This is a genomic window from Haloarcula marismortui ATCC 43049, from assembly GCF_000011085.1.
GTDB lineage: Archaea > Halobacteriota > Halobacteria > Halobacteriales > Haloarculaceae > Haloarcula > Haloarcula marismortui.
The window spans coordinates 2358548-2416218 of record NC_006396.1 but is presented as its reverse complement, the minus strand read 5'-3'; the positions used below and the strand labels follow the sequence as shown (position 1 = coordinate 2416218).

General features: G+C 63.9%; 52 protein-coding genes, 1 tRNA gene and 1 pseudogene (2 of these 54 running past the window's edge). 32 read left to right on the top strand and 22 right to left on the bottom strand.

Features of this window, described 5'->3' with window-relative positions; genetic code table 11:
• On the top strand, positions 1-544 hold the 3' portion of the coding sequence (locus tag RR_RS16085; protein ID WP_004959962.1) for a S26 family signal peptidase. The gene continues 110 nt to the left of window position 1, outside the view; the window shows 544 of its 654 coding nt (coding positions 111-654); its start codon lies beyond the left edge, outside the window; it ends in the stop codon at positions 542-544.
• A gap of 69 nt (positions 545-613) precedes the next feature.
• On the opposite strand, the gene RR_RS16080 is transcribed toward RR_RS16085, so the two are convergent.
• Positions 614-2188: a Cdc6/Cdc18 family protein gene (locus RR_RS16080; protein WP_011224383.1), complete on the bottom strand. Its 1575-nt coding sequence runs from the start codon at positions 2186-2188 to the stop codon at positions 614-616.
• Between the two features lie 944 nt (positions 2189-3132).
• Between RR_RS16080 and RR_RS16075 the strand changes: the two genes are divergently transcribed.
• The 4 genes from RR_RS16075 to RR_RS23020 all read left to right on the top strand — a co-directional run bounded on the left by RR_RS16075 (position 3133) and on the right by RR_RS23020 (position 5107).
• Positions 3133-3774: an Era-like GTP-binding protein gene (locus RR_RS16075; RefSeq protein WP_004590329.1), complete on the top strand. Its 642-nt coding sequence runs from the start codon at positions 3133-3135 to the stop codon at positions 3772-3774.
• Between the two features lie 4 nt (positions 3775-3778).
• On the top strand, positions 3779-4162 hold the full coding sequence (locus tag RR_RS16070; protein ID WP_004517591.1) for a DUF2073 domain-containing protein: 384 nt from the start codon (positions 3779-3781) through the stop codon (positions 4160-4162).
• A complete protein-coding gene (locus tag RR_RS16065) occupies positions 4162-4848 on the top strand; it encodes an OapC/ArvC family zinc-ribbon domain-containing protein (RefSeq protein ID WP_007189570.1) in 687 nt (228 codons plus the stop codon). The genes RR_RS16070 and RR_RS16065 overlap by 1 nt, the downstream gene beginning before the upstream one ends.
• 133 nt (positions 4849-4981) lie before the next feature.
• Positions 4982-5107: a hypothetical protein gene (locus RR_RS23020; protein WP_004959952.1), complete on the top strand. Its 126-nt coding sequence runs from the start codon at positions 4982-4984 to the stop codon at positions 5105-5107.
• A 123-nt stretch (positions 5108-5230) separates the two neighbouring features.
• On the opposite strand, the gene mdh is transcribed toward RR_RS23020, so the two are convergent.
• On the bottom strand, positions 5231-6145 hold the full coding sequence (mdh, locus tag RR_RS16060; protein ID WP_004959949.1) for a malate dehydrogenase: 915 nt from the start codon (positions 6143-6145) through the stop codon (positions 5231-5233).
• 127 nt (positions 6146-6272) lie between these two features.
• On the opposite strand from mdh, the gene RR_RS16055 reads away from it, so the two are divergent.
• Positions 6273-7001 carry an Sjogren's syndrome/scleroderma autoantigen 1 family protein gene (locus RR_RS16055; RefSeq protein WP_007189568.1) on the top strand — a complete coding sequence of 243 codons (729 nt, stop codon included), beginning with the start codon at positions 6273-6275 and terminating at the stop codon, positions 6999-7001.
• Here RR_RS16055 and RR_RS16050 read toward each other — a convergent pair.
• The 4 genes from RR_RS16050 to RR_RS16035 form a co-directional block, all read right to left on the bottom strand.
• On the bottom strand, positions 6998-9556 hold the full coding sequence (locus RR_RS16050; RefSeq protein WP_011224382.1) for a DEAD/DEAH box helicase: 2559 nt from the start codon (positions 9554-9556) through the stop codon (positions 6998-7000). The two genes, RR_RS16055 and RR_RS16050, sit on opposite strands and share 4 nt — an antisense overlap.
• Before the next feature lie 66 nt (positions 9557-9622).
• Positions 9623-10222, bottom strand: coding sequence for a dolichol kinase (locus RR_RS16045; RefSeq protein WP_004959933.1), 600 nt, complete (start codon positions 10220-10222; stop codon positions 9623-9625).
• Entirely contained in the window at positions 10223-12067 is a 1845-nt protein-coding gene (glyS, locus tag RR_RS16040) for a glycine--tRNA ligase (protein ID WP_011224381.1), read from the bottom strand.
• On the bottom strand, positions 12064-12909 hold the full coding sequence (locus tag RR_RS16035; RefSeq protein WP_004959928.1) for a CBS domain-containing protein: 846 nt from the start codon (positions 12907-12909) through the stop codon (positions 12064-12066). Before RR_RS16035 ends, glyS begins: the two co-directional genes overlap by 4 nt.
• Positions 12910-13282: 373 nt before the next feature.
• Between RR_RS16035 and RR_RS22515 the strand changes: the two genes are divergently transcribed.
• Positions 13283-13450 carry a DUF7556 family protein gene (locus tag RR_RS22515; protein WP_004959925.1) on the top strand — a complete coding sequence of 56 codons (168 nt, stop codon included), beginning with the start codon at positions 13283-13285 and terminating at the stop codon, positions 13448-13450.
• 145 nt (positions 13451-13595) lie between these two features.
• Positions 13596-15182 carry a phosphoglycerate dehydrogenase gene (gene serA / locus RR_RS16030; protein ID WP_011224378.1) on the top strand — a complete coding sequence of 529 codons (1587 nt, stop codon included), beginning with the start codon at positions 13596-13598 and terminating at the stop codon, positions 15180-15182.
• Between the two features lie 32 nt (positions 15183-15214).
• On the opposite strand, the gene RR_RS16025 is transcribed toward serA, so the two are convergent.
• From RR_RS16025 to RR_RS15995, 7 genes are all read right to left on the bottom strand, one after another.
• A complete protein-coding gene (locus RR_RS16025) occupies positions 15215-15430 on the bottom strand; it encodes a hypothetical protein (RefSeq protein ID WP_004959918.1) in 216 nt (71 codons plus the stop codon).
• 57 nt (positions 15431-15487) lie between these two features.
• A complete protein-coding gene (locus RR_RS16020; RefSeq protein WP_011224377.1) occupies positions 15488-16534 on the bottom strand; it encodes a PAS domain-containing sensor histidine kinase in 1047 nt (348 codons plus the stop codon).
• Positions 16527-18593: a hybrid sensor histidine kinase/response regulator gene (locus RR_RS16015; RefSeq protein WP_011224376.1), complete on the bottom strand. Its 2067-nt coding sequence runs from the start codon at positions 18591-18593 to the stop codon at positions 16527-16529. The genes RR_RS16020 and RR_RS16015 overlap by 8 nt, the downstream gene beginning before the upstream one ends.
• Before the next feature lie 168 nt (positions 18594-18761).
• Entirely contained in the window at positions 18762-22949 is a 4188-nt protein-coding gene (locus RR_RS16010) for a DNA-directed DNA polymerase II large subunit (protein WP_011224375.1), read from the bottom strand.
• 1 nt (position 22950) lies between these two features.
• On the bottom strand, positions 22951-23373 hold the full coding sequence (locus tag RR_RS16005) for a PPC domain-containing DNA-binding protein (protein WP_011224374.1): 423 nt from the start codon (positions 23371-23373) through the stop codon (positions 22951-22953).
• 189 nt (positions 23374-23562) lie between these two features.
• A complete protein-coding gene (locus RR_RS16000) occupies positions 23563-24072 on the bottom strand; it encodes a 2'-5' RNA ligase family protein (RefSeq protein ID WP_049939038.1) in 510 nt (169 codons plus the stop codon).
• Between the two features lie 40 nt (positions 24073-24112).
• Positions 24113-24301, bottom strand: a complete 189-nt coding sequence (locus RR_RS15995) for a DUF7554 family protein (RefSeq protein WP_007189558.1) — start codon at positions 24299-24301, stop codon at positions 24113-24115.
• Positions 24302-24459: 158 nt separating this feature from the next.
• Between RR_RS15995 and RR_RS15990 the strand changes: the two genes are divergently transcribed.
• The 11 genes from RR_RS15990 to argF all read left to right on the top strand — a co-directional run bounded on the left by RR_RS15990 (position 24460) and on the right by argF (position 36032).
• Positions 24460-25554 (top strand): helix-turn-helix transcriptional regulator, encoded by a 1095-nt coding sequence (locus RR_RS15990; protein ID WP_011224372.1) that lies wholly within the window; start codon positions 24460-24462, stop codon positions 25552-25554.
• A 137-nt stretch (positions 25555-25691) separates the two neighbouring features.
• Entirely contained in the window at positions 25692-26477 is a 786-nt protein-coding gene (locus RR_RS15985; protein WP_011224371.1) for a hypothetical protein, read from the top strand.
• Between the two features lie 400 nt (positions 26478-26877).
• Positions 26878-28140, top strand: coding sequence for an argininosuccinate synthase (locus tag RR_RS15980; RefSeq protein WP_011224370.1), 1263 nt, complete (start codon positions 26878-26880; stop codon positions 28138-28140).
• Between the two features lie 4 nt (positions 28141-28144).
• Positions 28145-29644, top strand: coding sequence for an argininosuccinate lyase (gene argH / locus RR_RS15975; RefSeq protein WP_011224369.1), 1500 nt, complete (start codon positions 28145-28147; stop codon positions 29642-29644).
• 165 nt (positions 29645-29809) lie between these two features.
• On the top strand, positions 29810-29974 hold the full coding sequence (gene lysW, locus RR_RS15970; RefSeq protein ID WP_004959888.1) for a lysine biosynthesis protein LysW: 165 nt from the start codon (positions 29810-29812) through the stop codon (positions 29972-29974).
• Positions 29975-30058: 84 nt separating this feature from the next.
• A complete protein-coding gene (locus RR_RS15965) occupies positions 30059-31039 on the top strand; it encodes a RimK family alpha-L-glutamate ligase (RefSeq protein WP_004959885.1) in 981 nt (326 codons plus the stop codon).
• Complete coding sequence (gene argC / locus RR_RS15960) at positions 31036-32073, top strand: N-acetyl-gamma-glutamyl-phosphate reductase (protein WP_011224368.1); 1038 nt, start codon at positions 31036-31038, stop codon at positions 32071-32073. Before RR_RS15965 ends, argC begins: the two co-directional genes overlap by 4 nt.
• Before the next feature lie 18 nt (positions 32074-32091).
• Positions 32092-32952: an acetylglutamate/acetylaminoadipate kinase gene (locus RR_RS15955; protein WP_004959879.1), complete on the top strand. Its 861-nt coding sequence runs from the start codon at positions 32092-32094 to the stop codon at positions 32950-32952.
• A complete protein-coding gene (locus RR_RS15950) occupies positions 32949-34076 on the top strand; it encodes an aspartate aminotransferase family protein (RefSeq protein WP_004959876.1) in 1128 nt (375 codons plus the stop codon). The genes RR_RS15955 and RR_RS15950 overlap by 4 nt, the downstream gene beginning before the upstream one ends.
• Positions 34073-35134, top strand: coding sequence for a [LysW]-lysine hydrolase (locus tag RR_RS15945; RefSeq protein ID WP_011224367.1), 1062 nt, complete (start codon positions 34073-34075; stop codon positions 35132-35134). Before RR_RS15950 ends, RR_RS15945 begins: the two co-directional genes overlap by 4 nt.
• A gap of 1 nt (position 35135) precedes the next feature.
• Positions 35136-36032 (top strand): ornithine carbamoyltransferase, encoded by an 897-nt coding sequence (gene argF, locus RR_RS15940; RefSeq protein WP_011224366.1) that lies wholly within the window; start codon positions 35136-35138, stop codon positions 36030-36032.
• Between the two features lie 253 nt (positions 36033-36285).
• Here the strand turns inward: argF and RR_RS15935 are convergent, their stop codons facing one another.
• Positions 36286-37029 (bottom strand): SDR family oxidoreductase, encoded by a 744-nt coding sequence (locus RR_RS15935; protein ID WP_011224365.1) that lies wholly within the window; start codon positions 37027-37029, stop codon positions 36286-36288.
• Between the two features lie 71 nt (positions 37030-37100).
• Complete coding sequence (locus tag RR_RS15930) at positions 37101-38078, bottom strand: orotate phosphoribosyltransferase (protein WP_004959867.1); 978 nt, start codon at positions 38076-38078, stop codon at positions 37101-37103.
• Positions 38079-38464: 386 nt separating this feature from the next.
• On the opposite strand from RR_RS15930, the gene RR_RS15925 reads away from it, so the two are divergent.
• From RR_RS15925 to RR_RS15910, 4 genes are all read left to right on the top strand, one after another.
• The gene (locus tag RR_RS15925) at positions 38465-38854 is read left to right on the top strand and encodes a helix-turn-helix domain-containing protein (RefSeq protein ID WP_011224364.1); all 390 of its coding nucleotides are present in this window, start codon (positions 38465-38467) and stop codon (positions 38852-38854) included.
• Between the two features lie 65 nt (positions 38855-38919).
• Entirely contained in the window at positions 38920-40311 is a 1392-nt protein-coding gene (thrC, locus tag RR_RS15920) for a threonine synthase (RefSeq protein ID WP_011224363.1), read from the top strand.
• 224 nt (positions 40312-40535) lie between these two features.
• The gene (locus tag RR_RS15915; protein WP_049939037.1) at positions 40536-41210 is read left to right on the top strand and encodes a DUF4166 domain-containing protein; all 675 of its coding nucleotides are present in this window, start codon (positions 40536-40538) and stop codon (positions 41208-41210) included.
• Positions 41207-42181 (top strand): YndJ family protein, encoded by a 975-nt coding sequence (locus RR_RS15910; RefSeq protein WP_011224361.1) that lies wholly within the window; start codon positions 41207-41209, stop codon positions 42179-42181. Before RR_RS15915 ends, RR_RS15910 begins: the two co-directional genes overlap by 4 nt.
• 6 nt (positions 42182-42187) lie before the next feature.
• On the opposite strand, the gene RR_RS15905 is transcribed toward RR_RS15910, so the two are convergent.
• A complete protein-coding gene (locus RR_RS15905) occupies positions 42188-42586 on the bottom strand; it encodes a hypothetical protein (protein ID WP_004959850.1) in 399 nt (132 codons plus the stop codon).
• Between the two features lie 201 nt (positions 42587-42787).
• Between RR_RS15905 and RR_RS15900 the strand changes: the two genes are divergently transcribed.
• Positions 42788-43963 carry an aspartate kinase gene (locus RR_RS15900; protein WP_011224360.1) on the top strand — a complete coding sequence of 392 codons (1176 nt, stop codon included), beginning with the start codon at positions 42788-42790 and terminating at the stop codon, positions 43961-43963.
• Between the two features lie 14 nt (positions 43964-43977).
• Here RR_RS15900 and fer read toward each other — a convergent pair whose 3' ends face one another.
• The 3 genes from fer to RR_RS15885 form a co-directional block, all read right to left on the bottom strand.
• Positions 43978-44634 (bottom strand): ferredoxin Fer, encoded by a 657-nt coding sequence (gene fer, locus RR_RS15895; RefSeq protein ID WP_049939036.1) that lies wholly within the window; start codon positions 44632-44634, stop codon positions 43978-43980.
• A 90-nt stretch (positions 44635-44724) separates the two neighbouring features.
• Positions 44725-45423 carry a metallophosphoesterase family protein gene (locus tag RR_RS15890; RefSeq protein ID WP_011224358.1) on the bottom strand — a complete coding sequence of 233 codons (699 nt, stop codon included), beginning with the start codon at positions 45421-45423 and terminating at the stop codon, positions 44725-44727.
• A gap of 81 nt (positions 45424-45504) precedes the next feature.
• Entirely contained in the window at positions 45505-46113 is a 609-nt protein-coding gene (locus tag RR_RS15885) for an IMP cyclohydrolase (RefSeq protein ID WP_004959818.1), read from the bottom strand.
• Positions 46114-46282: 169 nt separating this feature from the next.
• On the opposite strand from RR_RS15885, the gene RR_RS15880 reads away from it, so the two are divergent.
• Both RR_RS15880 and RR_RS15875 read left to right on the top strand, forming a co-directional pair.
• Positions 46283-46355: transfer RNA gene (locus tag RR_RS15880), tRNA-Gln, on the top strand.
• A gap of 174 nt (positions 46356-46529) precedes the next feature.
• Complete coding sequence (locus RR_RS15875) at positions 46530-46961, top strand: universal stress protein (protein WP_011224357.1); 432 nt, start codon at positions 46530-46532, stop codon at positions 46959-46961.
• 26 nt (positions 46962-46987) lie between these two features.
• Here the strand turns inward: RR_RS15875 and RR_RS15870 are convergent, their stop codons facing one another.
• Complete coding sequence (locus RR_RS15870) at positions 46988-48181, bottom strand: inorganic phosphate transporter (protein ID WP_049939035.1); 1194 nt, start codon at positions 48179-48181, stop codon at positions 46988-46990.
• 157 nt (positions 48182-48338) lie between these two features.
• Between RR_RS15870 and RR_RS15865 the strand changes: the two genes are divergently transcribed.
• From RR_RS15865 to leuS, 5 genes and pseudogenes are all read left to right on the top strand, one after another.
• Positions 48339-49511, top strand: coding sequence for a BMP family lipoprotein (locus RR_RS15865; protein WP_049939034.1), 1173 nt, complete (start codon positions 48339-48341; stop codon positions 49509-49511).
• 166 nt (positions 49512-49677) lie between these two features.
• Positions 49678-51234 (top strand): annotated as a pseudogene (locus tag RR_RS15860) (ABC transporter ATP-binding protein).
• Positions 51231-52511: an ABC transporter permease gene (locus RR_RS15855; protein WP_011224352.1), complete on the top strand. Its 1281-nt coding sequence runs from the start codon at positions 51231-51233 to the stop codon at positions 52509-52511. Before RR_RS15860 ends, RR_RS15855 begins: the two are co-directional and overlap by 4 nt.
• A gap of 10 nt (positions 52512-52521) precedes the next feature.
• Complete coding sequence (locus RR_RS15850) at positions 52522-53568, top strand: ABC transporter permease (protein ID WP_004959804.1); 1047 nt, start codon at positions 52522-52524, stop codon at positions 53566-53568.
• Between the two features lie 489 nt (positions 53569-54057).
• A complete protein-coding gene (leuS, locus tag RR_RS15845; RefSeq protein WP_011224350.1) occupies positions 54058-56736 on the top strand; it encodes a leucine--tRNA ligase in 2679 nt (892 codons plus the stop codon).
• On the opposite strand, the gene RR_RS15840 is transcribed toward leuS, so the two are convergent.
• Both RR_RS15840 and RR_RS15835 read right to left on the bottom strand, forming a co-directional pair.
• Positions 56737-57186 carry a GIY-YIG nuclease family protein gene (locus RR_RS15840; protein WP_011224349.1) on the bottom strand — a complete coding sequence of 150 codons (450 nt, stop codon included), beginning with the start codon at positions 57184-57186 and terminating at the stop codon, positions 56737-56739.
• A gap of 5 nt (positions 57187-57191) precedes the next feature.
• On the bottom strand, positions 57192-57482 hold the full coding sequence (locus tag RR_RS15835; protein WP_049939033.1) for a hypothetical protein: 291 nt from the start codon (positions 57480-57482) through the stop codon (positions 57192-57194).
• 90 nt (positions 57483-57572) lie between these two features.
• On the opposite strand from RR_RS15835, the gene RR_RS15830 reads away from it, so the two are divergent.
• Positions 57573-57671 carry the 5' portion of a rhomboid family intramembrane serine protease gene (locus RR_RS15830; protein WP_049919138.1) on the top strand. The gene runs 534 nt beyond the window's last position, so only the first 99 of its 633 coding nucleotides appear in the window; its start codon is at positions 57573-57575; the stop codon falls past the right edge of the window.

Sequence of the window (57671 nt, the reverse complement as noted above, 5' to 3'; positions counted from 1 at the left end):
AAGCATGGACCCCCATATCAAGGAAGGGGACCTCGTGTTCGTGATGGAAGAGGACCGATTCTCCGGCCCGGGTGACCACGAGGGTGTCGTCACCGCAGCGAACGACGACAGCTATCGAGCGTTCCAGCGTCCGGGCGACGTTATCGTATACGAACCCGACGGCAACAGTCGACAGACGCCGATCATCCACCGGGCGATGCTGTGGGTTGAAGCGGACGAGAACTGGTACGACCGGGCGAACCAAGACTACATCGGGAGTGCGGACAGCTGTGACGAGCTCACCTCCTGTCCGGCCGACCACGCCGGCTTCATCACCAAGGGTGACAACAACGGCCGGTACGACCAGGTCGGTTCCAGCCCCATCAGCGAACCAGTCAAGCCCGGGTGGGTCGTCGGGACCGCAGAGATGCGAGTTCCATTGCTGGGGCAGGTCCGACTCCAGTGGAACCAGGCCGGCGCGACTGATGTGGGAGCGAACGAAACAGGACTAGCGGTGACAAACGAAGCAGAGACGGCAGCCGTGAACGCGACGGCATCCGGGTAGCTCATCTCACCCAAAGGGGACTGTTTCACCTGGAACAGCGAGTACTATGGAGATCGTCAGACACGCAGATTAGTTGTCGAACCGGGCCTGAACGAACGGCTGGACATCGTCGATATCGCCGAGTCGCGAATCAGACAGAAGCACCGCCTCCGTCTCTTCGGTTGGAACTGACAGCGAGATTTCTTTCGTCCGGCCGTAGCGGCCCTTCGAGACGACGACAGCGTTGACGATGCCGAGCATATCCAGTTCGGAGATGAGGTCAGTGACGCGACGCTGTGTCAGAATATCGGCGTCGATCTCTTCACAGAGGTTCTTGTAAATATTGAATACCTCGCCGGTGTTGATGTTGTGGACACCGTTCTTTTCGAGGAGGATGATAGCGAAGAGGACAATCTTCGACTGCGTTGGGAGCGTCCGGACGACCTCCACAACACGGTCGAGTTCGATCTTCTCCTGAGCCTGACGAACGTGGTCTTCGAGAACATTGTCCGTCTGGTCCCGTTCAGCAAGTTCGCCGGCCGTCCGAAGGAGATCAAGCGCGCGGCGCGCGTCGCCGTGTTCCTGTGCGGCGAAGGCCGCACACAGCGGGATAACATCCTCGGTGAGCGCGTCGCCTTTGAACGCGACGTCCGAGCGTGCCTGAAGAATGTCCCGAAGCTGGTTCGCGTCGTAGGGCGGGAAGACGATTTCCTCTTCGCCGAGACTTGACTTGACCCGGGGGTCGAGGAAATCGGTGAACTTCAGGTCGTTCGAGATGCCCATAATCGAGACGCGAGAGTTCTCCAGTTCGGAGTTCATCCGGGAGAGGTTATACAGGGTGTCGTCGCCGCTTTTCTCGACGAGTTTGTCAATTTCGTCGAGCATGATGACGACCACGCGCTCGTGATAATCGACGGCGTCGAAAAAGGAGCTGTAGACACGGTCCGTCGGCCACCCCGTCATCGGAACTTCCTCGAACTCCGACTTGTCAGCTTCCAACGATTCGATTTCGGCTTCGACATCGTCGAGGGAGCCAAACGCCGTCTCTTCGAGTGCAGCCGTGTTCTCGCGTGCCTGTGATTGAAGCTCCTCGAGTTCGGCGATGCGGTCGTCGATGAGCTGGGCGTTCTTGTCGATGAACTTGTTCGCGAGCTGCGCCAGCACGCGGTACTGGGTGTCGGTCACCTCGCAGTTGATATACTCGACTTCACAGGGGACCTCGTATTTTTGTGAGGTCGTTTCGAGTTCCTCGCTGACGAACTTCGCGGACGCGGTTTTCCCCGTCCCCGTCTTGCCATAGATGAGGATGTTCGACGGTGTATCACCGCGCAAGGCAGTGACGAGAATCGTCGCCATGTTGTTGATCTGCTCCTCGCGGTGGGGAAGTTTGTGCGGCGTGTACGAGGGGCGAAGGACCTCCTTGTTCTCGAAAATGGGTTCCCCTTCGAGAAGGTCATCGAACAGGCCACGGGACGCCTCGTCGGAGGGGTCGTCAGACCCAGCATCAAGATTATCGAGAATAACATCATCGAGATCTGACGGCCCGGTCGATGTCCCAGGGTCCGTTTCGGCGTCGAGTTGTCCGTCGGACCCGTCAGCATCGTTCGACGTCTCTGTTGTCGACGGATCGGATGCCGGGGCCGGATTGTTGCTTTTGTCAGTCATAGTCGATCAAGAGGGTCCCCTTCGTTTCGTGTGGAGCGAGTTGGAGACACCGGAACAGAGGGAGCGAGGAGTGCGTCAGTACCGTTGTTAGTGAGCATCAGCGCTCTCCGGTGCGTCCAGTTGAACCACATGAACCGTACCGTGAATCGATATTAAATATTTCGGTACACCACCCATGAAACATATATGTTGTTATATTGATTGTTTCTGTCGGGTGGGTACTGTTGTCCTAAAGAGGACTATAGCTTCAGTCTCACCGAGGTCGGATGGACATGATGCAGCGGGAGAGTGATTGGATAGGAACGGGAGCGGTGGCGCAGTTCCAAGAGCGAGTACGCTGTATGAATATGCGCAGGGTGCATCATAAACCGGCACTTGCAGCGGAAACCGACTGCAACAGGCCAACCCCCCCACCCCTTCGTTTCCGGTGGAACAGGAAACAGGCCCGGGGGGAGGGGGTGGGGAGGCCGATGGTGTCTTCTAGAAAGGGGAAAGACTTAATACGATATCATATAAACCAAAGCCGTACTAGATAAAACAAATAGCTAGTAGGGGTTAGTGTACAGTTTTCTAGTGTCTAGGCCGCTCTAGCTAGTGAAGTCACGAATCGCGCTGCTCTGAACAACTGGTGCACTCCCGATTCGACCGACGATTCTCCCACCCCTCCCCAGGGGTGCATGGCGTTCCACTTGAAACGAAGGGGTGGGGGGCTAGGATGGGGAACCCAAATCTAAATTGTCTGGTTTCGGATGACCGGACTCCACCCGAACAGCTCCCCGCCAACCGTTCCACACCCGTAGCAACGCCAGCACGCTGGTCTATGCCATGATATGCTCCCTCATGTCAAAAAGAAAACTCATGTCTGACGTAGGCTTAAGTGAATTCGCCTATCTTTTACGGGCAGAGCCGCCATACCGGACGACTCCGGGCGGCGGGAGGATAGGATGGGATTGTTAACAAACCTCAAAGATAGCATTTCACGTGCGGCATCGACACTGTTCTCCGAAGAGGATCCGAAGCGTATCGGAATCTACGGCCCGCCGAACGCCGGCAAGACGACGTTGGCGAACCGCATTGCACGAGACTGGACCGGCGACGCCGTCGGCCCGGAGAGTCACGTTCCCCACGAGACTCGTCGTGCGCGCCGAAAGGAGAACGTTGAAATCGAACGCGACGGGAAGAAAGTGACAATCGATATCGTCGACACGCCGGGCGTGACGACGAAAGTCGATTACACCGAGTTCCTCGAACACGACATGGAGAAAGACGACGCCGTCCGTCGCTCCCGCGAAGCGACTGAGGGTGTCGCCGAAGCGATGCACTGGCTCCGCGAGGATGTCGACGGCGTCATTTACGTGCTTGACTCCGCGACCGATCCGTTCACGCAGGTCAACACCATGCTCATCGGGATCATCGAGAGTCAGGACCTTCCGGTGTTGATCCTCGCAAACAAGATCGACCTGGAGGAGTCTTCGGTTCAGCGCATCCGAAACGCCTACCCCCAGCACGAGACGATTCCGCTGTCAGCGCTTGAGGGCGACAACATGGACGAAGTCTACGACAAAATCGCGGAGTACTTCGGGTGATATAATGGCAGAAGTCAAAGACCCAGACGACGGCGTCCAGATCGACCTCATCAGCGGCGAACGTATGGCCGGGCTGGCCTCGATGGAGAAGATCCGAATGATTCTCGACGGGGTTCGTGACGGCAACATCGTCATCCTCGAAGAGGGACTCTCACCCGACGAGGAGTCCCGCCTGATCGAAGTGACGATGACGGAGATCAGCCCCGACGAGTTCAACGGCATCGAAATCGAGACCTACCCTAAGTCTGAGGCCGCCGACGCCAGCATCCTCGACCGGCTGATGGGCAAACAGTCGACCCAGAAGCTGACAGTCATCGGGCCGGCGAACCAGATAGAGACGCTCCACAAGGACGAAACGCTCATCAGCGCCCTCGTCTCCCGGAAATAATGCCCCACCAGTGTACGGACTGTGGCCGTGGCTTCGACGACGGGTCGAAGGAGATGCTCTCGGGCTGTCCCAACTGCGGCGGGAACAAGTTCCAGTATCAGCCCGAGGGGGCCGACATCTCCGAGACGCCGGATGCGGAGCCACCGGAACCACCGGGACCTGACAGCACTGTCGCCCGTACCGTCGGCAAGACCGCCGCCTCGGTGCGCGACTTCGTCAGTGGCTCCACTACGGACGGGGACCGTCCCGCCGAGCAGTCCCATCTCGACGCCGACCGGTCGGCTGATGCACAGCCGAGTGACCCATCCCACACGTCCGGCTCGCCGTCGACCGAACCCGACCGTGCGTCTGCGGCTGAGGATTCAGCCCAGGCCAGTGCCCGCGGTGATATTGTCGAGCCAGACGAACTCCCATCCGACGCGCCGTCTGCGTCTGAATCTGAACACCAGTTCCGCCCTGTCGGTGCAGACCCCGACCCACCGGCGGAACCAGACCGGGAGGACCGTCCCGATCTGGAGGAACTGCGCGCGGAACTCAACGACCAGTTCGAGTCGATCAAGGTACTGGAACCCGGCCAGTACGAACTGAACCTGATGGAACTGTACGACCGCGAGGAGTACATCATCGCACTGCAGGAAGACGGGCACTACTCCATTCAGGTCCCGGAAACCATCCGCTCCGAGTGATTGTCACGGTCTTCTCGGCGCTTTTTGTGATTCGCCAATCCCGGATTACCCCGTAGAACCGCTGCATACAGCATTATGTATCAATGCGGGCACAACCATTATATAATATGCCGTGGATGCTTCGGATAACGCCATGAACCACCGAGAACTCTCGACATCGGACTCACACCTCGAAGAGTGGGCATCACTCCTCGGTGCTGATATCGATGACGACGGACGCGATAGCGACTTGCTTGACGAGCAGGACGAGCCCGCGTAACGGCCACTGTTTGTCAGAGAGCGCTCCTCGCAGTGACAGCCGCGTCTTCACACCGCTGGCGAGGCAAAATAATATTCGGGACGGGTGCCGTCCCGGACCCTGCCGACCGCGAGTAATATCTGGTTACGAGATTTTGTCGTACTGGTCCGAGAGCTTCTCGGCAGCGTCGGCCATCAGGTCCTGCTCGTAGTCGTCAAGATCCCACTCGACGATCTCTTCGACGCCGTTGCTCCCGAGACGGACCGGGACACCGAAGGCAGTGTCCTCGTGCCCGAACTCACCCTCTAGCTTGACCGAAGCCGGCAGTACTTCACCGGTGTCGTGGAGGATGGCTTCGACCATATGTGCGACACCGCGGGCTGGCCCCCACTCGGTCGCGCCCTTGCGCTCGATGACGTCCATCGCCGATTCCTGCAGGTCGCCGAGCAGCTGCTCTTTCTCGTCCCCGCTGAATTCGGGGTCGGTGCCGTCAACGCGGACCTTCGAGAACACGGGAACCTGTGCGTCGCCGTGTTCCCCGAGGATCGTTCCTTCGACGTTCTGAACCGGGGCGTCGAACTCCTCGCTCAGGACGTAACGGAACCGCGCGGAGTCCAGTCGGCCGCCGAAGCCGATGACCTGCTCGCGCGAGCGGTCGCCGGCCTCGTAGAGGTGGCGGTTGAGCAGGTCGACGGGGTTCGAGGTGGTCAGCGAGATGTAGTCGTCGTTGTGTTCGTCCAGTGAGGACTGGATGTCCTCCATGATGGGCGCGTTGTCGCCCGCGAGGTCGATACGTGTCTGGCCGGGCTGGCGAGGAATCCCGGCCGTGATGACTACCACGTCTGAGCCGGCAGTATCCTCGTAGCCGCCCTGGCGGACGCGCGTGTTCGAATCGTAGGCGATGCCGTGGTTCGTGTCAGCGGCCTGCCCGACCGTGTCGTCTTCCTTGTCCGGGATGTCCACGAAGACGACCTCGTCAGCGATGTCACGGAGCGCGATGTTGTACCCTGCGGCTGCGCCGACCGTTCCGGCTGCGCCGACTACGCTTACCTTTGTCATACCATTCGAAAAGGCTCGGGCGCGAACGTTAAACGTGTCGAAACCCCAATTCCGACGGATATCGTTCAGGCGATATCGACATCTCGCACCCGTAAACTGTTTTCAGCCCCGTGGCGTTGTGACTCGTATGAGCGACTTCGACAAGGAAGCCGAACGCGAGAAACTCCGCGAGAAGTTCGAGCAAGAGGAGGACAACCGGGCGGCGACCGAGCAAATGAGCGAACTCCTGTTGAAGGGCGCGACGATGACGAACGCCCACTGCAGCGAGTGTGGCGACCCCATCTTCCGGCATGACGGTCAGGAGTTCTGCCCCACCTGCCAGAAGCCGGTCGCTCGCGATACACAGGCCAGCGGGGCGGACCCGTCGGATGCTGACGAACAGGAGGGCCAGACCGACGACGGTGACCAGATCGAGGTTGCCGACCCCAGCGACGAGGCCCGCGTCCAGTTCGGCGATGGTGACGAGGCGGCTGCGAGTGCGCCGGACACGACGGACGACTCGACCGCTCCACCTGAAGCGGGGGGTGCTCAGTCGACTCGGCAGTCCGACCACTCGGAGCCAGCGTCACAGACTGCTCGAACAGGTGTTTCGTCGGAGCCTAGCGGCCAGACTTCGAACGACCAGCCGCGTGGGACACCGTCACAGAACCCCCCCGTTTCCGCTCGACAGCCAACGCCATCCGAAGGCGGGACCGGTGACGTTGCGGCAAATCTGGATGCGGCGTCTGCGTTACTGGCTGAAACAGTTCACCGCTTCGCCGAGCGCGCCGCGGCGACCGAGAACCCACGCGAGGCCCGCGAGCATCTGCAGGCGGCCCGAGAAGCGGCGGAAGCGCTGGATGCAGCGCGGTTCTAGGGTTCGTAGTCGCTGGCGATGACTTCCCGAATCCGGTCGGCTGTTACATCGCCGATGCCGGATACCTCCAGCAGGTCGTCTTTGTCGGCGGTCATCACCGCTTCGACGCTCCCGAAGGACTCCAGTAGCGTGCGCGCGGTCACCGGTCCGACTTCGGCGATTGCGGCCACGACGTACTCCTGTTGTTCGGGCAGCGTCTTCGACTGTTTCTCGCCGTGGACGCTCACCTCGCGGTCGGCGGTCTCCTGCTCCCGCCCGGCAATGACTTCCAGCAGGTCGGCGGTCTCGTCCTCGTCGCTGGTCCGCAACACGCTCGCGCCGAAATCGACCGCAAGCGACGCGAGGGCGCCCTGAATCGCCTTGTGGTGGACGTTGCGCGCACCGAAAAGATCCTCGCCTTCGATGATGACGACGGGCCGCCCGTAATTGCGTGTGGCGTCTCCGACCTGCTCGAACATCGATCGGTCGCCGCCCGTCAGTGTATCCATGAAGTCAGCGACGGTCTTGCGCTCGACGACCACGCGGTCCGAGAGGACGTAGTCGCCGACGGCCAGCGTTTCGAGTCGGGTCTCGATACCGTCCCGTGTCGAGAGGTCCCGGGCGATGTTCGAGTCGAGTTCCCGCTGGTCGGCGACGATTTCGACGGGATCGTCCTCGTCGTCGCGGCCGGCGGTGGCGACCGTTCCTTCATCGTCCGCCGTCCCGGTGCTCTCTCCACCGTCCGCTGTCCCAGTGTCCCCCTCGTCGACCGACGCCGCTTCGCTGTCGCCTTCGGCCGCTCCCGCATCGGCATCGGCCGCTTCCGACCGGTCGTCCGCGAAGGCGTCCAGGCCAGCCTGACCGTCACTGCCATCGTCATCCTCGGCTGACTTGTTAGCTCCGCTACCCCTCCCGTTTCCAGTGGAACCACCGCTCTGTCTGGTGGTTTCACCGTCGCCAGTTCCACTCGAAGCGGTCCCCGTGGTGTCCTCGTACTCGTCGAGACCAGTCTGGTCGAGGCGGGCCTCTAGCTCGCCGGCGACGCTTTTGAGTTCGTTCAGTTCGCGTTTCATCCGCTTCTGGTCGTTCCGGGCCTTCCAGAAGTACGCCTCGTCGCGGGTGTCCTCGGCCAGCAGGACGACGACGCGGCCCTCGGCCTGTCGGCCGGTCCGACCCTTCCGCTGGATGGCCCGAATCGCGGTCGGCACCGGTTCGTAGAACAGTACGAGGTCGACCTCTGGCACGTCCAGGCCCTCCTCGGCGACGGATGTCGAGACGAGCACCTCGAACTCGCCGTTGCGGAACCGGTCCAGCGTCTCCTGTTGCTGGGTCTGTGTCATCCCCTCGCTGCCGTCGGTGTCGCTCTGTCCGACGAACTTCTGTGTCGTGAAGTGGTCCGAGAGGAAGTCAACGAGCGTCTCGGCGGTGTCCCGCGATTCGGTGAACACGATGACGCGCTCGCCGTTCTCGATACCGAGCGTCTCCGCGAGCAACATCCGGGTCTGGCGGAACTTCGGGTGCAGGTCGTTGTAGGATTCGGCCTTCCGCATCGCTTCGCGGACCTTTGGCTCGCTGACGAGGCGCTGGTCGGCCTTGGACGCCCCTGAAGAGCGAGCGGCCTCCTTCAGGCGCTCGAAGTACCGCCGCAGGGACTCGACGCTCTGGGTCTCGACGTAGGTGACGGCGGTCCGGAGCTTCCGGATCTCGGCGAGGAGACTCATCCCCTGATACCCCTCGCTCTGGTCGTTGTTCATCAGGTCCCGCAACTGGCCCTGAATCTGCTGAATTTCGCGCTCGGAGATGTCCGCCGAGGACTTGTTCGTGACGCCGAGTTCTTTCAACTGCGACAGGCGGTCTTTGATGACTTCGTTGATGGCGTCGCGGATTTCCACAACGACCTCGGGGAGTTCGATGCGTTTCCAGTCGACGCTGGTGTCGTGGGTGTACTCGGCCACGTCGGCGTCGTTTTCGGTCATCACGGCAACATCGGACAGGCCGAGGTTCTCACACACTTCGAGGATGGCTTCCTCGTCGTCCCCGGGGGAGGCGCTCATCCCCGTTACCAGCGGGTTCTCCGCGTCGGCGTGGTAGCGGTCGGCGATGTAGTTGTAAGCGTAGTCGCCGGTTGCCCGGTGACACTCGTCGAAGGTGCAGTGGGTTACGTCGGCAAGGGAGATGCGGTTGCCCACGAGGTCGTTTTCGACGACCTGTGGCGTCGCGATAACGATGCGGGCGTCGTCCCAGAGCGCGGCCCGGTCGTCGGGTCGGACCTCGCCGGTGAACACGACGACGTCCTCGTCGTCCAGTTCGAGCGCTTCGCGGTAGAACTCGGCGTGTTGCTGGACCAGCGGCTTCGTCGGGGCCAGCATGAGTGACTTCCCGCCGACGGCGTTGAGCCGCTCGGCGGTCACCAGCAGCGAGACGGTCGTCTTGCCCAGCCCGGTCGGCAGACAGACGAGCGTGTGGTCTCCGCTCGCCGTCTCCGCCAGTTCGGTCTGGTAGCGGCGGTTCTCCAGGAACTCCGGCGTCACCAGCGGGCGTTCGACGTGTTCGCCACCGGCGTCGGTGGTCGCCATTACCCACGCGTTTGTCCCGGCGGTGGTTAAGGGTTCAGATACCGCGGTGAAAGTGAACGAACGGGCTCAGAGCCCGATTCCGGGCAGGTACTGGACGCCGACCCACATCGCCAGTGCGCCAAGCACCGGAATCGAGAAGTTATCGTCAATGACGTAGCCGGCGATGCGGGGCTTGACGCCGTCGGCGAACGTCGCCGCGACGCCACCAAGGATGGCGGCGGCGGGGGGAACGAACGGCGCGGCGAGCAGCGTGCAGACGCCGAACATCACCAGCAGGACCCAGGCCTGTTTGATGTTGCTGGCATCGCTGGAACCCAGCAGCCCGCTGATGGGGTCGCCGACGGCAAGCATCAGCATCGCCGGGACGGCAATCGTCTCGGTCATACCCGGGAGTTCGACGGCGAAGGCGACGATGGCTATCCCGACGATGTACAGCGCGTAGCCGGCGGGGTTGTCCTGCTCGTACTCGCGGGTGAGTCGGTCGTACACGACCCAGTCCAGTCCGGTCGTCAGCCGCACCGCCTCGAGCACACACACGACGACCAGCGCCACAGTCAGGAATCCCTGGACGACGCGCCACGTAATCAGGTCCGGCCGGAGCAGATGCGCAAGCGGGACCGCCGCGCCGGTGACGTGGACGAGCCGCCGGGAGACCTCGTCGGCCATCTACAGGTCGTCGAAGGTGCGGTCGCCGGTGCTGAGCTGTTCGAGCGTCTCCGCCAGCCCGTCGATGGGGAGCCGTTTCTGCTCGGTCGTGTCGCGCTCGCGTACTGTGACTGTTCCCGCTCGCGGCTCATCGCCGTCTTCTCGCGGGCTCTGCCCGCTCGAACGGTTCGCGGAACGAGGTTCCGCGCTGCTCGCGCTGTCCGAGGCGCGTTGCGCCTCGCTATCGTCCTCCAGGCTCTCGTAGTCCACCGTCACGCAGTAGGGCGTCCCGACCTCGTCCTGCCGGCGGTAGCGCCGGCCGATGGCCCCGGAGTCGTCGTAGGTGACCGAGAGGCCGGCGGCCCGGAGGTCGTCGGCGATGTCGGTCGCGAGGTCGGCCATCCCGTCTTTGTCCATCAGCGGGAAGACGCCGACCGTCGTCGGGGCCTGCTCCGGCGGGAGGTCGAGGTAGGTGCGCTCCTCGCCGTCGACCTCGTCGGTCTCGTAGGAATGTGCGAGGACGGTGTAAATAATCCGGCCCACGCCGAAAGAGGGTTCGACAACGTGTGGGCGGATGTGCTCGCCGTTCTCGGTGACCTCGTCGACGCTGAAGTTCGTCTTGTCAACGGGGACAGTGTGGGACTTGCCGTCAACCTCGACGGTAACCTCGTCGTCGTCGAAAGCGTCCGGATTCCGCTCGGCCAGTGCTTCGAGCGCGTCGGCGACCGCGCCGGCCGACCCGCCGAACTCCGGCCCGAGGTAGCTCATGTCGGGGTCGACGGTGGCGCGGTCGACGGTAATCGGCTCGTCGTACTGCTTGAATACCGTGTAGTCCTCGCCGGAATGTTTGGCGTGTTTCGAGAGGTCGTAGTCGCCCCGATAGGCGAACCCGGTGATCTCGATCCAGTCGCCATCAACCTCGCTTTCGGCGTCCCAGCAGTCTGAGGCGTAGTGGGCGCGTTCGCCCGCGAGGTGCTGGCGGTACCGGAAGCGGTCCATGTCGACGCCGATGCGCTCGTACCACTCTTTGGAGACGCCGAGGTAGTAGGCGACCCACTCGCTCTCGACGATATCCTCGTCGACGGCCTCGCGGACCGTGAGTTCGCGCTGGCCGCCGTCATCGGTCTGTTGTTCGGCGGCGGCGTACAGTGGGAGCACCACGTCCTCGACCTCGGCCAGCGGCGGTTCGTCTTCCTCGGGGTCGATGAAGTGCTCCAGTTCGGCCTGTGTGAACTCCCGGACGCGGACGAGCGATTTTCGCGGGGAAATCTCGTTGCGGTAGGCCTTCCCGATCTGTGCGACGCCGAAGGGAAGCTGATTCCGGGCGTACTCCGAGAGTTGCGGGAACTCCACGAAGATGCCCTGTGCGGTCTCTGGGCGGAGATATCCAGGGGACGACGACCCCGGCCCGATGTTGGTCTCGAACATCAGGTTGAAGTTGTCAACCGGCTGGTCGGCCAGGGACGTGTGACAGGAGGGACATTCGATCCCGTGCTCGGCGATGAGGTCCATCACTTCCTCGTTGGGGAGCGATTCGGCCTCTTCGATGTCCGTATTATCCTCAACGAGGTGGTCCGCGCGGTGGGTCGCGCCGCACTCGCCACACTCGACGATCATATCGTCGAACCCATCGAGATGGCCCGACGCTTCGAAGACAGGCTCGGGCATCACGTCGGGGGCGGAGATTTCCTGATGACCTTCCTTAACGACGTAGCGGTCGCGCCAGGCGTCTTCGATGTTCGACTTCAGCGCAGCGCCCTGTGGCCCGTAGGTCCAGAAGCCCGCTGCGCCGCCGTAGGCACTCGAAGAGGGGAAGTAGAAGCCGCGACGCTTGGCCAGCTCGGTGAGGCGTTCGCCTTCGCTCATAGGCCTCGCAGCAGGTCGATATCCCGTACGATGCCGGTGAGTTCGTCACCAGACAGCAGCGGGATCTGCTCGATATCGTGTTCGATCATCAGCTGTGCCGCCTCCTCAGCGGTGCGGCGCTTGTTCACCGTCACGACATCGGCGGTCATGAATTCGTGGACGGGTTCAGCCGGGAGTTCGACGTTACGAGTGGGCATGTACCGTCCGCCAACGGCTTTGATGCCTTCCCAGGCCCAGTCGTCGTCCTGATTGGCGATGGAGTCGCCGGTGTCGTCCTCACCCTCGACGACGCGGGCGACCGCGATGATGTCGACCTCGGTGAGCATCCCCGACATGTCGCCATCGTCGCCGAGCACGACGCCGTATGGGACGTTCGCGTGGGAGAGCTCCCGTTCGGCGACGGTCAGTGGCGTCCCCTCGTACACGCAGTTGATGTCGCGGTTGGCGAGTTCGTCGACGACCTTGTCGCCGTCGACGTTGCCGTTGGCGATGGACCGAATCACGTCGGTCACTGTGATGATACCTTTGAGCTCGCCGTCGACGATGGGGAGGCGGCGCTCGCCGTCCTCGACCATCACCTGTGCGGCAGCCTCGATAGATGTGTCCCCACTGATCGCCGGGACTTCCTCGACAAGCAGGGCCAGCTGGTCCTCGTCGGGGCTCTCGATGAGTGCATCGCGTGAAATAATCCCTCTGAACTCCTCGCCGTCGTCGGTCTCCTTGATAACCGGGACCGACGAGAAAGCCTGCTCCTGGAGGTACTCCAGTGCGTCATCACGGGTCCCAGGGATGGTGACCGTGACGACCTCCGAGCGTGGCGTCATAGCGTCTGCGACGTTCATACTGCCAGAACTTCCTTCCCGCATCTACTAAGTCCTTAACATCCGTCCGTTTTCGATATTAAGGTGGCACGCTCGGCGGCCATCGGCTATCGTCGACGACCGTGCAGGCGGCATCTCGGAAACTCAGGGACTGCACCGCCCCGAAAACAACTACGTCTTCTGTCATATTGAAATTCCGAATCTGGGTATGAATAGAACTGCGGAGACAGACTCTAATGGTTGAGATGTAAGGCCCTATCCGTATTGGGCCACGAACCATCTCGTCCCAGTACTGACAGGATACGAACTATTGTCAGACAGTTGGCTCTGGATCATACTCCTGCCCTCTATGGGTTTCGCTAAGTTTTTATATGGTTGTTACATATTATCATGCATGGAGTCGGATACTGTTGCTCCGGTTGAGATGGTCGCGGACGGAGACATCATGGCGTCCGTCGAAGAGGGTCCAACGGACCAGTTTATCCTCGCTGACGTGACCCGAGACGACGCCTATCTCACAACCCCGCTCGCAGACGCTGCCTCGCTCCCGGCCTGGCGATAGGTGTTGTCTGTCGGTTCGTTTTTTCAGTGGCTCTGCCCGAGACAGTACTGCGTTAGCGGCGTTGCTGCTCCCCACCGAGTCCCCGTACGCATTTGCGCGGACGGAGAAAACAAGCGTTATGCCGCCCCAGTAAGTTCGATTCGGTATGAAGGTACTCGTTACGGACCCTATCGCTGACGCCGGTCTCACGCGACTCCGTGAGGCGGGCCACGATGTCGAAACAGCCTACGAGGTTGAGGGCGACGCACTCCTCGATGCGGTGGCCGACGCGAACGCGCTCATCGTCCGCTCGGGCACCGAAGTCACTGAAGAAGTGTTTGCGGCCGCGCCCGACCTCATCATCGTCGGCCGAGCCGGCATCGGCGTGGACAACATCGACATCGACGCCGCCACCGACCACGGCGTCATCGTTGCTAACGCCCCCGAAGGCAACGTCCGCGCCGCCGCGGAACACTCCGTTGCGATGGCGTTTGCCACCGCTCGGTCCATCCCACAGGCCCACGACCGCCTGAAAAGCGGCGAGTGGGCCAAAGGCGAGTTCCTCGGCACAGAAGTCAACAACAAGACGCTTGGCGTCGTCGGCTTCGGCCGCGTCGGTCAGCAGGTCGCCAAACGGCTGGGTGGCCTCGGCATGGACATCGTCACGTTCGACCCGTACATCAGTCAGGAGCGCGCCGACCAGTTCGGCGCGGAACTGGTCGATGATCTTGAGGACTGCCTCGCCAAGTCCGACTTCATTACGATCCACACGCCACTGACCCCCGAGACCGAGAACATGATCGGCGAGGACGAACTCGCCCTGCTCGACGGCGGCTACGTCGTCAACTGTGCCCGCGGCGGCATCATCGACGAGCCGGCCCTTGCCGAAGCCGTTGAGGACGGCGTTCTGAAAGGCGCTGCACTGGACGTGTTCGGCGAGGAACCGCTGCCAGACGACAGCCCCCTCCTCGATGTCGATGACATCATTGTCACGCCCCATCTGGGCGCGTCGACGGAGGCCGCACAGGAGAACGTCGCCACCTCCACGGCCGACCAGATTATCGCTGCGGCCAACGGCCAGCCCGTTGCCAACGCCCTGAACGCGCCGTCGCTGGACGAGGCGACGTTCAAACAGGTCGGGCCGTACCTCGACCTCGCCGACACTGCCGGTCGCATCGCGGTCCAGCTGTTCGGCGGCCACATGTCCGAAGTGCAGGTCACCTACGCTGGTGACATCGCTGAGGAAGACGTAGAGTACGTCACCGCCAGCGCGCTGAAGGGTGTGTTCGCGTCCTCGGACCTGCAAGTCAACGCCGTCAACGCCCCGCAGATAGCCAAGGACCGTGGCATCGACGTGACTGAGTCCAAAACCCGAACCTCCGAAGACTACCAGAGCCTCATCACCGTCACCGTCTCCGACGGCGAGGAATCCGTCTCCGTCTGTGGGACCCAGTTCGGCGGCGAGGAGCCCCGCATCGTCCGTATCGACGACCACCGTATCGAGGCCGTCCCCCACGGGCACATGCTGGTCGTCCGCAACCGCGACGAGCCCGGCACTATCGGATTCATCGGGACCGTGCTGGGCGAGGCTGACATCAACATCGCCGGGATGTTCAACGGCCGCGAGACCATCGGCGGGGAGGCCCTGTCCGTCTACAACCTCGATGAACAACCGCCACAGGACATCATCGAGCGACTCAACGACGATAGCCGCATCATCGAAACGACCTACGTCGAACTCGGCGACGAGTAACACAGCGGAATTTTCTGACAGCCAGTTCCGGGTTATTCCCCGTGGAGAAGGCGCTCGTACCGGTCGACGACGGCCTGCCGATGTTCGCGTTCCTGTTCGAGCGCGGTTTCCAGCGTGGCCACCTGTGAGCGCAACAGCGCGATCTGTATCTGATAGATCGTACTGGGTGTCTGTCGGGGCGACGGTAACGGGGTCCCCGACCGGTCCCCAGAGTCGAACGACGGCGCTGAATCGCGGGACGAGGCCATACCCGAGACAGGAGCGCCACGGGCAAAAACACCCGTCGGACGGCTGTCACGCGCTCGTCAGTCGCCCTGAGAGGTCCGGCGTCGGTCGTTGTCGCCGACACCGAACTCCGCAGCGAGCGGAATCTGGAGCGTGAGCGTCGTTCGCCCGTCGTGCCTGTCGTAGGCGAGTTCTCCGCCGTGACAGTCCAGTATCCACTTCGTCAGCCACAGCCCCAGTCCGGTGCTGTGTCTGAGCTGCGTTATCGGCCTGTCGCCGAACAACACCGCCCGCTCGTGTTCGGGCAATCCCGGGCCGTTGTCGCTGACTTCGACCACCGCCACCGTCCGCTCGCACCGCACCGTGACTGACAGCTCCGGCTCTCCGTCGGTGTGTTTGATTCCGTTTTCCACGAGCTGTGTCAGCGCTATTTCAAGCCGGTCGTCGACGGCGACGGTCACCGTCTCGGAGTCCTCGACAGCGAGGTCAACTGTCGCGGCGTCGTACCGGTCGAGGACTGACCGCACGCTCTCGACGAGGTCGGTCCGTGACGCCGTCGTCGCGGCCGCGCCCATCACGTACTCTATCTTCCCGGCCATCTCGCTCAGTTCGGCCAGTTCGCTTGCCGCCGTCGCCATCAGGGATGCCTGCGCCCCGAGGTCGCCCGACAGCTCCGCCGCCAGCGTCTCTGTCCCGTCAAGCAGCGGCACGAGCTTGTTCCTGAGGTTGTGCCGTAGCACACGGTGGAGCACCTGATGGTGTTGCTCTCGCCGTTGTCTCTCGGTCAGGTCGGTGTATATCGTCAGCGCTCGGTTCGCTGTCGTCGGAACGACCCGACAGGACAACTGCCGGGGGCCCTCGACTGTCTGTCCCGTGACGGTGCCCTGCTGTGGGTGGGGGTCGCCTGGCGCTCCGTCGGACGCTTTCCAGCCGTCCCGTTCGATTCCCAGGACGTGCTCGGTCAGTGGTTCCCCGCGTATTTGCTCGCTGTCGACACCGAACAGTTCGACGAACGCCGGATTTACCGCCCGGATTATCGGCTTGTCGTCGATGAACTTGACCTCGGCGACAGCATCGTCGGTGTGCTCGAACAGCGCCCTGAAGCGCGTGGCATCCGGATCACTCATCCCTGTACTGGGTGGCGGCGACGAACTCAAAGCGGGCACCGCCGGTCCCGCTTTCGGTTACGGACACGTCCCAGTCGTGTGCGCTCGCGATTTCCTCGACGATTGTCAGGCCGAGCCCCGTCCCGTCGGCACTCGTCGTGTAGCCGTTGTCGAAGATGCTGTTTCGCTCCTCCTCCGGGATGCCGACCCCGTCGTCGGCGACGTAAAACCCGCTGTCGAGTGGTCCGACCCGGATGGTCGACGCCTGCCCGTGTGTGACGGCGTTGCGAAACAGGTTTTCGAAGAGGTGTTTGAGGCGGGCGTCGTCCCCGGAAACAACGAGGCTGTCCGCCTCGACGACCAGTTCCGTGTCACAGGAACTCACGTGGGTCCAACAGGAACGCGCGACCGCACCGAGGTCGACCGGTGACGGGTCTTCGACGCGGTTCCCCTGCCGTGTCAGCGTCAACACGCCCTCGATGACTTCTTCCATCCGCTCGTGGGCCTGCCGCAGCCGGTCGACCCCGGCAGTGCTGTCGTCGAGCTGGCTCAGCGTCCCCTTGGCGACCTGTAGCGGGTTCCGAAGGTCGTGTGAAACGGTGCTTGCGAACTGTTCGAGCCGGTCGTTCTCCCGCTGTAGCTCCCGCTCTTTTTGCAGGCGTTGCAGGGCGACTTCCGCGTTGCTCGCAATAATCTGGACGAGGTTCAGGTCGGTCTCATCGAACGCATCCGGGTCCGTCTGTCCCACGCTGATGATGCCGTACTCGCTGATTGGGACGTACAGCCACGAGACGACCGGCTCAAGCGCTGTGCCGCCGTCGTGGTCACGGATATCCGTGTAGACGCTTGCCTGCTGTTCCTCGAAGGCTTCGCCGGGGAACCCCTCGCCGACGTCGTATGTCGGCCGCTCCGCTAGCAACTCCTCGGCCTTGTCGTTGACGTGCACAGGCTGGAGTTGCCCGTCCCGATGGACGCGGATCACGTTGATGCGGAACTCCAGAATCGATTCGATGGCCGCGCCGACTTCGGCGGCAACCGTCGATGGGCTGTCAGCGCCGAGCAGGTCCCGTGTCGCCTCGTGTAGCGCCTCTATTTTCTCCTCACGCTGCCGCTTTTGGGTGATATCCGTGTTGATAGCGACGTAGCCGCGCGGCTCGCCGCCGCGTGGAAGCGGCGCAATCGTCTGCTCGATGACGTAGCGCTCACCGTCAGGGCGCTCGTTCACCAGTTCACCCCGCCAGACATCGCCAGCATCGATGGTGTCCCACAGGCGCTCGTAGAAGGCGTCGTCGTGTTCACCCGAATTGAGGACCCGCGGCGTGTGGCCGATAACCTCCGATTCGGCGTATCCGGTCAGCTCCTCGAACGCCGGATTGACGTACTCGATAACCCCGTCTCGGTCGGTGAACACGACGGCATGGCCAGCGCTCTCGACTGCCTCCCGGAACTTCCAGGGACTGATATCCACGCTTTCCAGACGGCTCCCGCCGGTCTCTCCGCCGTCGGCCCGCGGTGCCTGCCGCTCGTCAGTAGCGCCCCGTATCAGGTCGAGGTGGGTAGAGAGGATATCGGCGTCAATCCGCTCAATCTCACACAGAACCTCCGGCCTTGCAAGTTCGCGGAGTCGCCGACGTGCGTCGTGGACCGCCCGACTCTGTTCGAGTTCGCTGCCTGACTGGGCCGAATCAAGCACGTGTACTTTTCGCGTCAGTGATATCGCCTCCCGGAGGTCACCGTCCGAGAGCCCCATCGCCCGCTCGACTGCCTGCCCGAGCGCCGCCCCGTCGACCGGTTTCCGAAGGTAATCGGTACACGGGAGCGACAGGAGTTCCAGCGTCGGCTCTGCCCCGGTCACGACGAGCACGCAGTACGACCCACCGATGTCTCGTACCGTCTGTTTCAGTTCTGGAAACGCCATCCCCGGCCGTCCGTGGTCGTAGACGACGACCTCCGACCGAGCAAACGAGGGGGCGATGTCGTCCACTGTCTCGGCCAGTGTGTAGCTGTATGCTGGGTTGAGGCCCCTTTCATACACCTGACGGTCGACTGAATCGTCGATGACCAGCACGTCTCGGTCCATCTCTTGCCTCGCCTTCTATCAGGATTCATCATATATCCCGCTCGGATTGCAAGGAGCTGAGAACGCGGTTCGAATTTAAATGCCACCCGGAACGCGGACGCGCCCGCTGACACACGCCGCCCGATGGGCGGACCCGGTCGGGCGTCCCGAAGGCGGTCCCGGGACGGCTCACATGAAGTCCGCGATACCTGACTGCTTGTTGTGGTCGTTCTCGAACACCGACTCGATTTTCCGTTCCAGTATCTTGAGCCGCTGTTTCGTGTAGTCGCGGGCACCGAACTCGTCGGCGACCCGGATGGCGGTGTCAATGTACTTGTTGACCGACCCCTCATGGACGGTGAGGTTGACGCGGCCGCCACACTCCCGGCAGTCGCCGGTCAGGGGTGCACGGCGGAACGACTCCCCGCAGTCGAGACACCGGACCTCCTGTCTGGAGAAGGCCCGGAGGTTGCCGATGAGGTCCGGCAGGAAGTGGTACTCGATGATTCGTTCGGCCACATCGCTCTCGACGACGGCCCGCAGCTTCCGGGAAATCTCCAGCTGGGCGTCCATCTTGTCCTCCATCGAGCCGAGCGTCTTGTACGCCGAGAGGTCCGGCCCGGCAGCGATGTTCGCCGTGTCGTGCGTATGCCGGAACTCGGTGTACTCGCGGTCGGTCCCCAGCGTCTCCTCGGCGATTTTCATCACGTCTTCGACCTCGGTCGGGTCTTTCATCTCGCGGGTTGCCTCGTAGAACTCCCGGGGATAGGCGTCCATGATGTCCATGTTGTGGGCCTCGTCGTCGATTTCGCTGGGGTCGATACGCGAGGACATCACGAGTGGTGCGTCCATCTGTCCGCCGCGCTGGTTCGGGAGATACGACTTCGAGAAGTTCAGCAGGCCGTCCATCAGGAGCATCACGCAGTCCTCATCGCCGTCGCACTGGCCGACGTAGGTCCCTTCGACGGCAACCCGGTGCGTGTCGGCGACTGTGAGACAGTAGACGTGGTCGACATCGCTTTCGACGTACTCGACAGCCTCGACGGTGTCTGTCGGGGCTGCGCCGTCGGTAGCCGCCGTCGAGGCCTCGCCGCGTGCCGTCATCGTCGTCGTCTCGCCGCCGTCGTAGGCAGGGAGGTCGTCGCCGGCGGCTAAATCGCTGGCCGGAACCTCCTCGATTCCATCGGGACCGGCCCGGAGCATCGTGTGGTCGGGCGTGACACGGAGCGTCCGGTCGCCGACGGCTACTTCCACGAGGTGGTCCGGCGCGGGGTGTTTCGAGACGGCGTCGACGGGCTGGCGACAGGGACCGTTCTCGCCCAGCGACGACACGGTGAGGTCGCCGTCTAACTCCTGTACGAGCGTTCCGAAGTCGTCCTCTTGGGGGTCGTCCAGTCGACTTTCGACCAGTTCCTCGATGGTGCCGTATTCCCAGTCGTCGTTCTCGTCCTCGTACCACAGCCGGGTGTCCGGATGGAAGCAGTTCCGTCGCTTGGCGGCGTGGAAGTACGGGTGCGCGTAGCCGACGGCGGCGGAGGTGAAGCCGACCACACGGCCGACCGTCGCCGCGCTGGTGTGGGGGGCCATTCCGAACACGAGTTCGCCGACGAGGTCTTCGCGGTCGTCGAACTCGTAGAACCGCTCCAGCCCATAGTACTGTTCCAAGAGGTCGTCGACGAACCGGGCGGTCTGGAGCATGTGCTCGGCCGCGCCGTCCGAGAGGACGATATCCTGGACCTTTAGCTCGACCAGCTGGTCCTCGTGGGTCAGCGGGTCGCCGTGGATGTCCTCTGTGTAGCCCAGTCCCCGGAGTCGCTCGGCAGAGACATCCAGTTCTGAGGCTCGGACCGCCGTCACCGGCAAGTCGGTCATATCGTAGCGGACGGTGCCGTCCTTGAACGCCGAGACGTCGTGTTTTGCCCGGAGAATACCCTTCTCCATCGGTTCCGGGACTTTCTCCTCGGAGGTGAGTCCCTTGACTGCTTTCAGTTGTTCGAAGGCCGTTTCGCGCTCACCGACATTCTGCAGGGCGTCCCGATACGCTTCCTGCAGGTCGAGCACTTTGTACTGGGTCGGTGAGGCGAGTGTCTCACAGCGCCCACACTCCGCGCGGCCGGACTCGTCGCGCTCGACCTCGGCTTCACAGTCGGGACAGACGTACACTGGCTCGGTGGTCCCGCTGCATTCGGCACAGTTCGCCTGGTGGGTCTCGGTCCCGCAGTCAGGACAGCGCCGCCGGGCTACTTCGACCTCGACTTGGCCGGGCGTATCGCTCATGTCGTCGGCGTGTTTCGTCGCCTTGGCCACGTCTCGCTGTGCCCCGCCGGCCTCGCCGATGGGGCTGAGCGTGTGGACGGCCGGCGAGAGGTCCCGCCGCTCGGATTTCTCGGGGCGACCCATTCGGTTGCCGATGCGGGTCGGGGCGCGCTCCCGAACCTGAAATGGCGCAACCTCGTTTATCGCCTTGATGGCGTTCTGGCCGTCTTCTCGCTCGGCATCCTCGGCAACGCCGATTGCGTCGAGCGACTCGCTCTCACCGTAGGTTCGCGCGTGCTCGGAGAGGTCTTCTCGCGTCCAGTCCCGCTCCAGCGACCGGGAGAACCCAAGCGTCCGAACCAGCGGCACCCAGTCGGTGACCGTAATCGTCTCCTCGTCCTGCGTGTGCCCGATGAGAAGGTGTTCGAGCGTCTGCTGGACGGCATCGCTCCGTGGCAGGACGAGCGCGCCGTCGTCGCTGTGCGCATCGCCTGCTGTGCCGTCCATCTCCGGGTCGGCGTACGCACCGTCGGCCTGTGCGACCTGTGCGTCCTCGACGGCGTCGGCGAGCGCACACACCTGTTCGATGCTCACGTCGTGCCAGAGGTAGGTGTATTTCGGGTGCAGCGGGGCGTCGTACTCGGTCGCCCACTCGATGGCTTCCTCGGCGCTCGGGTCGGCGAGGTCGATGTGGGGCGAGTCCTGCATCGCCTGCACGTCCGCACCGGCGGCCGCGAGGTCCTGCTCCCACCACTCGACGGTGTAGGAGGCCGGCGCGAGCGGATGGTTGTTCTCGACGAACTCGCCGTAGTTGACCAGATACTCACCGAGGTCGAGTATCTTCTCGACGCCGTTGCGGACTGCCAGTGCCTCCTCGGCGTCGTCGATGCGGCGCACGTCGCCATTAGCCAGACGTACGGTCGGCCCCTCGATGGTGTCGACCGGCACGACGCCGGCGGCTTTCCCCGGCCGCTCGGTCTTGATCTGAGTCCCCGTCGCGAGGAAGTCGTCGACGAGGTGCATCGTTGCCGGGTGGACGCCGGCGGTCGCAAAGCCGTGGTTGCGTGACCGGCCGTAGCGAAGCCGGAACCCGCCCGATTTCGACGGGTGGGAAAACACCGGGCGGCCGGCGATGAGGTCCCGGAGGTATTTGTCGGCGGGTTCGACCCGCGGCGGTCCCGCCTGCTCGTCAGCCTCGTCCCCGCCGTCGTCGTCCGCTCCTTCGCCCGCGTCGTCGCCGTTCGCGTCTTCTGCGCTGTCCCCCTCGTCGGCTTCGTCCTTGCCGATGGTCCCGTCGATGAGGTCCTGCAGCCACGGCCAGTCGACCTCGTCTAGGTTCCGGGTGTAGCGCTGTATCTTCGGCGCTTTCAGCGCAATCCCTTCGGCCAGTACCAGACACATCCCGCCACGCGGGGAGTTCGAGTCGACGCGTTCGAGGTCCCGATAGCCCGACACCTCCTCGTCGCCGGTCGCCTCGCCGTCGAGCATGATGGGCATGTGCTCGGCGATGAACTTCGTCTCCTTTTCTTTTGGCGAGTACTGGAGGCCGGTGTCCTTGTCGTAGAGGTCGATCTCTTCGGCGTAGCGCCCGATTTCCTCCTCGCGGGCCTTGTACTGGTCGATACCCAGTAGCGCGCGGGCGTAGTCGGCGACCAGCACCGACAGCGCCTGTGCCGTCCCGCCGGCCGAGCGGATCGGGCCAGCGTAGTAGACGTTGATGAACTCCGTGCCGTCGTCGTTTTCCAGCAGTTCCACGCGGTCGATACCCTCGATTGGGGCGGCAACGACACCCTCGGTCAGCAGGGCAACAGCAGTCCGGACCGCACCCTCGACTTTCCCCTCGCGGCTGTCGTAGTCGCCGACAGTCCCCTCGACGAAGTCCTCGACCAGCTCCAGTGCGGCTTCTTCGCGGGACATCTGTCCTTCCAGTTCCCGCACTCGCTCGGCAACGCCGTCGATGCCGAGGATGTTCTCGACCCGGTCGGCCATGTCACGGGCGGTCGGAATCTCGACTTCGGGCTTTGGGTCGCCACCGCGCTCTTTGGCCCGCTCGGCGACGTCGAAGGCGGCTTCGAGCTGGGTTTCGAGCGTTTCGAAGTACTGTTCGTCGGCCTCCCGCATCTTAGATATTCCAGAGGTCCAGGTCGGTCGGCTCGTCGTGCTCCCGCTGGAGTTCCGTATCGAACCCGCGGACGTACAGTTCACCCGCCCAGACGGTGCCGGCGTTCAGATGGCCGGCGACCGCCTCGCCGTCGGGCCGCGAGAGGACGGCGTGTGTATGGGCGAACCGCTCCCCGTCGAAATGCGAGATATTGCCCATACAGGCGGCGACCTCAAGCGGTTCGTCGAAGGTCAGCGAGTCGTACTCGGTCCGGTCCTGGTCGTAGAACATGAGTTCCGCGTCCTGCACTGCCCCAAGCCCGTAAAAAAAGCCGGCGTCGATGCCCTGTTCGTCCGCGAAGGCCTCGATCTGCGCGCGCCAGTCCCCACCGTGCTCCAGTCGGCAGACGAACTCGGACGTACTGTCGACTTCGCGGTAATCCATATTTGTAGTGGATGGTAGGCCGCTCCAAAAGCATTGCTTTCGGTCCAACCGTTTATATCCGAAGCCGAGACCACAGCCGCTGTGACGTAACCATAGCCCGGCGCGAATAGCAGTTGTGCGGCACCACCGCGCCGGAACCGACGCGTGCCGCCTGTTCGCCACTGTGCCAGGACAGACAACTGAGCAGCGCTACGCCGGCAACGACACCCAGCTGACCGGCTGGTTTCGGTCGGCGTCATAAAAGGCGAGTTCGTCGACGGTCCACCGAATCGGTTCGATGTCTCGCTCGACCAGCCGTGCGGCCGCGTCCAAGTCCCCGCCGCGGGCGACGGTCACGTGCGGGACGTACGCGTCGCCTTCCATTTCGTCGACCGGGTCGACCCGCTCGCAGAGCCGCTCGTGCAAGGCGACCAGTCCGGGGCTCTCGACGGCGAGATACACCACCGGCGATGGCCCGGTCACGGCTGTTTCGAACTGCTCGACGCCTGCAATCTTCGCCTCGAACGCCGGTTGGCCGCGAAGCGCCTCCCGACCCTGTGCTTCCAGTCGAGCGTAGGCCGCATGGTCGCCACCGCCCAGCCGCTTGGCGACCAGCGTGTGCTCGCCCCGGCCTCGTCGCTGTGCGAGCGGCAGGTCCGCCGCAAGGTCGGCCGCCAGCGACGTGACTGCTGACGGGAGCGGGACGTTGATGCTGTACACAGTGAGCGGGTCGCTTGCTGTCGGGAAAAAGAGCGCGGTCCTACAGCCGGTCAAGCAGCCACAGGACGATGAGGACGACCAGAACCACGCCGAGTATCGGCTGGAGCGGCCCCAGAAGCCAGCCTAACAGTCCCAGAACCCCACCGATAATTTCGAGCACCAACCAGACGACAATGAGGACGAGGACAATCTTCAGCAGGGTGTCCACGTCGAGTTTCGCTCTGTCCATGCTCGACAGGACTCCCTCACGTGGCAAACCCCTTGTGGCCACAGCGGCCGGCGATTCAGGCTCCGGCAGAGATGCGGCATGTGATGTAAGGCCGCAGCGTATCAGTTCACACAATCGGCAATAAACGATATACCTGCTGAGAAGGTAGCCGCGGTAGGATGGGCCGGAGCGCTGGAACGCTGGTAGTCGTATTCGTCGCAGTAGCACTGCTTGTACCGACAGCGACCGGGGCCGGTTTCGGTAGCCTCGGCCAGCAGTCTGTCGATGCAGACGTGGTCGTGATGACCGCTGACGTGGGACCAGATGGGGCCGCCGACTGGACGGTCGCCTACCGCATCCGGTTAGACGACGACAACGCCACGCAGGCCTTCGAGGACCTGCGAGCGGATATCCAGGCAAACCCTGCAGCGTACACGGACCGCTTCGAGAGCCGGATGCAACGCACTGCCGGGGCCGCGGAGAACGCGACCGGCCGCGAGATGGCTATCGAGAACGTCACTGTGAGCGCGCGAGAAGACACGTTCGGCCAGACGTACGGCGTTATCACCTACCGGTTCCAGTGGACAAACTTCGCCGGCGTCTCCGGTGACCGCCTCGAAATCGGCGACGCGCTCTCGGGGCTGTTTCTGGACAGCGAGACCTCACTGACTGTCCGCTGGCCGGCAGGCTATCAGGCCGACTCCGTCGCGCCACAGGTCGACGAACGGAAGAACGACTCTGTCACCTGGCGGGGCCAACAGACGTTCGGGGAATCGGAGCCACGAGTGGTTGTCACTTCGGGGGACAGCGCTGGCGGTGACAGCGGGTCGAACGGCCTCCTCGTCGGCGGACTCCTCGCGCTGGTCGGCATCGCCGCCGGAGCGTATGCCCTTCGACGGTACGGTGTCCTTGGCGGCGGTGAGTTGGCCGAACCACCGGCGTCGATGGTCGAATCTGACGATTCAAACACGGAGGCCCCCGCCGGCACGGATGCCGACGCTGGCGCACCGCCGGCCGAACTCCTGAGCAACGAGGAGCAGGTCCTGCAACTGCTCGACTCGAACGGCGGGCGGCTCAAACAACAGCAGGTGGCCGGCGAACTCGACTGGACCGACGCCAAGACGAGTCAGGTCATTGGCGGCTTGCGCGACGAGGACAAGGTCGAAACGTTCCGCATCGGCCGGGAGAACGTGGTGACACTGCCGGACACTGACGTGACTGGTGGCAACGGCGGTGAGGGCGACGGAACCGACAGCGACGGCGAAACACAGTAATAAAGACACCGACCGTTCACCGGAACCTGTCAGCTGGTTCGAGCGCAGTATTGCGGTTTTAATCCGGCTTAATCGGCGCTAACCCGGCATCACTGACGCCTATTTATAGGGTCTTGGGTGGACAAGTACTGGATAGAATGAGACGAGCCACCCCGGTATTGCTGGCGCTGCTGCTCGTGGTGAGCACGCTCGCCGCAGTGCCCGCCGCAACGATGGCACAGGAAACGGAAGCGGTGACTGAACAGGCCAACGAGAACCCGACGGCCCCCGGCGCACAGCTGGCAGGCGTCGTCAGCGTGCAGGAAGCTGAACTGGACGGCGAGGTCCAGTCACGGACCTTCGGGGTCCGCATCGCACAGGCGAACACTGACGCTGCGAAGGCATCCGTCGTCGCCGAGCAGGTGAACGACTCCGAGGCCCGACTCGAAGAACTCCAACAGCGAAAGCAAGCGCTGGAGCAAGCCCGCGAGAACGGCTCGATGAGTGAGGGCGAGTACCGGGCGAAGGCCGCCCAGCTCCACGCGGAGACGAGGAACGTTCAGCGACTGGCTACCGAGACGAACGAAACCGCCAGTCAGCTCCCCACTGAAGTGCTAGAAAAGAAGGGGATCAATGCGACGGCGATCAAGACCCTTTCACAGCGCGCGAGCGAACTGAGCGGACCGGAAGTCGCCGCTATCGCACAGGGTATCGCCGGCCCGAACGTCGGGCAGCAGGCTCGACCTGAGGTTGCCGGTGACCGCGGCAGTGATGCGGCGAACCGAACCGAAGTGGGTGACCGCCCGGGGGCCGGGCCGGAGCGGACCCCGGCGGGTGAACGGACGGACGTTGCCGACGCTACGCCAGCCAACGAGACGGCCACCAATGGCGAGGAAACCGAGTCGCCGGGTGGCGGGTCCGACACTGTCGATGCTGGCCAATAGCCAGACCGAAGACGAATACACCGTTTAACGCTCGTCACACGCCAGTTTGCTGCCGGTGCTGGTCGCTATGGGCGACGCGATGACTGCTGATGTCCGGTGTTTGTTGTCTATTCACACGCCACTGTGAACACGGAAACTATTAGTACCCGAGTCACACAGCAGGAAGTACATGACGCGGACCCCTCTCTCCACGATGCTCGCTGCGGACAGCGAGGGGTCCCTCCGTTTCTCCCCACGACGACGACGACCGGGCCGTTTCTAGGCCCACTACTACTTACTCTTCAATTGACAGGTTCGCTTCGTCGCTAGACGCCGTCGTCGTCGGTTCGATGGGATACTCGATCCATTGTTTGATCGAGAAACCGACAGGCACACCACGGAACCAATCCAGAACACATCCATGCCAGAAGGAAACGGAACCGTCGCGCTCGCCTTCTCGGGCGGGCTCGACACGACAGTTTGCGTATCGCTGCTGAAAGAAGAGTACGGCTACGACGAGGTCATCGGCGTTACCGTCGACGTTGGCCAGCCCGACTACGAGTTCGAGGAGGCCGAGGAGACCGCCGAGGCACTGGGCGTCGAACAGCACGTCGTCGACGCCACCGAGGAGTTCGCAGACCTCTGTATGGAAGCCGTCAAGGCTAACGCTGACTACCAGGGCTACCCGCTCGGGACCGCTCTCGCGCGCCCGGTCATCGCCAAAGCCATTCTCTCAGTCGCCGAAGATGAGGGCTGTTCGGCCGTCGCACACGGCTGTACCGGCAAGGGCAACGACCAACTCCGCTTCGAGTCCGTCTGGCGCGACTCCGACCTCGATGTCATCGCACCGGTCCGCGAACTCGGGCTGACCCGCGAGTGGGAGAACGAGTACGCCGCGGAGAAGGGCCTGCCCGTCGAGGGCGGCGACGGCGGTCGCTACTCGATCGACACGAACCTCTGGAGCCGCTCCATCGAGGGATCTGAACTCGAAGACCCGAGCACTATTCCAGCCGACGACATCTACAAGTGGACGGACAACCCCTCGGACAAGGATGCCGAACTCGTCGAGGTCGAATTTGAAGACGGCGTTCCCGTTGCCGTCGACGGCGAGGAACTCGGCGGGGTCGAACTCATCGAACAACTCAACAAGCAGGCGGGTGCCCACGGTATCGGTCGCACGGACATGATGGAGGACCGCATGCTCGGGCTGAAAGTCCGCGAGAACTACGAGCACCCCGCCGCGACGGTGCTGCTGACGGCCCACGAGGCGCTCGAAGGACTGGTGCTCACACAAGAAGAACGCCAGTTCAAGGCTCAGGTCGATCAGGAGTGGTCCCAGAAGGCCTATCAGGGCCTCGTCGATGCGCCGCTGACGGGCGCACTCGAAGCGTTCATCGACGACACCAACGAGCGCGTCACTGGCACTGTGACGGTGAAACTCGAAGGCGGCCACTGCCGCCCGGTCTCGCGCGAGTCCGACTACGCCGTCTACAGCGAGTCGGCGGCCTCGTTCAACGAGGAGGATGTCTCCGGCGGTATCACCCAGCAGGACGCGACCGGCGTCGCGAAGTACCACGGCTTCCAGTCCCGCCTCGCGAACAAGATTCTGGACGATGCGAAAAAAGGGGCAGCCGTAACGGACGGCAGCGGCGACCACGCCGCGAGCGAGGACACGGAGGAGTAAGCGAATGAGCGACGGCGAGGACCACGAGACGGCAAACGCCGACGACCGCGACGAGACGGTCGTCCGCCGGGACCGCTTCGCGGGCGGGCCCGCCCGGTCGTTCCTCTCCTCGCTGTCAGACGACGAGCGCATCTTCGCGGCCGACCTGGCCGTCGACCGCGCCCACGTCGTGATGCTGGCCGAACGGGAGATCATCGACCGCGAGACGGCCGGCGACGTGCTGGCCGCGCTGGCGGACGTGGAGGACGCAGGCCATGACGCGCTACCCGACGGCGAGGACGTACACGAGGCGATAGAGAGCGCCGTCATCGAGCGCGTTGGCCCGGACGGCGGGAAGATGCACACTGCCCGTTCGCGCAACGACGAGGTGGCGGCCTGCATCCGCTACCGCCTGCGTGAGGACATTTTGGACCTCATTGAGACCGTCGTCGGTGCCCGCGAGCAACTCATCGAGGTCGCTCGCGCCGAGGACGGGACGGTGATGCCCGGCTACACGCATCTCCAGCCCGCCCAGCCGACGACGGTCGCTCACTGGGTGCTCTCCTACGAACAGGCGCTCCAGCGCGACACCGGGCGCCTGCTGGATGCCTACGAGCGCGTCAACCAGAACCCCCTCGGGTCGGCCGCCTTCGCGGGGACGCCCTTCGACGTGGACCGCGAGCGCACCGCGGCACTGCTCGGGTTCGACTCGGTGGCGGAGAACTCGATGGATGCCTCGGCGACGCGCGACTTCCTCGTCGAGACGACCAGCGCCGTGGCAACGCTGGCGACGACCCTGTCGGGGCTGGCCGAGGACGTGGTCGTGATGGCGAGCAAGGGTCACGTCGCCCTCGACGACGACTACGCCTCGACGTCGTCGATTATGCCCCAGAAAAAGAACCCCGACACACTGGAACTGGTCCGTGGACGCACGGGTGACGCCGTCGCCGGGCTAAACGGCCTGCTGACTAACCTGAAGGGCCAGCCCCGGGCGTACAACCGCGACCTGCAGCGCGCCGGCCGCCATGCCTGGGACGCCATCGACAGCGTCACCGAAAGCGTGGAAGTCGCCGCCGGCGCGGTTGCGACCGCTGACTGGCCCGCCGAGACGCTCGAAGTGGCGGCCACTGACGGATTTGCGACGGCGACTGGCGTGGCGGACTTGCTGGCGATGGCCGGTGTGCCGTTCCGCACGGCCCACGAGGTCGTTGCCGAGGCCGCCGCCGGTCTGGGGCCCGAGGAAGACGCGCCCGACTACGAGGCGTTGTCGGGGCTGGCCGAGGACGTGCTCGGCGAACCCCTGTCAACTTACGTCGACCGCGACGCGCTGGAGGCCGCACTCGACCCGACGGAAAGTGTCGCGATGCGGGACTCTCGCGGCGGCCCGGCCCCCGACGCTGTTGCCGAGCAGGTGTCGGTAGCAGTGGACGCCCTCGCCGCTGACCGCGAGGTACTGGCTGACCGCCGGCAGGCGGTTTCACAGGCGGCTGACCGCCGCCAGACGGAGGTGGACCGGTATGTCTGAGCGACCACCGTCCCCTCGTGGGACAATTATACCATAATTCTGATATACAACTCAGAGACATGGCGGATATAGGGCTTTGATACCATTAGAGCGCGGTATATCTAATTAAAACATTCTGATATGTTCGAAGGCTTTAAGTGTATCCCTGTCACAGGATGAACTACAATGGCAGAATGCATCGAGTGTGGGGCGGACGTGTCCCTGCACGACAACCTCGAAGTCGGAGAGATCGTTGACTGTGCCACCTGCGGTGCCGAACTGGAAGTCGTTGGCGCCGACCCTGTCGAGCTCGACAGCGCACCCGAGCTCGAAGAGGACTGGGGTGAGTGAGGTGTTCGCGGTGGCGCGGCGCTCGGCGCCGTACGTGACCGTGGCGCTCGACGCTGCGAGCCGCGAACCCACGGAGGACTCAGTATGAAAGTCGGACTCCTCTACTCGCGCATCCGCCGGGACGAGAAGCTGCTCCTGTCGGAACTGCGCGAGCGCGACCACGAGATCGAGAAAATAGACGTTCGCAAACAGCAGTTCAATATCCACGAGGCCCCCGAGGCCTTCGAGGATCTGGACATCGTCGTCGACCGCTGTCTGGCGACCAGTCGTAGCGTGTACGCGACGAAGTTCGCGGAGGCCTACGGCGTGCCGGTCGTCAACGGTCCCGAGGTCGCCGACACCTGTGCGGACAAGGTCAACAACAGCCTCGCGTTAGAGGCCGCGGGCGTGCCGACGCCCAACACCGACGTGGCGTTCACGAAGGACGCCGCGCTGGAATCCATCGAGAAGTTCGGCTACCCCTGCGTCCTCAAACCCGTTGTCGGCTCGTGGGGTCGCCTGATGGCGAAGATCGACTCCCGCTCGGCCGCTGAGGCTATCCTCGAACACAAGGAGACACTTGGCCACTACGAGCACAAGATCTTCTACGTACAGGAGTTCGTGGAAAAGCCCGGCCGCGACATGCGCGTGCTGGCTGTCGACGGCGAGCCCATCGCGGCGATGGTCCGCTCCTCGGACCACTGGCTCACCAACGCTGCCAAGGGCGCTGAGACCAACGAGTTCGAACTCGACGACCGCGCACTGGAACTAGTCGAGAAGGCTTCCGACGCGGTCGGGGGCGGGCTGCTCGGTATCGACCTGATGGAGGTTGGGGTGTCGCAAAGCGACACCCAAGACGCGAGCGGCGAGAGCGAGGCGCAACGCGCCTCGAATGCAAACGGCGACAGCCGTGAGCAAGGCGAGCCGCGAGCGCGTGAGTTCGAGGACTACACGGTCCACGAGGTCAACCACACTGTCGAATTCAAGGCCTTGAACGAGGTCACCGACGTGGACGTACCCGCGAAGGTTGTCGACTGGCTCGAACAGAAGGCGGCGACCGAAACCGACGCCGAGGTGACAGCATGACGTACACGGCAAGCGTCGTCGGCGGCTCCGGCTTCACCGGCGGGGAACTGCTTCGCCTGCTTGACGGCCATCCCGAGTTCGAACTGGCACAGGCGACCAGCCGCTCGAAGGAGAACAAGACTATCGGGCACTCGCACCCGAACCTTCGGCACTCGGACCTACGCTTTAGTTCGCCGGAAGACCTGGAGTCGGTCGACGTGCTGTTCGCTGCGACGCCCCACGGCGTCTCGATGGAGCAGATAGACGCGTTTCAGGAGGCCGCCGGCACAGTCGTCGACCTCTCGGCGGACTTCCGCCTCGAGAGCGAGGCCCAGTACGACGAGTGGTACGACGGGCACACACGCCCGAAACTCCTCGAACAGAGCGAGTACGCGCTGCCGGAACTCAACCGCGACAACCTCGAAGGCGCGGACCTCATCGCCTCCGGCGGCTGTAACGCCACGGCGACAATCCTGGGCCTACTCCCGCTGTTCGAGGCCGACATCCTGAGCGGCGACGAGCAAATCGTCGTCGACGTGAAGGTCGGGTCAAGCGAGGGCGGGGCCGGCGGCGGCGAGGCGTCGAGCCACCCCGAGCGCTCGGGCGTCGTCCGTCCGTACGCGCCGACGGGCCACCGCCACGAGGCCGAGATACAGCAGTTCCTCGGCATCGACGTGTCCTTCACCGTCCACGCGGTGGACATGATCCGCGGCGCGAGCGCGACCTGTCACGTCTTCCCCGAACAGCGCGTCTCGAAGGGCGACCTCTGGGGTGCCTACCGCGGCGAATACGAGGACGAACCCTTCGTCGAACTCGTCGCCGGCGGCGGTGGCGTCTACCGCTACCCCGAACCCAAGTCAGTTGCAGGGACGAACCGCGCCGAGGTCGGCTTCGAACTCGACCCCGGCAACAAGCGACTGGTCGTGTTCTCGGCCATCGACAACATGATGAAAGGGTCGGCGGGGCAGGCCGTCCACGCGGCCAACGTCGCCCTCGGCATCGAAGAGACGGCGGGGCTGGAGTTCCAGGGGCTCCACCCCGTCGGCGCACCGTAACCCCTGACCTGAGTTCTTATGACAGTCGTTATCAAAGTCGGTGGCGCTCGCGCGGTCGACCCTGCGGGGGCGCTTGCGGACGTGGCATCGTTAGTGGCCGATGGTGAGCAGGTCGTCGTGGTACACGGCGGCTCCACCAAAGTCGACGAGACGCTCGAACGGCTCGGCGTCGAGCCTGAATACGTCGAGACACCGTCGGGCGTCGTCGGCCGGTTCACCGACGAGACCACGATGGAGGTGTTCGAGATGGCCTTCGGGCATCTGAACACCCAGCTCGTCGCCGGCCTCCAGAGCGAGGGCGTCGATGCGGTCGGGCTCACCGGCGTCGACGGCAAACTGCTCTACGGACCGCGGAAGTCCGCAGTGCGGGTCGTCGAGGACGGGAAGAAGAAGATTCGCCGCGGCGACCACTCGGGCACGATCAAGCAGGTCAACGGTGACCTGCTGGAGACCTTGCTCGGCGATGGGTACACGCCGGTGGCTGGGCCACCCATGGCGGGAGACGATGACGGTGAGGTAATTCCAGTGAATACCGACGCCGATCGCTCGGCCGCGGCCATCGCCGGCGAACTCGATGCGCAGTTGGTGCTCCTCACTGATGTCGAGGGCGTTTACGCGGACCCCGATGACCCGTCGACGCTCATCGAATCGGTCGAGACGGCAAGCGACTGGGACGCTCTTGAAGACGCCGCCGAGGGCTTCATGGGCCGGAAAATCATGGCCGCCGAGGAGGCGCTCGACGGCGGCGCATCGGAGGTCGTGGTGGCAGACGCCAACGCCGAGTCACCGATTCTCTCGGCGCTTGACGGCGGCGGAACCCACGTTCACGCGAGCGCACTCGAACAGGACACAGACCAGACAGCGACGGAGGAACAATGAGCGGATTCGTTTTCAACGAGAAACCTATCCAGATCGAACGTGGCGACGGTGCCTACGTCTACGACGACAGCGGCACAGAGTATCTAGACATGGGCGCATCCTACGCCTGTGTCCCGCTGGGCCACAAGCACCCGGCGGTCCACAGCGCCGTCAGCGAACAGCTAGAGAAGATAACGTACGTTCAGGCGTCCTATCCGAACGCCGAACGGACGGCGCTGTACGACCTGCTCGCCAAGACCGCACCGGACCCGATTGACAAGACCTGGCTCTGTAACTCCGGGACCGAGGCCAACGAGGCCGCGCTGAAGTTCGCCCGGTCGGCGACGGGGAACTCCAAAATCGTCGCGACGATGCAGGGCTTTCACGGCCGGACGATGGGCGCGCTGGCGACCACGTGGAAAAACAAGTACAAGAAACCCTACGAGCCGCTCATCGGCGATGTTGAGTTCGTCCCCTACGACGACAGCGAGGCGCTTGAGGAAGCCGTCGACGAGGACACCGCCGCGTTCATCGTCGAACCTGTTCAGGGCGAAGGCGGTATCAATCCTACCTCGGACGGCTACCTCGAAGACGCACGGGAGATTACCGAAGACGCCGGGGCAGCACTCATATTCGATGAGGTCCAGACCGGGATGGGACGGACCGGTGCGCTGTGGAACTCCCAGCGCGCCGCCGTCGCGCCGGACATGATAACCGCAGCGAAGGGCCTCGGAAATGGTCTCCCTATCGGCGCGACGCTGTGCCGGGACTGGATCGCCGAGGACTACGGCTCCCATGCCTCGACGTTCTCCGGCGGGCCGGTCATCTCGGCGGCTGCCGGCGCAACAGTCTCGACCATCATCGAGGACTCGGTGCCCGGCAACGCCGCCGTTATCGGCGATTACCTCCTGACTGAACTGGAGGCAGCTATCGGTGACGACGTGCGGGACATCCGCGGCGAGGGGCTGATGATCGGCGTTGAGGTCGGCCGCGGCGCGAACGCGGCGCTGAAAAAGCTTGCATTGAACCATCAGGTGCTCGCGCTGCCGGCCGGCCGCACGGTTATCCGCCTGCTCCCGCCCCTGACCATTGACAAGGATCACGCTGACGCCGTCGTTGACGCGATGGCGGAGGTGGTGGAATGAGCGAAGCCGCGAGCCGCGAGGCTGACACCGAGGCACGTGACCTGCTCGAAGCTGTCGTCCGCATCCCGTCTGTCTCGCGGAACGAGACGGAGGCGGCCGAACGGTTAGTCGAGTTCTTCGAGGCCCACGGCCGCGAGGCGTGGCTCGATGAAGTTGGCAACGTCCGCGCGCCCGCAGATGACGGCGTCTTGCTCACCTCTCACATCGACACCGTCCCGGGCGACATCCCGGTTCGCGTCGAGGAGGACGATGAGGGTGACGTGCTTTGGGGCCGCGGCAGCGTCGACGCGAAAGGGCCGCTGTGTGCGATGGCCGTCGCGGCCGTCCGCACCGGAGCCTCCTTCGTCGGCGTCGTCGGCGAGGAGGTCGATTCGAAAGGTGCTCGATTCCTCGTTGAGGACCGCGAGTCGGAACCCGGTGCCGTGATCAACGGCGAACCCTCCGGCTGGGAGGGCATCACGCTTGGCTATCGCGGCCTGCTGGCCGGGACCTATGTCGCCACCAGCGAGTCCGGCCACTCCTCGCGCCCGGAGAACAACGCCATTCAGGACGCTATCGACTGGTGGTCGTCGGTTGACGACGAGTTCGAGACCGACGAGTGGCACCCCGTCTTCGAGCGCGTCACCTGCAAGCCAGTTGAGTTCAACGGCGGGACATCAAGCGACGGGCTGAGCGTCGAAGCGACGATGGATGTCCAGCTGCGCGTCCCGCCGGAGTACAGCACCGGCGAAATCCGCGAAATCGCCGACGGGTTTCTGGAGAACGACACGGTCAACTGGGACGACAAGGTCGAACCGGTGATGCAGAGCCCCCGAACTAGCGCCGCCCGGGCGTTCCGGGCCGCCATCCGGCAGCAGGGTGGCGAGCCCACGCTGCTTCGCAAGACTGGCACCAGCGACATGAACGTCTACGCGAAGACGTGGGACTGTCCGATGGTGACATACGGGCCTGGCGACTCGGACCTCGACCACGCACCGAACGAGCACCTCCCGCTCGACGAATACGACCGCTCCGTCGCGGTGCTCGAAACCGCGACCGAACGCCTGCTGGAGGACTGAGATGGATATACTCGACGTCGACGACCTCACGACCGACGAACTGGTGACCGTCCTCGACCGCGCCGCGGCCATCAAGGCCGACCACGGCGAGGGGAGCACGAGTGACCTGCTCGACCAGCAGACACTCGGGATGATATTTGAGAAGCCGTCGACGCGGACCCGGGTTTCCTTCGAGACGGGGATGACGCAACTGGGCGGCCACGCCGTCTTTCTCGGCCCCGACGACATCCATCTGGGCCACGGCGAACCGGTGAAAGACACCGCCCGTGCGCTCGGGCGCTACGTCGATTTCATCATGGCCCGCGTGTTCGACCATGCGGACGCCGAGGAACTGGCCGAATACGCCGACGTTCCGGTCATCAACGGGCTGACCGACGACGCCCACCCTTGCCAGACGCTCGCCGACCTGCTGACCATCCGTGCGCAGTTCGGCGACTTTGAGGACGTTTCCGTGGCGTGGGTCGGCGATGGTAACAACGTCTGCCAGTCGTTCGTCATCGGCGCAGCGATGGTCGGCCTCGACCTCACCGTCGCCACGCCGGAGGGCTACGGCATCTCTGATGATGTGGCCGACCGCGCCGCCGGCTTCGGTAACGCGCCTGAGACGACCCACGACCCAGAGGCCGCCGTGGCTGGCGCGGACGTGGTGTACTCCGATGTGTGGGTCAGCATGGGCCAGGAGGACAAACGCGACCAGAAACTCGCAGACTTCGAGGGGTTCCAGATCACGCCGGACCTGCTTGGGGACCGGCCGTTCATGCACTGCCTGCCCGCCCACCGCGGCGAGGAGGTCACCGACGCTGCCATCGAATCGGAGAACGCTGTCGTCTGGAATCAGGCGGAGAATCGCCTGCACGCCCAGAAGGGACTGCTCGTGTGGCTGTCCGAGCAGGCGTAGTAATCGGTCGGCCCGAAGATTTAGAGTGGTTAGCCGGGCGGAAGCGGTCTGTGGCGATGCCACTGTACCGTGCGCCGACGGCCCGCGGTTTCACGCGAATCGCTCCGCGATTCGCGCCTTTTTCGCCCACGTTCACAAGAGCGAAGCTCTTGTGCAGCCCATCAGAAGTCTCCGACTTCTGAGGACGTTTTTGCGCGGGGGTTGAGCGCTCGCCAGCGGCGAGCGCGATGCCCCCGTGGAAAAAGGTGGTAGGCTAGAAGTGGCTAAATTTGTCCCGGCGGAACACGTCGATGCTGTTGATGGTGGTCGGTGGCTCCTGTCGCATGGCGAAGGCGATAGCGTCGGCTACCTCTTCGGGCTCGGTCACCTCGCCCGGCTCGAACCGCTCGTTGAACGCCGTTCCGTCCTCGGAGTTGAACTCCGACCGGACCTCTGAAGGATTGACAACCGTGACGCCGATGTCGTCGTCACCGACCTGGCCGGCGAGGCTATGTGCGAAGCCACGGAGCCACCACTTCGTCGCGGCGTAGACGGGGTTGAACGGCCGGGGATACTGCCCGGCGAAGCTACCGACGAACACCAGCGACCCGGCCCCGTCCCGGAGATAGGAGAGCGACTCGCGGGCGGTGTAGAACGCGCCGTCGACGTTGACGTCCATCATCGTCCGGTACTGCTCGTCTGACAGCGTCTCAACGTCCGACCCGCGGCCGACCCCGGCGTTGACGACAACGCCGTCAAGTGAGCCGAACGCTTCGACGGTCGATTCGATAGCGGCCGTGACCTGTGCCCGGTCGCTGACGTCGGCTGGCACGACGTGGGTACCGACGGTGTGGTTGTCGGTGATTTCGTCGGCCAGTTCAGTGAGGCGGTCTTCCCGGCGGGCAACTAACGCCACGTCAGCCCCGTCGCGGGCCAGCTTCCGGGCGGTCGCCGCGCCGATACCCGAACTCGCTCCGGTGACGAGTACAGTTGTCTCTGCAAGTGGTCCCGAATCCATGGTCGGACTCACGGGCGTCTCGTGGTTAGCGTTTGGGCCCACCGGAGGCCGTGGCAGGTGACCGCTGCAAATCAGAGAAACACCGACGAAGCCCGCTTGACGAAGTCGACGGGGTCCGACCTGAACTGTTCGACGTATCTGAGCGGGTCGGATTTGACGGCTTCAATAGACATCTGGCCGTTTCTGGTGACGCGGTTCAGATACCCCTGCTGGAGCATCCGGTTTTGCTCCTTGCTATAGACGGGTTTGTTCGTCTGCATAGCGATCGTCCGCGCCTGAGAGTGTGAGCTTTCGACGAACAGTTTGGCGTCCGAGGACTGGTACACCGTGGCCTTGTACTCGCCGTGGTTGCCTGCGGCGACCCGAGTGGCTTTGTCCGGGTACTGCATCATCACCAGTTCGTCGTACTCGATCCCGTGTTCCTCAAGCCAGGCGGCAGTCTCGCTGCGGTACTTCTCCAGCCGACAGGTGACGATCTTCCCGATTTCCACCGAGGGAACACAGATCGGATCGACAGTCGAAATAAACTCCCGGTATTTCGGCCCGTCGTCGTTCTCTTTGGGTGTCGGGTCGCGACAGAGGATGCCATCCAGGTCGACACAGGAGTCCTCGAGGAAGTCGTGGTGCATCATGTTCCACTCGAATACTCTCGGGAACGCCAGGGTCTGGGCGTACGTATCGACGAACTGCTCGGAGCCCTCGTCCACGTACACAGCGCCGTAGTACACGTCCGCGGACAGATCAAACCCGCCAATCGTCGACTGCGCCTCGGTCATTTCGCTTCCGGTGTAGACGGTGTCGTCGACCACCAGTATCTTCGAGAACTCCGAGAGGTCGAACTCACCATCATACCGCTCCCCCGTCTGCAGGAGTCTGCCCTCCCGCAACCCGTCGATATCTGTCATCGGGAGATTGAGATGCAGTGAGAGTAAGTTTGACACTAACATGCCACTTCTGGGTATTCCGACGATCAGATCCAAGCCGTCTGGTAGATCGACGATCCACTCCTGCGTATCAGCACTGAGATGGTCGAAACTCCTGTAATTCATTGGTTTCTGGGATCAGGAAGTATTAGCATCCTCATCGTAGCTCGAACACCACGACGGGACATGCGCTTACTTCTTTTTAACTGACACCCGTCGATGAGTGTTAATACTTCTTATCTGTAACTATATAGTATAGTCTTTTGAGGGTGATTGTAAATTGAGACAACAACAATTCCGTCTCGGGGAACTCTCCACCTGAAACGGCACCCTTTTTGCTAGCATTGACAATGTTCCTCACAGCACCAGTTGCTGCTGGTGTCCGGCTAGTTTGTAGTCCACCCTGAAACAGTAAACTATTTGATATTTCCGAAATCGGGCAGCACCGACACCAGAGCGGTGAGGTTGAGGTAACGACCCAGTTTATCCGGGTCGGAAGTATACAGGTGGGTATGTCTGTCAACTCATCTCCGGACCAGTTCCACGAGCTGATGGTCGACGACGAACCGAATCTCTCGGATGTGATGGCCTGTGTGTTCGGCGTTCAGGAACACGAGGTACGGACGTATCAGACATTGCTCGAAACACCTGCAAGCACTGTCGAGGAACTCGCTGACGAACTTGGTCGGGATCGCTCGAACGTCAACCGGTCGCTATCGACGCTTCGCGAGAAGGGGCTTGCGACGCGGAAACGGCGGTTGCTCGACGGCGGCGGCCACGTGTACCAGTACACCGCGACACCGCTGTCGGAGGCCCGCGAACTGATGCACGAGACCCTCGACGAGTGGACTGTCGCGGTCCATCACCGTATCGACGAGTTCGACGCCAGGCCCAGCGAGTGATAGCTGCCGCGCCGTGAACGCTGGCAGTATAGCCGACAACCGTCCGACTTTTGCCCACTGGGAGCATGGTCCCGACAATGGCTGACCTGCAACTCACCGACGACGTGCCGCCGGTTGCCGATGACGGCGTCTGGCTGGCCTGCATCGAGTGTGGTGAGACGTTCGCTCCCTTCGACGAGATTCGCTACACCTGCGACCATTGCGACGGCCTGCTCGAGGTCCGCTACGATGACCTGCCGACCTTCGACGAGTTCGAAGGCTCGGGGGTCTGGCGGTACAACGCTGCCCTGCCCTTCGAAGAGGGTATCACGCTCCCCGAGGGTGACACGCCGCTGCACGAGATGCCCCGCCTGAAAGACGACATCGGCGTCGACGCGCTCCGCGTGAAACACGAGGGGATGAACCCCACTGGCTCGTTCAAGGACCGCGGCATGACCGTCGGTGTCCGGGTCGCCCAAGAGGTCGGCGTCGACCGACTGGCCTGTGCCTCGACGGGCAACACGTCTGCGGCACTGGCGGCTTACGGCGCTCGCGGCGGGATGGAAACGCTCGTGCTCCTGCCTGCCGGGAAGGTCGCAGCCGGTAAAATCGCTCAGGCAAGTCTCCACCGCGCGCGCATTCTCGAAGTCGACGGCAACTTCGATCAGTGTCTCGACATCGTGCAGGACCTCGCCGCCCGCGGCGAGGCCTACCTCCTGAACTCGCTGAACCCCTTCCGTCTGGAGGGCCAGAAGACCATCGGGCTGGAAATCATGGAGGAGTTCTACGCCGACAACGGCGAGTACCCGGACCGAATCGTCCTGCCGGTCGGCAACGCCGGCAACACCGCGGCGCTGTACAAGTGCTTCCGCGAACTCGTCAAGGCCGGCGCAATCACCGAGGAGCAGGTGCCCAAACTCACCGGCGTGCAGGCAGAGGGTGCCGCTCCGATGGTCGAGGCTATCGAGAATGGATACGAGGACACCCGCCGCTGGGATGACGTCGAGACCCGCGCGACCGCCATCCGCATCGGCAATCCGGTCAACGCGCCGAAGGCGCTGCCGGGCATCCGGGAGACCGGCGGCACCGCCGTCGCTGTCTCCGACGAGGAAATCACCGAAGCGCAGCGTGACATCGCCGGGGAAGGCGTCGGCGTCGAACCGGCGTCCGCCGCCTCCGTCGCTGGCCTCCGGAAACTCCGGCGCGAAGGCGAGGTCGATAGCGATGAGTCGGTCGTCTGCCTGACCACGGGCCACCTGCTCAAAGACCCCGAAGCGGCCGCAGAGGCCGGGAACGAGCCGGAGCCGGTCGCTAACAGCACCGAAGCCGTGCTGGACCTCATCGAAGAACCGTCGTCAGTCACTGAGACGATTCGGCGACAGGCGTCGAAGGCCGCCGACGCGCCGCTGGTCCCGGCGCTGGTCGCCAGCGGTCTCGGTGTCGCGTATCTCTACCGCAAACTCCGCTCGAAGAAGTAACGTCGGCGAACGGGCCGCCAACGGCGAGGCCCTGCCCGACTTTCTGGTCGAAAACTGACTGCGCTGGCTCTTTACTCAGTATTTTCCGTCTTCTACCCAGTAGAAATATCCATCTTCCCCGGGAACAGCCAACCAATGGACGCACAGACGCGAAGTGCAGTACGACTGAGCGCTGCCGTCGAACCGTCGATTGCGTTGCGGATGCCACCAGCGCGGGTGAGACTGTGACGGGCGTCTACGAGCGGGCGCTGGGCGAGGCCGCGGCCGACCTCCACCCGAAGGTCCGCGACCGGTACAGCCTCGCCCCGGACGACGGGACGGTCTGTGTCGGTCGCGGCGAGATGGATATTACCCGCGGGACGCTGGTCCTCCCGGCGCTGTACGCGATGACGACCCAGAATATGCTGTTCCCTGAAGCCGGCGAGGACGTGCCGTTTTCGGTGACGACGGTGGCCTACACGACGGACGGCGGTCACGAGGCGATGACGACCCGCCGCGCCTTCGACTTTGGCGACACCACCCGCCTGTTCGACTCGCTGACCGTCTGGGACGCCGAGGCCGAACGACTGCTCGATTTCTTGGGGACACACGGCCGAATCGCCAGCGAACTCCACCCGCGGGTCGAGGACGGCGCGCTCGTGGTCGCTGGCGGCCGCCAGTGGGCTCGTCTGGACGACCGCCATGTGCCCTTGCCGGGGCCGCTGGCCGCCGATGTCGAGGTACGTGACCGCTACGACGAGGATGATGAACGCTACCACGTCACCGCGACCGTCGAGAACGACCTCGTGGGTCACATGCTCGGCTATCGGGGGACGTTCACGCAGGACCAGACTGCCAGCGACGGGACGCCCGACGACCTCCGAATCGTCCGCGGACTCGACCGGCTCCCGCCGCGATGAGCGACCGCGCCGCTGGGCCCCGGCAGCCAGCACTCGCCACCGTCGCCAAGCCGTCTATCCGGGGCATCGCCGTGGCGGACCTGAGCGCGGTGCTTGGTGCGGTGGTCTGGCTGGCGATGACGGCCACTGGCGAACTGGACGCTATCGAACGGGCGCTCGCACTCGCGCCGCTCGTGCTGGTCCCGCTCGCCCTCCGAACGGCGGTGAGCGGAGCGTTCGAGGCACCTGTCAGTCGGCTCACGACCACAGCCATCTGGCTCCAGCCGGTCGGCGCACTCCTGTTTGCGGTATCGCTGGTCATTCCGTCACCAGCACTGCTGGCCGCCGCGCTCGCAACGCCGTGGCTTGCGGTCACCGGCCTCCTCGGACTCGCGGCGTTCGTTCGGACTCGGGCTCGGGGCGGCCTAGTGTTCCCAGAGACCGCTATCGATGCTGGCTTCGCCTACGTCTCGGTTGGCGCGGTCGCACTCCTGCTGGCCCATCTCGACCTGACGCTCTGGTTCGACCGCGTCATCATCCGACTGACAGCGGTCCACTTCCACTACGCCGGGTTCGTCCTCCCGGTCGCGGTGGGACTGACCGGCCGACACCTCGGTGACCGCTCGCGGGGATTCCGCACCGTCGTCGGTGTCATCCTCGTCGGTCCGGCACTCATCGCGGTCGGTATCGCCTTCTCGCCGCTGGTGGAGGTCGTCGCAGTGAGTCTCTTCACTGTCGCCGTCGCGGCCTTCGGCGGTGTAGTCCTGCATCGTGTCGTCCCTGCCTGCTCTAGACCGCAGGGGCTCTTGCTCGGCATCGCGGCGGTCGCGCTTCCAGTTTCAATGGCGCTCGCGCTCGGCTACGGGGTGTCGACGTTCACCGGCCGCTCGCTGGGGCTGACGATATCGACGATGGTTGCGCTCCATGGTTCGCTCAACGCCTTCGGGTTCGGGCTGTGTGCGACGCTCGGCTGGCGGCTTTCGGCCCCCTGACGCCGGTCAGTGTTCTGCTCGTTCCGGCTCTAATCGGTACCGCGTCGTCTCCTGCCCGTCGAACCGGGGACCGTTTCCAGTGGAGGTGAACCCAACCGCCTCAACAGCGGTCCGGACTTGCGATTCGTCCTCCGGAAGCAGTAGTTCGACCGTCATGTGTTCCCGGCGCGCGAACTCGATAGGGTCGGTCAGGAGTTCCTCACAGGCGTCGCTCGACCCGGCCAGTTGGGTCACGTGGACGGTCCCACGTTCGGCGTCGAAACTCACGAACCCCACAATGCTGTCGTCTTCCTCGGCCACGCGGACAGTGCGGTCGTGGACGAGGTTTCGCATCACGTCCGGCGGCCCGTCAGCGAGGGCGGCCAGTCGCTCGGCGTCATCCTCGATAGCGTCGCGGATATCCATACATGTGCGTGGGAACCCCACGCAAATAAACGGTGTGTCGGACGCTCCGGGCTGTGCCCGCCTTCGCAGCAACAGGGCTTCGTACGACGGAATCTGCCGGTCGCTGTCGACAGTGAGACGCGGTCACAGATGAACACAGTTATGCCGAGCGACGGATAACGCGAGGGCAATGGTTCACGTACACACGGGCACGGTGGTAGCATGCGCGTAGTCGCCAAATTCGGTGGGACGAGCCTCGGTAGCGGCGACCGCATCAACCGGGCCGCGGACTCGATTGCCGCTGCCGTCCAGCAGGGCCACGAGGTCGCGGTCGTCGCCTCGGCGATGGGCAACACGACCGACGAACTGCTCGAAGAAATCAACTACGACGCCGACTCCGCGGACCGTGCGGAAATCGTTTCCATGGGCGAACGGACATCTGTCCGGATGCTCAAGGGTGCACTCGCCGCCCGCGGTATCGAGGCGGTCTTTCTTGAACCCGGCAGCGAGGACTGGCCGATCATCACCGACGAGTACGGTGAGGTCGACGTTGAGGAGACACAGAAGCGCGCCCATGCGCTCGCCGGCCAGCTCAAGGATGTCGTCCCGGTCATCACCGGCTTCTTGGCACAAGACTATCAGGGCAACGTGACGACGCTTGTCCGTGGCGGCTCCGACACGAGCGCCGTGATGATGGGCGACTACATGGACGCCGACGAAGTCGTCATCGTCACCGACGTTGAAGGCGTCATGACCGGGGACCCGCGCGTCGTCGAAGGCGCTCGGAACGTCGGCAAAATCTCCGTCGACGAGCTCCGTTCGCTGTCCTTCCGCGGGGCCGAGGTGGTCGCGCCGTCGGCGCTGTCGTACAAGAGTGAGGACCTCGGTGTTCGCGTCGTCCACTACCAGCACGGCGACCTGCTCTCCGGTGGCACCTCAATAGAAGGCGAGTTCCAGAACCTCATCGACCTGCAGGAACAGCCAATCGCCTGCGTGACAGTCGCCGGCCGCGCTATCCGGAACAGCCCGGGCATCCTCGCGGACCTGTCAGGTGCTATCGCTGACGAGGACATAAATATCGAGGCCAACTCCTCGGGGATGGACTCGCTGACGTTCTACGTCGACGAAGACGACGCCGAGGAAGCCGAGGCACTGCTGCACGCCCGCATCGTTGACGACGAGACGCTTTCGTCGGTCACCGTTGAAGACGAGATCGCCGTTATCCGCGTCACCGGCGGCGATCCGAGTCAGTCGGCGCTCGCGCATCAGGTCGTTGCACCGTTGGCCGACGCCCACATCCACCTCTATGACGTGATTACGTCCGCGACGTCGGTCTCCGTGTTCGTCCCGTGGGAGGACCGCGAACAGGCTCTCTCACTCGTTCAGGACGTGTTCTAACGGCCGGGGACTTGTTAATCGGTTGAGGAAGCCTGCTCGAACCGGCTCGCGGGCAGCAGTAATTCGCTGACTTCGGGGAGGTGTTTCAGGTTGTAGACGATTTTCGCGTCGTCAGACACCGGTGCAGCGATACACGACAGGCGAATCCCCTTCTCGGTGAGTTCGGGCGGGAGGATGTGGCTCGCCGGCGACGGCATCTCGCCGTCGACGACCGCCACCGCACAGTTCGTACACGCGCCGCCGCGGCAGGCAAAGGGCCACGCAAAGCCGTTTTTCTCCGCCGCTTCCAGCAGCGTGTCGTTCGGGTCGACGTAGAACCGTCCGAAATCAGTCGATTGCAGGTTCGCGTCGGCGGCTTTCGCAAACAGGTCCTCGTCTTGGAGTGCCCAGCCGTGGTCCTCAAGCACCTCGAAGTTGAGAAACTCTACCATCGGGTCGTCCGGTTCCGGCGGGGCCTCTTCGGTTTCGGGCTCCGCTGTCTCCTCGGGAAGCGGGTCCCCGGGCTCGTATCCGTTCTGCAGTCGCTCGTAGGCCGTTTTGACCGTCTGGAACTCGGCCGCCGACCCGCCCTGGTCGGGGTGTGCTTCTTTCACCCGCTCGCGGTACGCATCGACGATCTCCCCGTCGTCGGCGTCCGGCGCGATTCCGAGGACCTCGAATGGGGACTCCACGCCATACAGTAGCGGTCACGGACATAAATTCTCTCGTCCCGCTGCAGTATCTGCAGGCTGCCGCCGACGGACGACGTGCCGTTCCTGTGGCTACCGGCCTTGGGTCAACCGGAAGCCGATTTGCCGCGGCAGGTCAGCGTCCTCTACCGCGTCAATGACTGCGCTCGTGTCGTAGGCCACGCGGTGCTCCTCGACAGTTAGGTCCGCGAGGTCGAGCACGGCGTAGGCGGCCCGGTGGTCCCTGTCGCGGGGCTGGCCCACGCTGCCGGGATTCATCACGATACCGTCCCCGTACACCTCGTGGTGCTGATGGTGCGTGTGGCCCATCACGAGCACGTCCTCGTCGCCCAGCAGGTCCGGGCCGAACTCCTCGGGGTACGTGTAGTGGTCCGGGTCGTCAGGGTGGCCGTGGACGAGTTTCACCCGTTCGTCACAGACGCGGCGCTCATCGGGCAGTGCCGCCAGCCACTTGATTTGCTCGTCGGACAACTGTTCGGTAGCGTGTTCGACGCCGGCCTGTGCCATCCCGTTGAACGCGAACGGCGTCTCGGCGGCGACGGCACGGTCGTGGTTGCCCATCACTGTCGGGACTTCTTCGGTCGGCCAGGAAGCGTCCGCAGGGAGCGCGTCGGTGTGCCCCCGCATCGCGTCGACACAGTCGGCGTGCCAGGGGTTGTAGCCGACCACGTCCCCCGCACAGACCAGCCCGTCAACTGGCGGCATATCTGCAAGCACCGCCGTGAGCGCCACCCGATTGCCGTGGATATCAGAGAGGATGCCGAGTTTCATTGTTCGTGTCTATCCCCTGTGGGGTCTTGAGTGTCGGTCCTAGCTCAGTATCTGTGTCCGCCATCGTTCGCGGTCATCCGCTCACTCCCCGTTGTACACTGCCACGTCGAACTCGCCCGCCGACCCCGCGACGCCGGCCGAACAGACGGCGTGCTCGTACTCGTGGTCGTACACTTCGCGGGCCACATCGCTGGCGTCGGTCGCGGCCAGGTCGAACGCCGTCGGACTGTTCTCCTCGTAGGTCGCCACCAGCGTCGGCTCGGTGACTTCCTCGACGAGCAGCGCGTCCCGACGGACGGTCCCGATGACTGCGCCCGGGCCGTCGGCGTTCGTCGTCGGGTCCGCCGCGTCGACACCGACGATACCGGCGACCCGCGGCGTGTCGTAGTCGTCCTTCTCGAAGTCGAGCGACAGGAGCGGCTCCGCGATGGCGTCCCGCGCCGGATAGCCGAGTTCGAGCTTTTCGGCGATTGGGTCGACGTGCGAGCCGTTGCCGACGACCGCGCCGCGCTCGGTGACGCGGACGCCGTTGTAGGAGATGTATGGGTTGTCCGTCTCCGGCGCGTCTGGCGTCGGCTCGACGGTCACTGTCCCGTCGCGCTGGACTGCCTGGCGGTTGGGGAACGAGCGCGAGGAGACACGGTACGCACCGACCTCGGGACTGACGACGACAAATCGTCCAACGTACATACGCGAGTGTGCACAGCACCCCAAAAAAGCGCTGTCGATGTCTTGCCGTCTAGCGTAGGCATGACGCTATTGTTCTCTTGGCGGTGTTGTGTGGGCTGCTGACACGCTTCATGTCCGACCGAATCGCGCAACGCTTACAAAGGGGCACCCGATACTGTAGAGTGCACACAGTCCATTGGGGTAGTGGCCAATCCTGAAGCCTTCTGGGGGCTTCGACCCTGGTTCGAATCCAGGATGGACTATTTTTGTGGCGAACAGCCCGTGAGCGACAGCGTCGTGATTAGTGGACTCGAGCCTTGGAAGACGAGCGAAGCGAGTCTTCCACTGGTTCGAACTCATGTGGGACGGGCTTGACACTCATCTGGCAAGCGCCGGCTTGCCCCTGACTACTTGTAGCCGCCTCCCAGAGAGAACATATGACACTGACACACGTCCTCGTCCCGCTGGACGGGTCACCGCTGGCTGACGAGGCGCTGACGTACGCGCTGGAGACGTTCGACTGCCGGATTACAGTTCTGAACGTCGTTGCGCCGCTCGATACGGGGATGAGCGAAGGCGGGGTGCTTGAACCGGACGCGGACCGCCAAGCGGCCGCCGACGAGCGGGCCACGAAGCTCGTCGACCGGGCGTCACAGCAGGCCAGTGAGGCCGGCCAACAGGTCGAAACGGCTGTCGAGACCGGTGACCCGGCCGAGACGATTCTGGACTACGTCGAGGAAGTCGACGTGGATCAGGTGGTGATGGGTGGCCACGGCGGGACGCGAAACGAGATTGCCCGGCGGTTGCTGGGGACCGTTGCGACGGCGGTCGTCAGCGAAGCGCCGGTGACGGTAACGGTCGTCCGGTAGCGCGTGGCTGGCCGACCACACCCTTCTCAGACCTGGCTACCGAGCGCCGCTTCTAGCACCTGATACACGCCGAAGCCGATCACGACGCTGGTGACGAGTGTGATGAGCCAGAACCCGACAGTCACACCTATCTTCCGGCGAGAGACGCCGGCGGAGCCGCCGGCCAGGCCGCCGCCGATGACCCCGGAGATGATGATGTTGTTGAACGAGATGGGGATGCCAAGCGCGATGGCGGCCTGCGCGATGATGAAGCCGGGGACCAGCGCCGCGATGGAGCGGCGGACGCCGAGTTGCGCGTACTCACGGGAGGTCGCCTGTAGCAGGCGGGGTGCGCCCATCCACGCGCCACCGAGGATACCCACTGCGCCGAGCGCCAGCAATACGAACCCGGGCAGGCCGAGTTCGGCGCGGTAGAGGTTCTCCAGCGGGCCGGTTGCGAGGCCGACCTGACTCCCGCCGCTAGAGAAGGCGACGACGCTGCCGAGAACGACGAGAAAGGTCTTGATACCCTTATCGACGGAGGCCTGGGTCTGTCGGCGGATGTAGTAGAAGCTCCCCGCGGCGACCAGCAGCGTCGTGGCGACGGCGGCGATATCCGTGCCAGCGACCATCGCGGCAAAGCCGGCCAGCGAGCCCTGGTCGGTGCCGGCGGGCGAGGGAATGATGCTCAACTGAACGTTTGCGACGATACCCCCAACGACGCCGGCGAGCAGCGGGACCCCGACCGTTTCGGGGATGTCGTCTCGGCGCAACACCGTCGCGGTGAGATAGGCCAGACTTCCCGACACAGGTGGGACAAGCAGCCAGAACGTCGCGATACGACGGTAGGTGTCGAACACCGGCTGTCCACCGAGCGAGAGGCCAACACCGACCATCGCGCCCGTCGTCGCGAACGCCGCCGGGACGGGGTAGCCCGAGTAGATGCCAAACGCCATGAATCCGGTCGCGGTCAACAGCCCGGCGACGGCTGCGAGCGATGTGATCGTGGCGCCGTCGATAAGGCCGGCCCCGACCGTTTCCGAAATGCTCCCGCCCTGGGTCAGTGCCCCCATCGCGGCGAGGATGCCGATCAGGAAGGCAGCGCGCATCGTCGAAATGGCGTTCGCACCGATAGCCGGGGCGAATGGGGGTGAGTTGCTGTTCGCACCGAGGGTCCAGGCTGTCACCAGACCGGTGATCGTCGCGAGGGCGACCAGCGCCCAGAAGACGACGGTCGTCACCGCCTGCTGAGCCCCGCTGGTGTCTGCCAGTTATTGCTGTGTGAACGCGACCAGACTGTCATTGCCAGCCGTTCACACCCAGTACATAAAATGTCCGCGGCGTCGGTATCGAACGGTGATCGGTCCGCCTTGCCATGATTTGTCGCCGATGTGGCTAATGTGCGACACCGAAGTCTTTAACGCCTATCGACACCGCTGGTGGGACATGTCACAGCGAAGGCGCACGTTCATCAGTAGTGTTGGTACCGCAACCGCAATCGGGTTAGCTGGCTGCCTCGGTGGCGATGGCGGCGACGGCAGCGGCGGCGACGGCGGGGACACCGACAGCGATGGCGGGGACGGTGGCGACGGCGACAGCGGTCCGGCCGCTCGCATCGGAATGGTGTATGCGACGGGTGGGCTCGGTGACGGGTCGTTCAACGACCAGGCCCAGACCGGAGCTATCCGGGCAGCAGACGAGCTCAACATCGAATACGATGAGTCGCAGCCGGAAGCGGTACAGGACTTCGGCAGCCTTCAGCAACAGTACGCACAGTCCTCGAACCCGAACTACGATCTTATCTGCTGTATCGGCTTCCTGCAGGCGGACGCCCTCACGGAGAACGCCGAACAGTACCCCGAGCAGGACTTCATGATCGTTGACTCCGTCGTTGACGCGGACAACGTCGGCTCGTACGTGTTCGGTGAGCATCAGGGCTCGTTCCTCATTGGACTGATGGCCGCGAAGCTGTCCACTCAGGACTTCTCGGCTGGAGCCGGATCCACGCAGGGTGACTCCGCGAGCGTCGGTTTCGTCGGCGGTGTCGAGGGTGACCTCATCGGTCGCTTCGAAGCTGGTTACAAAGCCGGCGTCAAGCACGCAGAGGAGGACGTCGACGTCCAGACAGCCTATGTCGGCGACTTCAACGACCCCTCCGGCGGACAGGAGGCGGCCCTCTCGATGTACGAATCCGGCGCGGACATCGTCTACCACGCGGCCGGCAACACCGGAACCGGTGTGTTCCGGGCGGCGCAGGAGGCGGGGCGCTTCGCCGTCGGTGTCGACCGCGACCAGTCGGTCACGAAAGAGAACTTCAGCGATATCATTCTCGCGAGTATGGTCAAGCGGGTCGACAACGCTGTCTACGCCGCCATTGAGTCGACGACGAACGATAACTTCGATGGCGGCGCTGTGAACACGCTCGGCCTCGAACAGAACGGCGTCGAAGCGGTGTACGGCCAGCAGCTCGGCTCGGAAATCCCACAGAGCGTCAAAGACGAGGTCTCTGGAGTTCGTCAGAGCATCATCGACGGCGACATCAGCGTGCCGACTGACCCCGACAACGCCTGAGGCGGATTGCTGGAGCGATTTGCCGGCCCATTCCGGCCTTGCGGTCGGAACCTTCTGGACATAATATACAACAGCGCCACCGCGGCCACACACGCAGTTGCCGCAGATTTTTGCCAGACATGTGGAACCGTGAAGTTAAAACAACGGGACGGTAACGGCTCAGAGTATGGAACAGGCCGTCCACCTCGATGGAATTACAAAGCGGTTTCCGGGGGTAGTCGCGAATGACGATGTCGATCTGGCGGTCGAGAAGGGGACGGTTCACGCACTGCTCGGCGAGAACGGTGCGGGCAAAACCACCCTGATGAACGTCCTCTACGGGCTCTACCAGCCCACCGAGGGGACGGTCAACGTGCACGGCGAGACACAGCAGTTCGACTCGCCGCGCGACGCCATCGACGAAGGTGTCGGCATGATCCACCAGCACTTCATGCTGGTCGATCCGATGACCGTCACCGAGAACATCACGCTTGGGAACGAGCCCCGCAAGTGGCTTGGACTCACAGTTGACAGCGAACAGTCCCGAAAACAGGTCCGTGAACTGTCTGAGCGGTACGGTTTCGACGTGGACCCCGACGCCAGAATCGAAGATGTCGGTGTCGGCGTCCAGCAGCGCGTCGAGATTCTCAAAGCGCTCTACCGCGGCGCGGATGTTCTGATTCTGGACGAACCGACGGCAGTGCTCACACCACAGGAAGTTGAAGACCTCTTTCGCGTGCTCGAAGAGCTGACTGACCAGGGGAAGACGATTATCTTCATCACGCACAAGCTCGGCGAGGCGATGGAGGCTGCTGACGAAATCACTGTTCTGCGAGAGGGGAAAAACGTCGGGACAGTGCCGGCCGACGACATCACTCGGGAAGAACTGGCCGAGATGATGGTCGGTCGGGAGGTACTGCTGGACCTTGACCGGGACCCAGCCGAGCCAGGCCGGTCTATCCTTGAGGTTTCGGACCTCGTCGTGGAGGACGACCGGGGCGTCCGCGCGGTCGACGGGATCTCGCTTGAGGTCCGGGCCGGTGAGGTGCTCGGTATCGCTGGCGTCGATGGAAACGGCTAGTCGGAACTGGTCGAGGCGATTACCGGGCTCCAGATGCCTGATGAGGGGACAATCATGTACGACGGCGTCGACCGGACCACCGACAGCCGTCGGGAGCGAATCGAGTCCGGGCTGGCCTACATCCCGGAAGACCGACAGGAGCGTGGACTGGTGATGGACTTCGACCTCGTCGAAAACGGCCTGCTGGGGAGCCAGCACGCGGCCGACTACACCTCGAATGGACGCATCGACTGGAACCACACGCGCGACCACGCGGAGGAGATTATCGAAGAATACGACGTTCGGCCACCGGACGCCAACGCCCACGCGAAGTCCCTCTCCGGTGGGAACCAGCAGAAGTTCGTCGTCGGTCGGGAGTTCGCCCGGGACCCGCGTCTCGTCGTTGCCTCCCACCCCACTCGCGGTGTGGATGTGGGGTCGATGGAGTTCATCCACGACCAGATCAACGCGCTCCGAGAAGCGGGCCGAGCCGTGTTGCTCATCTCCTCGAACCTCGATGAGGTCCAGTCCCTTTCGGACCGCCTCGCCGTCGTCTACGAGGGTGAGATCGTCGACATCGTGGATCCAGAGCGCGTGACCGAAGAACAGCTCGGGCTGTTGATGGCCGGGCAGCAACCTGACGCCGTCCCGACCATCGCGGCGAACGGGGAGGGCCACCAATGAGCGATGGTGGCCCGTCGCAGAACGGGGACGACCCGCCGACACCGGACTCGGACGACCGGTGGTCACAGTACCGCCAGCGACTGATCAGGCTGGGCCAGACCTCAGTCGGCGAGCGGATTCTCATCGCTGTCTCGGCGCTATTGCTCTCTCTCGTCGTTGGGACGGTTATTGTCACTGCCGCGGGACTGCTGGCGACGTGTCGGTCGCCGGTCCTCACGTTCGGTTCCACGACGCTGTGTTACGACCCGTTCTACGTGTTCAACCGGCTGTTCCTCGGCGCGCTGGGCGATCCCTTCGCCGGCGGCTGGTCGCCGCTGAACGCACAGTTTGCGGCGACGCTACGCGAGACGACGATACTGGTGTTTACCGGGCTTTCGGTAGCCTTAGCGTTCCGTGCGGGCATCTTCAACATCGGGACGCAGGGCCAGCTTATCATCGGCGCACTGGCAGCCGCACTGACGGTGCTGTGGGCCGGTTCGCTGGTCTCCGGGACGGTCGCGCTCGTCCTGTTTATTCCGCTCGGGTTGCTCGCTGGCGCGATCGGTGGCGGCCTCTATGGTGCGATCCCCGGCGCGCTGAAAGCTTACGCCGACGCGAACGAGGTCATTACCACTATTATGCTCAACTTCGTCGCGGTACGGGTAACGCTGTATCTCGTCCGGAACCACTTCGCCGACCCGACGAGCCAGGCGACACAGACCCCGACCCTACCCGTTGAGGGACAGTTCCCCTCGATCCTGTTTGACCCGCGGACGGACTTCTCGCTGCTCGCACTCCTGATAGCACTCGCGTTCGTCGGCGGCGTCTACTACCTGCTCGAACACACGGCCTTTGGCTATGACCTGCGGACCGCCGGTATCCAGCCCGCGGCCGCGGAGTACGGTGGCGTCGACTCTGCCCGGACCATCCTGACCTCGCTCACGCTGTCGGGCGCACTGGGCGGTATCGGCGGGGCCGTATTCGTGATGATGACCCTTGGAAAGTTCCAGACTGGGATTCCGAGCTACGGTTTCGACGGGATCACCGTCTCTATCCTCGCCGGCAACAACCCGATCGGGGCCGTCTTCGCCGCGCTGCTCTTTGGCGTCCTCAAGTCCGGCTCGAACGTGGTGGCGTTCGCGACCGACGTGCCGCCACAGCTTGTCGGCGTCCTCCGTGGACTGATCATCCTGTTCGTCGCGATGCCGGAGTTCTTCCGTATCATCGGCCGGCGGCTCGCAGCACGCGAGCCAGACAGTCCGGCCACCGCGACTGCGGGAGGTGGTGCTGATGACTAACGACAGTGCTATGGATCGACTCCGCTCGGCTTCGAGTCGGGTCCTCATCGCCGCCGCAGCGTTCCTCACACTGGCTGTGCTTGCCGGATTCGGACTCTTCGCGCCGGCGTCGACGCCCGGACAGATATTCTGGGTTCTGGCCTCGAAATCGACGCTGTCATCGACACTGCGGCTCTCGGTTCCGATCGTGCTGGCCGCGCTGGGCGGCATCTTCGCCGAGAAGAGTGGGATCATCAATATCGGGCTGGAAGGGCTGCTCATCATCTCCGCCTTCGCAGCCATCTTCGGAGCCGACGCCACCGGTTCGCTGTGGCTCGGGTTCCTCATCGGCATTGTTGCGTCGACGCTCCTCGCGGGCGTGTTCGCCGTTGTCTGCATCGAGTTCCGCGCCGACCAGATTATCGCTGGGCTGGCGGTCTGGCTCATCGCACTCGGACTTGCGCCGTTCGCCTCGCAGGTGTTCTACGGCGGGCCAAACACCAGCAGCGTCGGGACTTTCGACACAATAACCGTTCCGACGCTGGCCGAGATCCCGTTCTTCGGCGCGCTGTTCGACGCCTCGCCCGCGGTGTACATCATGTTCCTCGCCGTGGCGGCGTCGTGGTACGTCCTGAACCGAACCACGTTCGGCCGCTGGGTCCGGGCCGCCGGCGAGAACCCGAAGGCGCTTGACACCGCCGGCGTCGACGTGTCCCGTGTCCGCTACGCCGCCGTGCTCCTCTCCGGTGTCTTCTCCGGCATGGGTGGGGCCGCGTTGGCGATCAACATCGGTCAGTTCACCGGGAACGGCCCGACGATGGTCAACGGCAAGGGATTCATCGCCATCGTCGCGTATCTGTTCGGCAACTACAATCCGGTCGGCGCGCTGCTATCGACCACGCTGTTTGCCGGCCTTGACGCCGTCCAGTTGCGTCTCCAGACGGCCGATGTCATCGCCGTCCCCGATTCGCTGGTCCAGACGATTCCGTTCGTCGCCGTCATCGTCGTGCTCGCTCTGGTGGGCAAGACCCGCCTGCCGGAAGCCGCCGGTGACCACTACGAGTCCGGCGAGGAATGAGCTAGACACAACCTTCTCTGGACTTGGTTCTGCCCGCAGCAGTTGATCGAATGCGAACAGCCAGAAAGCCCCTGCCGTCTCGGCTCCCGCGACTCGCTGTCGTCCGAAAACCGGAGATTTTCGTGATCACGAGAGAGCTTCGCTCTCTCGAACGACGCTCCGGTAGGTGCTTGTGTCCTCGGGGTTCGCCGAGACGGCGGCCCCTTTCAGTCCCACCCGTAGATGGTTGCCCAAACTATGCTGGGTGGGACTGAAAGGGGCGGCTGGCTGAACGACGGCGGACGAAGCAAGGACCGCAACGCAGTGAGGACCGCAGCGAGGCCCCCGAGTTCAGCCAGGGCGAGAGCTTCGCTCTCGCGGGCAATCGGACGCTGCGCGTCCGATGACAGCCGGGGCTTTCTGGCTGTACACAACCACTGTCTCACTACGACTCGCCACCTTTTCTAGCCGAACACTGATGTGCGCGGCAAGCACAGGACGAGATAGCAAATGTCGCGCCGATATGACCACGCTCGGGTTCAGGAGTACTGGCAGCAGGCCTGGGAGCGAGAGGGCGTTTTCGAATGCCCGACCGACGCTACGGACCCGACGTACGTGCTGGGAATGTTTCCCTACACCTCCGGCTCGTTGCATATGGGACACATCAGAAACTACGCCATTACCGACGCGTACGCCCGGTATCGGCGGATGGCCGGTGACGAGGTGCTTCACCCGATGGGGTGGGACGCCTTCGGCCTGCCGGCGGAGAACGCGGCCTACAAACGGGACACTGACCCCGAATCCTGGACCCGAACCTGTATCGACCAGATGAAAGACGACCTCCGGGAGATGGGCTTTGGCTACGACTGGTCCCGGGAAATCACTACCTGTGACCCCGACTACTACCAGTGGAACCAGTGGCTGTTCACCCAGTTCTACGATGAGGGGCTGGTCGACTACGGCGCGGCGACGGTGAACTGGTGTCCGGACTGTGAGACAGTGCTTGCTGACGCGCAGGTCGAAACGCCGCCGGAAGCCGATGAAGGCGAAACGACTGCTGGCACTGGCCACAGCCACACCCACGGTGGCGGTGTCTGCTGGCGCTGTGGAACGGACGTTGAGCAGCGAGACCTCGACCAGTGGTTCTTCGCCATCACCGACTACGCCGAGGAGCTGTATCACGGGCTCGACGACTTGGAGGGATGGCCCGACGGCGTCCGGGACAGCCAGCGCAACTGGATCGGTCGACAAGAAGGTGCTCGCGTCGCCTTCTCAGTCGGTCACGACGACCACGGGACCGTTGAGGCGTTCACGACGCGGCTCGACACGGTATATGGCGCGACATATCTGGCGCTGTCGCCGGGCCACGACCTCGCCCGGGCGCTGGCCGAGGCGGACGACGATGTCGCCGACTACGTGGAGTCGGTGGCGAGCACGGATGACGCCGGGATGAGCGGCGTCGAGACGGACCTCATCGCGACCCACCCGTACACCGGCGAGGAACTGCCGGTGTACGTTGCCGCGTACGTGCTTGACGACGTGGGCACGGGTGCGGTGATGGGCGTGCCGGCTCACAACGAACAGGACCACGCCTTCGCCGACGAACACGACCTGCCCGTCGAGCAGGCTGTCGAACCGGTCGACGGCAGCGGAACGGACCTGCCACACGCACCCTACACCGGCGACGGGATGCTCATGGACAGTGGCGAGTACGACGGCCTCGCCAGTTCCGCCGCCCGCGAGCGCCTGCGCGAGCACGAGGCCGCCGAGTCCGCGGTGACCTACCGCCTGCGGGACTGGCTCATCTCGCGGCAGCGCTACTGGGGGACGCCGATCCCCATCGTCCACTGCGACGACTGCGGTCACGTTCCGGTCCCCGAGGAGGACCTCCCGGTGGAACTGCCCGACTACGTCCAGACGACGGGGAACCCACTCGACGCCGCAGAGGAGTGGAAACAGACGAGCTGTCCCGACTGCGGGGCCGACGCGGTGCGGGAGACGGACACGATGGACACGTTTGTCGACTCCTCGTGGTACTTCCTCAGGTATCTCTCGCCGCACTTCGCGGACGCGCCCTTCGACCAGAAAACCGCCGACGAGTGGCTCCCGGTCGACGTGTACGTCGGCGGCGAGGAACACGCAGTGCTGCACCTCCTCTATATACGCTTTTTCACCCGCGCGCTGTCGGACATCGGCCTGCTGGACCGGGAAGAACCGGTCGAGCGACTCATCAATCAGGGGACGGTGCTTCACAGCGGCGAGAAGATGTCCAAATCGAAGGGCAACGACATCGCGCCCCACGAGTACGGGGCCGAGACGACGCGGCTGTTTGTCCTCTCGGCGGCCCACCCCTCGCAGGACTTCGAGTGGACCGTGAAGGACGTCTCCACGGCCTACGACTTCCAGCAGACGCTGTATCGCCTTGTCACGGAATACACCGACCGAACGGAGACACGGACCGAGAGCACCGACCACGACACGTACTTAGAGCGGGAAATCGACCGGACTATCGCGGCCGTTACCGAGGAGTACGACCGCTTTCGCTTCCATCGCGTTATCGGCGAGATACAGCGCTTCGCCCGCCTACTGGGGCGCTACGCGGGCTACGACCGTCCCTACCAGTTCGCCTACAGCCGCGGCTTGCGTGTGCTCGCTGGCCTAGTTGCCCCGATCGCGCCGTTCCTCGCCGAGGAGATGTGGCAGCTGCTCGACGAGGACGGCCTCGTCGCCGAGAGCCGGTGGCCAGAACCGCTCCGTGACGTGGACGATTACCGCATCGAGCGGCAGGTCGTCCGGCGGACGCTCGACGACGTGCGCGAAATCACAGAGGTCGTCGACATCGACGAACCGAACGAGATCGAACTCGTCGTTGCCGCCGACTGGAAGTACCGCGCCTACGAAATCGCCCGCGAGTCTGACCCCGACGACGCCATCGTCGGCGAAATCATGGCCGACGAGGGTATCAAGCAGCACGGCGACACGGCCGCCGAGTTCGCCGACCGCCTGGCCGACCGCGGGGCGGGCCTCGAACCGATTATCGACGGCGAGCGCGAACTCGATACGCTCCAGCAGGCCGCGTGGCTGTTCGAAGACGAGTTCGGCTGCGATGTCGTCGTTCGGCGGGCCGCGCCTGACGACGACCTCGCGGCCAAGGCCCGACCGAACAAGCCCGCGATTCACATCTCCTGACTACTCGGTCGCGGTTGCTGTCTCCTCTCCGGCGGCCTCGTGGGCGTCGGTCACCGCGTCGACCAGTTGCTCCCGCTGCTCGTGGTGTATCAGATGTGAGCGACAGTCACAGTCAGAACAGCCGAAGGCGTCGATGCGGTCGAACCCCTCCGCTGTCGGCCCGTCGACACGCTTGGCGACGGCGCATTCGATGTCGGCCTCGGTCGTGACGACCCGGTCGACAGCCGTCGCCGCGTGGCCGAGCAGGTAGTCGATGTGCCAGTGCCGGGTGTCGTTGTCGCCGGCAGCGACCGCGCGGTGGCGGTCGATGCGACCGAAACCGCCGCTACCCAGCGCACTCCCGGTGTAGGCGTACCAGCCCGCCGGGAACTCGATTTCGCCCAGCGCGCCGACCGCAATCGGCCCGCCGGCGATTCGTTCGAGAATCAGCGTGTAGGTTCCGCCAGGCATGTCACTCAGGTCCCGACGTCGGGGTCGGCGGCGAGTTCGCCGAACCCGTCGATACGGAACGGCCGGGAGTCGGTGCAGTCCTCATTTTCAGCGGCGAGTTCGCCGATGACCCAGTTGAACTGGCGGTCGAACCCGTCGTAAGGCGCGTCCGCGAGCAGGTCGGTGACGCGGTCGCTCGTCAGATCCTCGTCGTACTCCTCGGCGAAGTCGGCGATGTTCTCGGCGGCCGTCTGTGCGATTTCGTCATCGGTCTCGTCTGCGAACGCCGCGGTGAGGGTGTCGGTCAGTTCGGACATACGCGACATAACGCGACGATGCCACGTATGCGTTCTGAAACGGAGGGCTGTCCGAGCGTTTCTTGTGTTGAGAGCGACAATATCGGCACAATGAAGCCGTTGCGACAAAGCCCAACCGTGGTCACGCTGGCGGTCATCGGTGCTGTGTTCCTCGCACAGCAGGCCGTCGGCGTGGTGACCGCCCCGCGG

Coding starts and splice junctions, on each gene's coding strand:
- RR_RS15840 (WP_011224349.1), bottom strand. CDS start 57,186: ATGCCTGGCGGAACCTACACGCTGATTCTCGAACGAATCGCCGGCGGG.
- RR_RS15890 (WP_011224358.1), bottom strand. CDS start 45,423: ATGAAACTCGGCATCCTCTCTGATATCCACGGCAATCGGGTGGCGCTC.
- RR_RS16025 (WP_004959918.1), bottom strand. CDS start 15,430: ATGGCCTCGTCCCGCGATTCAGCGCCGTCGTTCGACTCTGGGGACCGG.
- glyS (WP_011224381.1), bottom strand. CDS start 12,067: ATGAGCGAAGGCGAACGCCTCACCGAGCTGGCCAAGCGTCGCGGCTTC.
- argH (WP_011224369.1), top strand. CDS start 28,145: ATGAGCGACGGCGAGGACCACGAGACGGCAAACGCCGACGACCGCGAC.
- RR_RS15910 (WP_011224361.1), top strand. CDS start 41,207: ATGAGCGACCGCGCCGCTGGGCCCCGGCAGCCAGCACTCGCCACCGTC.
- RR_RS15950 (WP_004959876.1), top strand. CDS start 32,949: ATGAGCGGATTCGTTTTCAACGAGAAACCTATCCAGATCGAACGTGGC.
- RR_RS16080 (WP_011224383.1), bottom strand. CDS start 2,188: ATGACTGACAAAAGCAACAATCCGGCCCCGGCATCCGATCCGTCGACA.
- RR_RS16070 (WP_004517591.1), top strand. CDS start 3,779: ATGGCAGAAGTCAAAGACCCAGACGACGGCGTCCAGATCGACCTCATC.
- argF (WP_011224366.1), top strand. CDS start 35,136: ATGGATATACTCGACGTCGACGACCTCACGACCGACGAACTGGTGACC.
- RR_RS15885 (WP_004959818.1), bottom strand. CDS start 46,113: ATGTACGTTGGACGATTTGTCGTCGTCAGTCCCGAGGTCGGTGCGTAC.
- RR_RS16055 (WP_007189568.1), top strand. CDS start 6,273: ATGAGCGACTTCGACAAGGAAGCCGAACGCGAGAAACTCCGCGAGAAG.
- RR_RS16075 (WP_004590329.1), top strand. CDS start 3,133: ATGGGATTGTTAACAAACCTCAAAGATAGCATTTCACGTGCGGCATCG.
- RR_RS15990 (WP_011224372.1), top strand. CDS start 24,460: ATGGGCCGGAGCGCTGGAACGCTGGTAGTCGTATTCGTCGCAGTAGCA.
- RR_RS22515 (WP_004959925.1), top strand. CDS start 13,283: ATGGAGTCGGATACTGTTGCTCCGGTTGAGATGGTCGCGGACGGAGAC.
- RR_RS15945 (WP_011224367.1), top strand. CDS start 34,073: ATGAGCGAAGCCGCGAGCCGCGAGGCTGACACCGAGGCACGTGACCTG.
- argC (WP_011224368.1), top strand. CDS start 31,036: ATGACGTACACGGCAAGCGTCGTCGGCGGCTCCGGCTTCACCGGCGGG.
- RR_RS15995 (WP_007189558.1), bottom strand. CDS start 24,301: ATGGACAGAGCGAAACTCGACGTGGACACCCTGCTGAAGATTGTCCTC.
- RR_RS16005 (WP_011224374.1), bottom strand. CDS start 23,373: ATGGATTACCGCGAAGTCGACAGTACGTCCGAGTTCGTCTGCCGACTG.
- RR_RS16065 (WP_007189570.1), top strand. CDS start 4,162: ATGCCCCACCAGTGTACGGACTGTGGCCGTGGCTTCGACGACGGGTCG.
- RR_RS15930 (WP_004959867.1), bottom strand. CDS start 38,078: ATGAATTACAGGAGTTTCGACCATCTCAGTGCTGATACGCAGGAGTGG.
- RR_RS15935 (WP_011224365.1), bottom strand. CDS start 37,029: ATGGATTCGGGACCACTTGCAGAGACAACTGTACTCGTCACCGGAGCG.
- RR_RS15985 (WP_011224371.1), top strand. CDS start 25,692: ATGAGACGAGCCACCCCGGTATTGCTGGCGCTGCTGCTCGTGGTGAGC.
- RR_RS15900 (WP_011224360.1), top strand. CDS start 42,788: ATGCGCGTAGTCGCCAAATTCGGTGGGACGAGCCTCGGTAGCGGCGAC.
- RR_RS16035 (WP_004959928.1), bottom strand. CDS start 12,909: ATGAACGTCGCAGACGCTATGACGCCACGCTCGGAGGTCGTCACGGTC.
- RR_RS15905 (WP_004959850.1), bottom strand. CDS start 42,586: ATGGATATCCGCGACGCTATCGAGGATGACGCCGAGCGACTGGCCGCC.
- RR_RS16050 (WP_011224382.1), bottom strand. CDS start 9,556: ATGGCGACCACCGACGCCGGTGGCGAACACGTCGAACGCCCGCTGGTG.
- lysW (WP_004959888.1), top strand. CDS start 29,810: ATGGCAGAATGCATCGAGTGTGGGGCGGACGTGTCCCTGCACGACAAC.
- RR_RS15965 (WP_004959885.1), top strand. CDS start 30,059: ATGAAAGTCGGACTCCTCTACTCGCGCATCCGCCGGGACGAGAAGCTG.
- RR_RS15865 (WP_049939034.1), top strand. CDS start 48,339: ATGTGCGACACCGAAGTCTTTAACGCCTATCGACACCGCTGGTGGGAC.
- mdh (WP_004959949.1), bottom strand. CDS start 6,145: ATGACAAAGGTAAGCGTAGTCGGCGCAGCCGGAACGGTCGGCGCAGCC.
- RR_RS15835 (WP_049939033.1), bottom strand. CDS start 57,482: ATGTCCGAACTGACCGACACCCTCACCGCGGCGTTCGCAGACGAGACC.
- RR_RS23020 (WP_004959952.1), top strand. CDS start 4,982: ATGAACCACCGAGAACTCTCGACATCGGACTCACACCTCGAAGAGTGG.
- RR_RS15855 (WP_011224352.1), top strand. CDS start 51,231: ATGAGCGATGGTGGCCCGTCGCAGAACGGGGACGACCCGCCGACACCG.
- RR_RS15955 (WP_004959879.1), top strand. CDS start 32,092: ATGACAGTCGTTATCAAAGTCGGTGGCGCTCGCGCGGTCGACCCTGCG.
- RR_RS16015 (WP_011224376.1), bottom strand. CDS start 18,593: ATGGACCGAGACGTGCTGGTCATCGACGATTCAGTCGACCGTCAGGTG.
- RR_RS16045 (WP_004959933.1), bottom strand. CDS start 10,222: ATGGCCGACGAGGTCTCCCGGCGGCTCGTCCACGTCACCGGCGCGGCG.
- RR_RS15875 (WP_011224357.1), top strand. CDS start 46,530: ATGACACTGACACACGTCCTCGTCCCGCTGGACGGGTCACCGCTGGCT.
- serA (WP_011224378.1), top strand. CDS start 13,596: ATGAAGGTACTCGTTACGGACCCTATCGCTGACGCCGGTCTCACGCGA.
- RR_RS15850 (WP_004959804.1), top strand. CDS start 52,522: ATGGATCGACTCCGCTCGGCTTCGAGTCGGGTCCTCATCGCCGCCGCA.
- RR_RS15925 (WP_011224364.1), top strand. CDS start 38,465: ATGTCTGTCAACTCATCTCCGGACCAGTTCCACGAGCTGATGGTCGAC.
- RR_RS16020 (WP_011224377.1), bottom strand. CDS start 16,534: ATGAGTGATCCGGATGCCACGCGCTTCAGGGCGCTGTTCGAGCACACC.
- leuS (WP_011224350.1), top strand. CDS start 54,058: ATGTCGCGCCGATATGACCACGCTCGGGTTCAGGAGTACTGGCAGCAG.
- RR_RS16010 (WP_011224375.1), bottom strand. CDS start 22,949: ATGCGGGAGGCCGACGAACAGTACTTCGAAACGCTCGAAACCCAGCTC.
- thrC (WP_011224363.1), top strand. CDS start 38,920: ATGGTCCCGACAATGGCTGACCTGCAACTCACCGACGACGTGCCGCCG.
- RR_RS15980 (WP_011224370.1), top strand. CDS start 26,878: ATGCCAGAAGGAAACGGAACCGTCGCGCTCGCCTTCTCGGGCGGGCTC.